Origin of the sequence: Pseudoxanthomonas sp. 22568, assembly GCF_052044485.1 — a bacterium.
Lineage (GTDB): Bacteria > Pseudomonadota > Gammaproteobacteria > Xanthomonadales > Xanthomonadaceae > Pseudoxanthomonas_A > Pseudoxanthomonas_A beigongshangi.
Genome location: NZ_JBQENC010000005.1, coordinates 167410 through 223497 on the forward strand (window position 1 = coordinate 167410; position 56088 = coordinate 223497).

Consider the following 56088-nt stretch of genomic DNA (forward strand, 5'->3'; position numbering starts at 1 on the left):
AGCAGCGCCGGCATCCGTTCGATCTTCAAGGCCCGCAAGACCCTGGCCGCGCATGGCGGCAAGGTGCTGGTGGTCAATCCGCAGCCGCAAATCCAGAAGGTGTTCGACGTGGTCAAGGCGGTGCCGCTCAACGACATCTTCGGCTCCACCGCCGAGGCCGACGCCTATCTGGACGCGATGCAGCGCAAGGTCCTGCAGGGCGATGACAGCGACTGACGCCGCCTGTCACACTGTCCGGCCTACCGGGGGCGCTCAGGGACACCGCGCATGAGTCTGGACATCGACATCTATCCACCCGTCAACGGCAACCAGTACATCGTGCTGACGGGCCGGCTGGATTCGCATACCCATGAAGCGCTGGATGACCAGCTGGAGGCACTGCTCGCCGGCAGGCCGCAGGCGCTGGTGCTGGATCTGGCGCATCTGGAATACATCAGCAGCGCCGGCGTGCGTTCAATCCTGAAGGCACGCAAGGCGCTGGCGCCGCACGAGGGCAAGCTGCTGCTGGTGCATCCGCAGGAGCAGATCCGCAAGGTCATCGAGATCGTGCAGGCGGTGCCGATGGACAGCATCTTCGCCAGCACCGAGGAAGCCGATGCGTATCTGGATGCCTTGCAGCGGGACATCCTGGGCGGGTCGTGAGGTCGCCAGGAGCAAGCGCTCCTCAACCGCCGAATGGCAAGTCAATCCCCCTTGGTCCCCCTTTTTCAAAGGGGGGAGTGAAAGCGGGTTTCCAGGCAATCTTGCGGCTGGGATAGCCCCCTTTTTAAAAGGGGGCGGGCACCTGCGAAGCAGGTGACGGGGGATTTGCTTTTGGCGCCGAAAGCAAATCCCCCTCAATCCCCCTTTTGCAAAGGGGGAGGTAAAAGCGGTTTCCAGGCAATCTTGCGGCTGGGATAGCCCCCTTTTTAAAAGGGGGCGGGCACCTGCGAAGCAGGTGACGAGGGATTTGCTTTTGGCGCCGAAAGCAAATCCCCCTCAATCCCCCTTTTGCAAAGGGGGAGGCAGAAGCGGGGGTCCAGGCAATCTTGCGGCTGGGAGTAGCCCCCTTTGAAAAAGGGGGCGGGCGCCTGCGGAGCAGGCGACGGGGGATTTGCTTTCGGCGCCAAAAGCGAATCCCCCTCATTCCCCCTTTTCAAAGGGGGAGGAACAAGCAGCGCTGACATAACCTCTTTGCACCGGGCCAGTGGCAGCAACGGCGAAGCATTCCCGCAAACCGGCCATCCCGCCCTCGCGGGATGGCCGTGAGCCACTTCAACCCAGGCTGGCCTTTTCCGCTTCCAGTTGCGCGCGGATCTGCGCGTCCACCGCGGCGATGGCGGTCATGTTGACCACCCGGCGCGGCGTGGCGCTGGTGGTCAGGATGTGGACCGGCTTGGAGATGCCCATCAGGATCGGGCCGATGGCGACGCCGTCGGTGACCACGCGCACCATGTTGTAGGTGATGTTGGCCGCGTCCAGGTTGGGCAGCACGAACAGGTTGGCGCGCCCGCTCAGGGTGCTGCCCGGCATGATGCGCTGGCGCAGCGCCTCGTCCCAGGCGGTGTCGCCCTGCATTTCGCCGTCGACGTTGAGGTCGGGCTTGCGCTTGAGCAGCAGCTCGCGCACCTGCCGCATCTTGGTCGAACCGCGGGTTTCATGGCTGCCGAAGTTGGAGTGCGACAACAGCGCGATGCGCGGTTCGATGCCGAACAGCTTCAAGCGGTAGGCTGCCTGCAGGGTCGCCTCGGCGATCTGCTCGGCGGTCGGATCTTCCTGCACGTGGGTATCCAGGAAGAAGTACGCACCCTGGTTGTTGATGACGCCGGTCATCGCCGAGGTCGACTGCACGCCCGGGTCCAGCGGAATCACGCTGCGCACGTAGCCCAGCTTCTTGTGGAAGCGGCCGACGATGCCGCTGACCATCGCGTCGGCCTCGCCGCGCGCGACCATCACCGCGGCAATCAGGGTCGGGCGCGAACGCATCAGGTTCTTGGCCGCGGCCGGGGTGACGCCGCGACGCGCGGTCAGCGCGTGGTAGTACTGCCAGTAGTCGTTGAAGCGCGGATCGTCGTTGATGTTGGTCAACTCGAAATCCACGCCGGCGCGCATGCGCAGGCCCAGGCGTTCGATGCGCGCGTCGATGACGTCCGGGCGGCCGATCAGGATCGGGAAAGCCAGGCCTTCGTCGATGACCGTCTGCACCGCGCGCAGCACCGTCTCCTCCTCGCCCTCCGCGTAGGCCACGCGCTTGCGGTCTGCGCGCGCGCGGTCGTAGACCGGCTTCATCATCAGGCTGGTGCGGTAGACGAACTGGCCCAGCTTTTCGCGGTAGGCCTGCAGGTCGGCCATCGGCCGCAGCGCCACGCCCGAATCCATCGCCGCCTTGGCCACCGCCGGCGCCAGTTCCACCAGCAGGCGCGGATCGAACGGACGCGGGATCAGGTATTCGGGACCGAAGCACGGAATGTCGTCGCCGTAGGCGGTGCCGAGGTCCGAGGCTTCGCGCCGGGCCAGATCGGCGATCGCGTGCACGCACGCCAGCTTCATGGCCTCGTTGATGCCGGTGGCGCCCACGTCCAGCGCGCCGCGGAAGATGTAGGGGAAGCAGACCGCGTTGTTGACCTGGTTCGGATAGTCAGAGCGGCCGGTGGCGATGATGCAGTCCGGGCGGACCTGCCGGGCCAGCTCCGGCAGGATTTCCGGATTGGGGTTGGCCAGCGCCAGGATGATCGGCTTGTCGGCCATGGTCGCGACCATTTCCGGCTTCAGCACGTTGGCAGCGGACAGGCCCAGGAAGAGGTCGGCGCCATCGACGATTTCGGCCAGGGTGCGCTTGTCGGTGTCGCGGGCGTAGCGCGCCTTGTCCGGGTCCAGGTGCGGGCGGCCGGTGTAGAGCACGCCGTCGCGATCCACGGCCAGGATGTTCTCCGGCTTCAGGCCCAGCGCCACCAGCATGTCCAGGCAAGCGATGCCGGCCGCGCCGGCGCCGCTGGTGGCCAGCTTGACGTCCTCGATCTTCTTGCCAACCACTTCCAGCGCGTTGACCACCGCCGCGCCGACGATGATCGCGGTGCCGTGCTGGTCGTCGTGGAAGACCGGAATCTTCATCCGCTCGCGCAGCTTGCGCTCGACGATGAAGCATTCCGGCGCCTTGATGTCTTCCAGGTTGATGCCGCCGAAGGTCGGCTCCAGGCTGGCGATGATGTCGACCAGCTTGTCCGGATCGGTCTCGTCGATCTCGATGTCGAACACGTCGATGCCGGCGAACTTCTGGAACAGCACGCCCTTGCCTTCCATCACCGGCTTGCCGGCCAGTGCGCCGATGTTGCCCAGGCCCAGCACCGCGGTGCCGTTGGAAACCACCGCGACCAGGTTGCCGCGCGCGGTCATCTCGCTGGCGGCGTTGGGATCCTCGACGATGGCCTCGCAGGCATAGGCCACGCCCGGCGAATACGCCAGCGCCAGATCGCGCTGGGTCAGCATCGGCTTGGTCGGCGAGACCTTGATCTTGCCGGGGGGCGAAAGGCGGTGGTATTCGAGGGCGGCCTGCTTGAAATCGTCGTTGGACATTACGGGCGGTCTGGGCAATAGCACGAAAGAGGCCCGATTCTACCCCCTGCGGCCGGGGTCTGCCGGCTTTCCGGTGCCATGGATCGGATGGGAAACGGCAAGGGTGAGTGGTCTCAGTCCGCGTGGGCGGGCAACGGGGATTCCAGCAGGACGTCCTCGCCCGTCGCGCCGCCGCTCAGCGCCTGATCGAGCTTCTGCCGGTCCAGCGCGCCTTCCCAGCGCGAAACCACCACGGTCGCGACGGCATTTCCGATGAAGTTGGTCAGCGAGCGGCACTCGCTCATGAACCGATCCACGCCCAGGATCAGCGCCATGCCGGCCACCGGCACGGTCGGCACCACCGACAGCGTCGCCGCCAGGGTGATGAAGCCGGCGCCGGTCACGCCCGCCGCGCCCTTGGAGCTGAGCATGGCCACCAGCAGCAGCGTGATCTGCTGGCCCAGGGTCAGATCGGTGTTGGTGGCCTGGGCGATGAACAGCGCGGCCAGGGTCATGTAGATGTTGGTGCCGTCCAGGTTGAACGAATAGCCGGTGGGCACCACCAGGCCGACCACCGATTTTTCGCAGCCGGCCTTCTCCATCTTCTCCATCAGCGAAGGCAGTGCCGATTCGGACGAGGACGTGCCCAGCACCAGCAGCAGTTCGGCCTTCAGGTAGCGCGCCAGCCGCAGCACCGAGAAGCCGCACAGGCGCGCCACCGTGCCCAGCACCACCAGCACGAACAGCAGCGAGCTGACGTAGAAGGTGCCGACCAGCCAGGCCAGGTTCGTCAGCGATTCGATGCCGTACTTGCCGATGGTGAAGGCGATGGCGCCGAACGCGCCGATCGGCGCGGCCTTCATCAGCAGGTGCACCAGCTTGAACACCGGCACGGTCAAGGCTTCCAGCAGGTCCAGCACCGGACGGCCGCGCTCGCCGGTCATCGCCAGCGCGATGCCGAACAGCGCCGCGATCAGCAGCACCTGCAGGATGTTGCCGGAGACGAACGCGCCGACCAGCGTTCCGGGAATGATGTCGAGCAGGAATCCGGTCAGGGTCAGCTCGTGCGCCTTTTCGGCGTAGTCGTGCACCGCCTTGGCGTCGAGTTGGGCCGGGTCGATGTTCATGCCCGCGCCGGGCTGGACCACGTGCGCGACCACCATGCCCACCACCAGCGCCAGGGTGGAAAAGAACAGGAAATAGACCATCGCCTTGCCGAACACGCGTCCCACCTTGCTCAGGTGGGTCATGCCGGCCACGCCGGTGACGATGGTCAGGAAGATCACCGGCGCGATGATCATCTTTACCAGCTTGATGAAGGCATCGCCCAACGGCTTGAGCTGTTCGGCGAAGGCCGGCTCGAAGTGACCCAACAGCGCGCCCAGCGCGATCGCCACCAGCACCTGCACGTACAGCTGGCGGTGGAGCGGCAGGCGGGGGCCGGCGCCGGCCGGAGCGGATTCGGTGGAAACGTGCATGGGACACCTCGACGAAGGTTTTCGCTTCGGTGGCTGTTGTACGTCCGCGAACGCGCGGTGCCGATAACGCATTGGTACTAGCTAATCCAATGGTATTAGGCGTCGCCGCGCCGCCGGCCATGCAATCGTGGCGCCAGCCGCCACCGGCACGCGGATTCGCCGGGATTTTCCGTCCCGCGCGCAGGCGATTGGGCGGGCGCCGCAGGGTCGGGGAAAGGTTGAACAGGGTCTGGTGCATCGGACCGGTCTGCGTGACCATCCCGCCATGCCTTTCTTCCGCACGCCCCGCCGTCGCACCGGCCTGTTCCTGCTGCTGGCCGTCGTGGCGATCGCCATCGCCACGCTGAGCCTGGTCGCGATGCGCCAGCTGGAGCGCCGCAGCCTGCTCGGCGATGCGGCGCAGGCGCGCGAGCAGTTGCGCCTGCACGGCGACGCGCTGCAATCGCTGATCGAACGCCACCGGGTGCTGCCGGCGGTGCTGGCGCTGGATCCGGACATCCGCGCGGCACTGGCACACGGCAACGTCGATGCGGCCGATTCGGAGCGACTCAGCCGCAAGCTAGAGCGCGTCAACGGCGCCGCGGCCACGTCCACCCTCACCCTGCTGGATCGGGATGGGCTGGCGCTGGCGGCCAGCAACTGGCGCATGGCCGACGCCAGCAACGTCGGCAACCGCTACCACTTCCGCCCCTACTTCCAGCAGGCCATGCGCGAAGGCAGCGGCACGTTCTATGCCGAGGGCGTCACCACCGCCGTGCCCGGCTACTTCCTGTCCGAAGCGGTGCGCGACGAAGCCGGACGACCGATCGGCGTGGTGGTGGTGAAGGTGGTGCTGCGGCCGCTGGAACGAACCTGGGCCGAAGCCCCCGAGATCGTGTTCGTCACCGACGCCAATGGCGTGATCTTCCTTTCCAGCCGCACCGGCTGGCGCTACCGCGTACTGCACGCCCTGACCCCGGCCGCCCGGGAACGGCTCGCCCGCACGCGCCAGTACGGGCAGATTCCGCGCTTGCCGCTGGAATACCGGATCACGGCGGATCTTGGCCAGCAGGTGCATCGCGTGCGCCTGCCCGACGCGGGCGACGTGATCTGGGTGTCGCAGCCACTGCCGCGGCAGGGCTGGACACTGAACCTGCTGCGCTCCACCCACGACAGCGTCGCCGCCGCGCGCACGATGGCCGCGGCGGTGGCGGCCGGCCTGCTGGTGCTGGCGCTGCTGGGCTTCGTGCTGTGGCAGCGGCGCCGGCTGGCGCAACTGCGCGAGCGCAGCCGGGTGGAGCTGGAACGCCTGGTCGAGCACCACGCGCAGGAACTGCGCAGCGCCCAGGATGGGCTGGTGCAGGCCGCGCACGCCGCCGACTATGGCGAAAGCCCCAGCCTGCAGCATCTGCCTCAAGGCGTCTGCGTGGTCGACGCCCAGCTCAACCTCGTGGCCTGGAACCGGCGCTACATCGAGCTGTTCCGGTTTCCGCCGGGCTTCATCCAGGTCGGCCGTCCGATCGCCGACGTGTTCCGCTACAACGCCAATCGCGGCCTGCTCGGTCCCGGCCCCATCGACGAAGCCATCGAGCGCAGGCTCAACCACCTGCGCTCGGGCAAGCCGCACATGCACGAACGCGAGCGCGGCGATGGCAGCGTCATCGAGATCCGCGGCAATCCGCTTCCCGATGGCGGTTTCGTCACCAGCTACGCCGACATCACCGCCTACAAGAACGCCGCCCGCGACCTGCGCTCGCTGGCCGATACGCTCAGCCGCCGCATCGACGAGCGCACCCGCGACCTGGCCGACGCCAAGCGCGAGGCCGAGGACGCCAACCGCTCCAAGACCCGCTTCGTCGCCGCGGCGGTGCACGACCTGCTGCAACCGCTGAACGCCGCGCGCATGTTCCTGTCGGCGCTGCGCGGGCGCCTGCCGGATGCCGGCGCGCGGGACATCGCCGAGAACATCGACAACGCGCTGGCCGCGCAGGACGGCATCCTCAACAGCCTGCTGGACATCTCGCGACTGGAATCCGGCGCGCTGGAAACGCACGTGCGGGACTTCGCCCTGGATCCGCTGCTGGCGACGCTGGCGCGCGAATTCGGCATCCTCGCCGCGGCACGCGGCCTGCGCCTGGAGCGGGTCGCCACTTCGACGGTGGTGCGCAGCGACGAAGCGCTGCTGCGCAGGATCCTGCAGAACTTCCTGTCCAACGCCATCCGCTACACGCCGCGCGGGCGGATCGTGCTGGGCTGCCGTCGCCAGGGCGATCAGGTGCGCATCGAGGTCCACGACACCGGCCCCGGCATTCCGGAGGCGCGGCAGCGGGAGATCTTCGAGGAATTCCGCCGCCTGGATGGTGATGGCGAGGAGCGCGGAGCCGGCCTGGGCCTGGCGATCGTGGATCGGATCGCGCGCCTGCTCGGCCATCGCATCGGCCTGCGTTCGCGACTGGGACACGGCAGCGTGTTCTCGATCCGCGTGCCGCGCGGCGTATCGGCCGCCACACCGGCCACGGAAGACGGGCCCGGCGCGGAAGACGCATCGGCGGCGACCGAAGAAGCAGCCACCGATTCGCTGCTGGCCGGTTGCCGGGTCTGGTGCATCGACGACGACGCACGGGTGATTCGCGCGACCCGCCTGCTGCTGGAACGCTGGGGATGCCGGGTGGAACTGGCGGGCGGCGTGGAGCAGGCCCTGGCGGCGGCACGCGCCGACAACGTGCCGGATCTGCTGTTGCTGGACGTGCGGCTGGGCGACGACGTCACCGGCCCGGAATTGTTCGGGCAACTGGCGCGTCGCTGGCAACGCGAACCGGCCGTGCTCCTGTTCACCGCCGAGCAGGACGAAGCACTGCGGGCGCTGGCGCGGGAACGGAATTGGGGCTTCCTGTCCAAGCAGGCGCGCACGTCCGCGCTGCGTTCGCTGATGACCCATCTCTACCAGCGCTCGCGTTGACATCCTTTGCTCGATCGGTTTCCCGTCATCCCCGGCTTGCTTTCATTGCAGGTCAATGCGCGATTCCCGCCCCGCCGATGCGCTGACATGCCTCCGCATGTTTCCTGCGAGGGCTTTCGATGCATCACTTCATCCCGGGATGCCTGCGGGCATCCGTTCCGCTGTTCGCGCTGTCGGCCATCCTGCTGGTCGTCCCGGGGGCATGCGCCTCCGATGAGATGATCCGGCCCACCGGCCGCATTTACTACGACTTCGCGCGCTTCGACAACGACGATCGCGGTGTTCCCTCGCGCGGCCGGGATGGCCTGCGCCTGGCCTGGCTCGGCGTGACCGGAAAGTGGCAGGGGTTCGGCTATCGCGCCGAGGTGGATGTCGCGCCCACGCACTGGGCGCTGCGCAATGTGTGGCTCAGCCGCGAGCTCGGTTCGCCCGCCCGCGGCGTACTCACCGTGGGCCAGATGGGCCAATACTTCGCGCTCGACGAGCGGGTCAGCTTCAACCACCGGCCCGCAGTGGAATCCAGCTACCTGACCCAGACGCTGGCTTCGCCGCACCGCGTCGGCATCGGCTGGGAAGGGCATCACGCCGGCTGGTTCTGGGGCGTCGGCGTCGGCAGCCTGGGCCGCTTCGACGTTCCGGAAATCAAGGGCCGCGGCTTCAGCGGACGCACGGGCCGGGTGTTTCCACGCGATGACGGCGACCTGCTGCACCTGGCCGGCTCGGTGATGCGCGAGCACCACGATCATCCCGGCATCGGCGGTTCCGCGCCGCTGCGGGTGCCACTCAGGACCGCGGGCCATTTCTCCCGCCGGCCGGCGCTGGTCCTGGCCGACTACCGCGACGGACGCGACGTGCGGGTGGACAAGCGCGGGCTGGAAGCGGCCGGCGTGCATGGCGCATGGTCCTGGCAGACCGAATATGCACGCGGCCGCTACCACGACGATCTGCGGCGTGATCGCATCGCCGCCCATTACGTGATGGCGACCTGGATGCTCACCGGCGAGCGCCGGCCCTACGACGTCGGCGGCGGCCATTTCGGCCAGGTGCAACCGCAGGGCTCGGGTGGCGCATGGGAACTGATGGCGCGCTACGACCGCATCACCGCCAGCGGCAACGGCGAAGGCCGGCGGCAGCGGCTGGCGGCCGACGCCTGGACGGTCGGCGTCAACTGGTATCCGCGGCGCAACGTGCGGGTGATGCTGGACTGGATCGACAGCCGCCGCCAGGACCGCACGCGGGATCAGCTGCTGGACCATACCGGCACCCTGGCCGGCCGCGTGCAATGGGATTTCTGATTTCGCCGGGCGCTAGGATGCGCCGCCGGAAGTGTCCGATGCCGGATCCGGATCGCCTTCCGGCTCCAGCGCCTTCACCAGCAATGCCGCCTGCGTGCGGCTGTTGCACTCGAGTTTCTTCAGGATCGCGGTGACGTGCACCTTCACCGTGTTCTCGGCCAGGCCAAGCTCGTAGGCAATCTGCTTGTTGAGCAGGCCATCGGCCACGCACAGCAGGACCCGGAACTGCTGCGGGGTCAGGCGTGCCAGGCGCGCGGCCAGTTGGGCGTCGCGTTCGGAACGTTCAGCGGCCAGTGGCGGGAAGCAGGTATCGCCGCCCATCACCGCGGTGACGGCGGTGCGGATCGCCTCGGCCGGCGCGGACTTGGGAATGAAACCGGCGGCTCCGAACTGCTGCGCGCGACGAATCACGCGCGGGTGATCGTTGGAGGAAATCACGATGACCGGAATATCCGGACGCTCGCCGCGCAGCCAGACCAGCGACGAGAATCCGCGCGCGCCCGGCATGGTCAGATCCAGCAGCACCAGATCCACGTCCGGATGCACGGCCAGCGCCTCGGTCAGCGCCGAGACGCTGGCCACTTCCAGGGTCTGGCCGACTTCGATTTCCTCGCGCAGCGCATGCAGCACCGCTGCGCGGAACAGCGGATGATCATCGGCGACAAGGACCCGGGCCAGGCTCATGGCCGCCAGTGTGGCACGCGCCGCGCGCTGGTGCCCTAGTACCAATGCGTTATTGGAGCCGGTGGTCGGGCTGTTATCTTCGCCCCCTTCCAAACCGGTTCCGAGGGAGCGCGGATGCCATTTTCCAATCGACGCGTGCCGCTGGCGGTTCCGTTCATGCTGGCCCCGCTCATGCTGGCGACCGTGCCCGCCGCCGAAGCCGAGGACGCACTGACCCTCAAGCCGACCGGCCGGTTGCATTACGACTTCGCGTGCTTCGACAACGACGCACGCGGCACCGCCGAGCGCGACGGTGACGATCTGCGTGCGGCATGGTTGGCGATTTCCGGCCGGTTCTACGTGGTCGACTACAAGCTGGAAGCGGATTTCGCCGGCCACCGGCCGGTCGCGCGCGACGCCTATCTGGCCCGCAGCTTCGGCAACACCACCGTGACCCTCGGCCAGTTCAAGCAGTTCTACACGCTGGATGACCGCGGCAGTTCCAACCACATCCTGGCGGTCGAACGCAGCTGGCTGGCGCAGACCCTGGCACCGTCCTACCGGTTGGGCCTGGGCGTCAACGGCCATCGCGACGGCGTGTTCTGGAGCGGCAGCGTCTACAGCCTGGAGAGCATCGACGTCTGGCAGGCCAAGGGACGCGCGGCGGGCGCGCGTGCCGGCTACGCGCCGTGGCGCGAGGCCGGGCGGGTGCTGCACTTCGGCGCGGCGCTGGCGCACGAGCGCTACGACCATCCCGGCGCCGATGGCGCGCCCGCGCTGCGCGTGCAGCCGCGCGTGGCGGGCTATTTCGGCGACAACAGCCGGCTGTCGCTGGTGGATTTCCGCAGCGGCCGCGACGTCTCAGTGGACAAGTACGGCCTGGAAGCGGCGGGCGTGCACGGCGCCTGGTCCTGGCAGGCCGAATACGGCGGCGCCCGTTACGACGACGGCCGGCAGCGCGGGCGGGTCGAGGCCGGTTATCTGCAAGCCAGTTGGCTGCTCACCGGCGAGTCCCGCCCCTACGATGCCAAGGCGGGACGGTTCGTCCAGCTCAAGCCGCAGCGACGCGGCGGCGCCTGGGAACTGGTGGCGCGCTACGACCACATCGAGGGCAGGCAATGGCCGCTCAACCGCCGCGACCTGTCGGCGGACGCATGGACGGTGGGCGTGAACTGGTATGCGCCGAAGCACTTCCGGGTGATGCTGGACTGGACCGACAGCCGGCGCCGTGATGAAGTGAACGGAAGAACATTGGATCGCACCGGCGTGCTGGCCGGACGCGTCCAGTTCGATTTCTGACGCGCCCGCCGGCCCTGCGCCCGGTTCCGGGTCACGGAACCGCGAGAAAATAATTTTCATCCAACCCTTCCTGTGCTACACAATAGACGGCCACGACGTCACGTGGCCGTGCACAGGGGAGGCGGTTCGTGCGAGAAAATTACTTTCATTCCGACGCGCCGCTGGCCGGAAAAGGCTTGCCGGCCGGTGATGCCTGGACGCCTTCCGGGCTGGCGGCGCGGCCCCTGTCGATCCTGGAGGAACAGGTCAGCCTGCCGGTGGCGGTACTGAGCGAATCCGCCCTGCGCCACAACCTGGCCTGGATGCGCGAGTTCACCGAGGCCTATGGCTGCCGGCTCGCACCGCACGGCAAGACCACCATGAGTCCGGCGCTGTTCCGGATGCAGCTGGATGCCGGCGCGTGGGGCATCACCCTGGCGACCGCGCCGCAGACCGCGGCGGCCCACGCGCACGGCGTGCGGCGGGTCCTGCTCGCCAACCAGCTCGTCGGCAAGGGCAACTTCGATGTGATCGCCGATCTCCAGGCAAGCGATCCGGACTTCTGGTTCGCCTGCGTGGTGGATTCGGCCGACAACGTCGCCGCGCTGGGTCGTCATTTCGGCGCACGCGGACAACGCATCCGGGTATTGCTGGAAGTCGGCGCGGAAGGCGGACGCACCGGCGTGCGCGACGAGGCGCAGGCGCGCGCGGTGCTGGACGAGATCGCGCGCTGGCCGGACGCGGTGGCGCTGGTCGGCGTGGAAGTCTACGAGGGCGTGGTCAAGGACGAGGCCGGCGTGCGCGCGCTGCTGCGGCGTACGCTGGCGCAATGGCAGGCAATCCGCGCCGCCGGCGGATTCGGCGAGTCGCCCGCGCTGCTTTCCGGCGCCGGTTCGGCGTGGTTCGACGTGGTCGCGGAAGAATTCGCGGCGCTGGTGTCGGACCCGCAGGCGCAAGTGGTGTTGCGTCCGGGCTGCTACCTGACCCACGACGTGGGCATCTATCGCGACGCCGCCAGCCGCATCCACGCCTCCAATCCGGTCGCGCAGCGCATGGGGCGCGGCCTGTTGCCGGCACTGCGACTGTGGGCCTGCGTGCAGTCGCGTCCGGAACCGGACCGCGCGATCATCGGCCTGGGCAAGCGCGACGCCGCGTTCGATGCCGGCTTCCCGCAACCGGTGCTGCATCATCGCCCCGGCCATGCCACGCCCGCCGACGCGCCTTCCCACTGGCGTATCGGCGCGATGATGGATCAGCACGCGTTCCTGCAGCTCAATGCCGGCGACGACCTCAAGGTCGGCGATCTGCTGTGCTTCGATATCTCCCATCCCTGCCTGACCTTCGACAAATGGCGCCACCTGCTGGTGGTGGACGACGCGCATCGCGTCGTCGGCGCCGTCGAAACCTTCTTCTGATCGGCGGGAACAGCACGCATGACGCCAGGAAACCTGTTGCTGCTGTACGCCACGCTGTCGATCGTCGCCCTGGTGGTGTTGATCGCGCGCTACCGCCTCAACCCCTTCATCTCGATCACCGTGGTCTCGCTCGGGCTGGCGTTGCTGGCCGGCATGCCGGCACCGGACATCGTGCCGGCCTACGAACAGGGCGTGGGCAAGACCCTGGGCCACATCGCGCTGATCGTCGCCCTCGGCACCATGCTGGGCAAGCTGATGGCCGAATCCGGCGGCGCCGAGCGCATCGCGCGCACGCTGATCCGGCGCTTCGGTACCCGCCACGTGCACTGGGCGATGATGCTGATCGCGTTCTGCATCGGCCTGCCGATCTTCTTCGAGGTCGGGTTCGTGCTGCTGATTCCGATCGTGCTGAACGTCGCCCGCCGCACCGGCGTGCCGCTGCTGCTGGTCGGCCTGCCGATGGTCGCCGGCCTGTCGGTGGTGCACGGTCTGGTGCCGCCGCACCCGGCCGCGATGCTGGCGGTGCACGAATACCAGGCCGACGTCGGGCGCACGCTGTTCTATGCGCTGATTGTCGGATTGCCGACCGCCGCGCTGGCCGGACCAATCTTCGCCCGGCTGGTATCGCGCCATGTCACCCTGCCGGCACACAACCCGATGGAAGCCGCGCTGCTCAACCAGGGCCAACGGGAGATCCCCGACGCCGAACTGCCCGGCTTCGGCATCACCCTGGCGACCCTGCTGCTGCCGGTCGGCCTGATGCTGCTGGGCGGCTGGGCGGACGAACTGGCCGCACCCGGCAGCGCCGCCAACCACGTGCTGCGCTTCATCGGCCATTCGGTGGTGGCGCTGCTGCTGGCGACCCTGCTCAGCTTCGTCACCCTGGGCCTGATGCGCGGCTTCAACCGCGAGCAGATCCTGAAGTTCTCGCAGGAATGCCTGGCGCCCACCGCCGCCATCACCCTGCTGGTCGGCGCCGGCGGCGGTCTCAACGGCATCCTGGTCAAGACCGGCGTGGCCCAGGAGATCACGCGCCTGTCGCACGAGTTCCAGCTCTCGCCGCTGCTGATGGGCTGGACCGTGGCCGCGCTGATGCGGGTGGCGACCGGTTCGGCCACGGTGGCGATGAGTACCGCCGCCGGCATCGTCGCGCCGGTCGCGCTGGCCGCCGGCTACCCGCATCCGGAGCTGCTGGTACTGGCCACCGGGGCAGGCTCGCTGGTGCTGTCGCACGTCAACGACGGCGGCTTCTGGCTGGTCAAGGAATACTTCAACATGAGCGTGGCCCAGACCTTCAAGACCTGGACCGTGCTGGAAACCCTCATTTCGGTGACCGCACTGCTGCTGGTGCTGGGCATCGCCGCACTGCACTGACGACCGGCCGGAGACCGCCATGTACGACATCGTCTACCACCTCAAGCAGCGCCTGCACGAGCTGAGCCCGGTCGAGCGGCGGATCGCCGACACCATCCTGGCCGACATCGACGGTGCCGCGCAGTCCGGCATCGCCGAACTGGCCGAACAGGCGGGCGTCAGCGTGGCGGCGATCTCGCGCTTCGCCAAGGCGCTGGACTGCGACAACGTGCGTGAACTGCGCGCCCGCCTGGCCGAGGCCAGCGCGGTCGGCAAGCGCTTCCTCGACGACCAGGACACCCCGCCCAGCTCGGCGCTGTACGCGCAGATCTGCGCCGACATCGAGAGCTGCCTGCGCCGCAACGTCGGCGGATTGCAGGAACAGGTGGTGCAGTCGCTGGCCGAGGCGCTGGCCTCGGCGCGGATGATCTACGTGTTCGGCATGGGTGGCTGCTCGACCGTGTTCGGTCTGGAGCTGCAGAACCGGCTGGTCCGCTTCGGCCGCCCGATCGCCGCCTACAGCGATGCGATCTCGCTGAAGGTCGTCGCCGCGACCCTGACCCCGGAGGACATGGTGGTGGCGCTGTCGGTCAGCGGCATCACCCCGGAAATCCTGTCGGCGGTGGACATCGCGCGCGGCTACGGTGCGAAGGTCGGTGCGATCACCCGCGCCGACACCGCGCTGGCCGAGCGCGCCGACTGGCTGCTGCCGATCGTCATCGACGAAACCGACTTCGTGTTCAAGCCATCCGCCTCGCGTTACGCGATGATGCTGGCGGTGGACGTGCTGGCCACCACCCTGGCGCTGCATATCGCCGACGACAGCCGCGAGCGGCTGCGCCGGATCAAGTTCGCGCTGGACAACTACCGCGGCGGCGAGAATCGCCTGCCGCTGGGGGATTGATGCGTTACGACCTGTTGATCCGCGATGCCCTGCTGCTGGATGGCAGCGGTGCCGCCGGCACGCGCGGCGACATCGGCGTCAGCGCCGGCCGCATCGCCGCGATGGGCCGCCTGGACGGCGACGCGGCGAGCGTCGTCGACGCCCGCGGGCGGGCGGTCAGCCCGGGCTTCATCGACGTGCATACCCACGACGATCTGGAAGTCATCCGCGATCCCGCCATGACCAGCAAGCTGTCGCAGGGCGTCACCACGATCGTGGTCGGCAACTGCGGCATCAGCGCCAGTCCGGTGAACACCGCCGACGCGGTACCCGACCCGATGAACCTGCTCGGCGAGCCGGGCGAGTTCCGCTATCCGCGCTTCGCCGACTACCGGCGCGCGGTGGAGGACGCACGTCCGGCACTGAACGTCGCCGCGCTGGTGGGGCACACCTCGCTGCGCCAGAACCACATGGATCGGCTGGATCGCGCCGCCAGCGACGAGGAGATCGCGGCGATGCGGTCGCAACTGCGCACGGCGATCGCCGAGGGCGCGCTTGGCCTGAGCACCGGGCTGGCCTACGCCTCCGCGTTCGCGGCGCCCGCGCGCGAGGTGCTGGAACTGACCCGCGATCTGCCCGCCGATCGCCTCTACGCCACCCATCTGCGCGACGAGTTCGCCGGCATCCTGCCCGCACTGGACGAAGCGCGCGCGGTCGGCCACCACAGCGGCGCCCCGGTGCGGGTGTCGCACCTGAAATGCGCCGGCATCGACAACTGGGGCCGCAGCCGCGAAGTGCTGGCGTGGCTGGATGACGCCGCCGGCGAGCATGACGTGGCCTGCGACTGCTATCCGTACGCGGCCAGCGCTTCCACCCTGGACCTGAAACAGGTCACCGACGCCTACGACATCCTGATTACCTGGTCCGAACCGCATCCGGATCAGGGCGGACGGATGCTGGCCGCGATCGCCGCCGACTGGCGGGTGTCGCTGCATGAAGCCGCCAACCGCCTGCAACCGGCCGGCGCGGTGTATTTCTGCATGGACGAGGAAGACGTGCGCCGGTTCCTGCGCCATCCGCTGACCATGATCGGATCCGACGGCCTGCCGCGGGATCCGCGCCCGCACCCGCGCCTGTGGGGCACCTTCCCGCGCGTGCTCGGCCATTACGCGCGCGACGAGGGCCTGTTCCCGCTGCACGAAGCCGTGCACAAGATGACCGGCCTGCCCGGCAGCCGCTTCGCCCTGCCCGGGCGCGGCCTGCTGCGCGAGGGCTGGCACGCGGACCTGGTGCTGTTCGATCCGGCACGCGTGCGCGATACCGCCGACTATCACGATCCGATGCGCGCCGCCGAAGGCATCGACGCGGTGTGGGTGAACGGCGAACTGGCCTACGACGGCAGCGCGGTCACCCGGGTGCGCAGCGGCCGTTTCCTTGCACCGGCCTGAAGAATCTTCCCGAAATCCGAGAGGTATCCACATGAGCGACATCAAGCGCTATGGCGCCGAAGGCGGCATCGGCCAGGGCCGGCAGCACATGCCGTTCTCGCGCGCGGTCGAGGCCGATGGCTGGCTGTACGTGTCCGGCCAGGTGCCGATGCGCGACGGCGAGCTGATCGGCGGCACCGTCACCGAGCAATCGCACGTGGCCATCGGCAACGTGCTGGCAATCCTGGCCGAGGCCGGCTATGGCCCCGAACACGTGGTCCGCTGCGGCGTCTGGCTGGACGACGCGCGCGACTTCGCCGCCTTCAACCAGGTGTTCCGGCACTACTTCGGCGAGCATCCGCCCGCGCGCGCCTGCGTTGAGAACCGGATGGTGGTGGACTGCAAGGTCGAGGTCGACTGCGTGGCTTACAAGCGCCCCGCGCGCTGACCGTCACACCGGTACTTCGGTCAACTGGTCCATGCGGATGCGGTTGGCGAACAGCGAGAACGCCAGCGTGCCGGCCAGGCCGTTGGCGCGGCTGACCCAGGTCGGCAGCCAGCGTGGCGGCGCCAGCACGCCGCCGTCGAACAATGGCTCGAACAGGGCCACGTCCCCCAGCGTCATCTTGCCGGCGAACAGGCGCCGGCACAGTTGCAGGCGGTCCCGCTGCAGGGAATGGCGGAAGAAGGTGTGCACGGCAATCAGGCCGCGCAGGTAGACCGTGTCCTTGGTGAACGCCGCGCCGCCACTGGTGGGCACGCCGCGGAACACGCGTTGCGCCGAAGCGAAGCTCTCGGCCGGATTCTGGCCCGCCTCGCAGAAGTAGCGGTACACCTCGATGAAATCCGCACCCGCCAGGGTCATCGCGATCGCCTCGATGCGCAGGCTGATCCGTTTCATCCGTTCGATGTCGATGCTGCCGGTGATCTGCTCGGCGAAGGTCGCCAGCCCTTCCTGGGTCTCGGTGATGCGCGGCGACGACAATGCCAGGCTCGGGAACAAGGGCTGCTCGCGGCCGTTGAGCGCGGTCAGCGAATGCACCAGCGCCTCGTGTTGCAGGAGCTGCCGGCGATCGTAGTCGCTGAAGGCGGCGCCATGGCGCAGGCGGATGCGGGTGGCGCCGGCCGCCGCCTTGGCGATCAGATCCGGATCCAGCTCCACCGTGATCACCCGCGCATCGAAGAAATCATCCAGGTCGCCTTGCAACTGGAGTTGCAGCGCGGTCGCCGACACCGGGATCTGTTCTTCCGGCGCCAGCAACTCGCGATCCATGTCCTGGGCAATGGCAATGAAGTGGCGGGCGGCGTCGCGGGTGGTCGGTCCGTTGCCGGGCAAGGGCGCTTCGGGCGTGCCGAACAGGGTGATCGAATGCGCGGTCACGGCGGGCGTGCCCAGGCATTCCAGCAACTGCGCGGCGACCGACCAGCTGTCCACCGATTCGCGCAGATAGCGACCCAGCGGATGCGCCGGATCGGCGGCATGCGCGATCGCTTCCAGTTCGCGGCGGGCCTCGCTGAAATCCAGCTTGGGGTATTCGACTTTCGGCAATCGCGGATTGCCGCGCTCCATTCCTTCCAGGAACGGCGCCTGCAACGCGGCCGGCCAACTCGCCAGGCTCAGCAGCTTGATGCCGCGCACCGCCTTGACCAGGCGCGCGTCCAGCGCGGCATGATGGGCGATGTCGGCAGACAGGTTCATCGTGTCCATGCCGATGCCTCGCATCCGCCCCACCCTGTAGGAGCGACGCGAGTCGCGAGCTTTTGACGGAAATCCAGAAGGCTTCCAACCGAGTCGCCTTCGCGACTCACGTCGCTCCCACAAGAGAGGAGATGGCGCGTCGGTCGCATCCTGGCGTCCTGCATGGGCACTTCGCGGTCAAGCTGTCCGGCATACCGGCTGCAACCTGTAGGAGCGACGTGAGTCGCGAGCTTTTGATCGAAATCCAGAAGGCTTCCAACCGGGTCGCCGTCGCGACTCACGTCGCTCCTACAAGGGAGGTGACGGCGCATCAGTGGCGTCCGTACTTGTCGTCCAGGCGCTTGTTGAGCGCCTTGACCTGCACGCGGGCTTCGGCCTTCTGCGCCAGCCGGGTGGCCAGCTTGCCGGCCGCGCTGGCGACTTCGTCGCGCAGTTTCAGGTAATTGAGGAAGCGTTCCTCGTCCAGCTCGCCGCGCTCGATCGCCGCGCGTACCGCGCAACCGGGTTCACGCTGGTGCGAACAATCGCGGAAGCGGCATTGTTCGGCCAATGCCTCGATGTCGGCGAAGCCCCCTTCGACCAGATCCTCTTCGCCGGTCGGCTTGAGTTCGCGCATGCCGGGGGTGTCAATCAGGCAGGCGCCGGACGGCAGTGGCATCAGCGCGCGATGGGTGGTGGTATGGCGACCACGCGAATCGCTCTCGCGGACCTCGCCGGTCTTCATCCGGTCGTCGCCCAGCAGGGTGTTGGTGAGGGTGGATTTGCCCGCGCCCGAGGAACCGACCAGCACCACCGTATGGCCCGGCTGCAACCAGGGCGCCAGTACCGCCACGCCGTCGGGATCCTTGGCGTTGAGCGCGAACACCGGCACGTCCTGCGCGGTCACGTCGGCCAGCGCTTCGATGGCATCGCTCGCGTATTCATGGCGGTCGGCCTTGGTCAGCACCACCACCGGCTGCGCCCCGCCGCTGCCGACCAGCAGCAGGTAGCGCTCGATCCGGCGCGGATTGAAGTCCGCGTCCAGGCCCGAAACGATGAAGACGGCATCCACGTTGGCGGCGATGACCTGCTGCTGGTAGTGCTCGCCGGCCGCGCCGCGCTTGATGCCGGTGTGCCGCGGAAGCAGGGCGACGATGCGCTTGCCTTCCAGCAGCACCCAGTCGCCAACCGCCGGACGCTCGTGGGCGGGAGACCCGTCCTTGCGGAAGCCGGGGCGGCGCTGCCATTCGGGCAGGGATTCGGCCTTGATGGCGGTGTCCGGGCCGTCGGCCACGACATACCCCGAGCGGTGCTGCTCGGTCACCCTGGCAGGCCGCGCCGCCGGGTGGACCGCCAGCAGGGCCGCCCAGGCAGGGTCCTCCGGTTCGCCAGGCCAGGGCCAGCCGATGGCGCGCAGGGAGGCGAGGTCGAGGGGGGCGTGTGCGGGATTTGCGGGCATGGCGGGATTCTAGACGCCTGTTAAACCGGGCGGCGCGCGGCTGCATAAATTTCCGTTAAGCTGGCCGTCCAACTCCCCAAAACCATTGCCATGTCTGCCCCGTCCCCCTTCCAGCTGCCCGTGCGCGAGCGCCTCTCCGAAGTCCGTTACGAAATCCGTGGCGAGCTGGCTCGGCGAGCTCGCGAGCTGGAGGCCCAGGGACGCAAGCTGATCAAGCTGAACATCGGCAACCCCGGCGCCTTCGGTTTCCGTGCCCCGGCGCATCTGCAGAAGTCGATCGTGGGCGACATCGACCACACCGACCCGTATACCCACCAGCAGGGCCTGCCGGCCGCGCGCGAAGCGGTCGCCGCCGCCTATGCCCGGCGCGGCACCCCGCATGCCAGCGCGGATCGCGTGTTCATGGGCAACGGCGTCAGCGAGCTGATCGACGTGTCGCTGCGCGCGCTGCTCAACCCGGGCGATGAAGTGCTGGTGCCGTCGCCCGACTACCCGCTGTGGTCGGCCGCCACCATCCTCAACGACGGCCGCCCGGTCTATTACCGCTGCACGCCGGAAAACGACTTCCTGCCGGATCCCGGCGAAATCGAACAGCTGATCTCCTCGCGTACCAAGGCGATCGTGCTGATCAACCCGAACAACCCGACCGGCGCCATCTATCCACGCGAGCTGCTGGAGCGGATCGTCGCCATCGCGACCAAGCACAAGCTGCTGTTGATGGTCGATGAAATCTACGACCAGGTGCTGTACGACGGCGCGCGGTTCGAGCCGGTCGCGCCGCTGGCCGGCGATCATCCCTGCATCACCTTCAGCGGCCTGAGCAAGGTCCACCGCGCCTGCGGCTGGCGGGTCGGCTGGGCGGTGGTGTCCGGCAGCATCGAACGGGTGCGCGAGTACCTGCAGGCGATGGATCTGCTGAGCGCGCTGCGCCTGTGCGCCAACGTGCCCGGCCAGTACGCGGTGGAAGCCGCGGTCAACGGTCCGGACACCATCACCGAGCTGTGCTCGCCGGGCGGACGCCTGTACGAGACCCGCCGCGCGATCATCGAGGCCTGCGACGCCAGCGAGCACCTGGAACTGGTGCGTCCGGACGCGGCGCTGTACGCGTTCCCGGCGGTGGTCGGCGATGCCGCCAAGGGATTCGACGATCACGCCTTCGCCCTGGACCTGCTGGAAACCGAAGGCGTGCTGGTGGTGCCCGGTTCGAGCTTCAACGTGCCCTATCGCAACCACTTCCGCGTCACCTTCCTGCCCGAGGCGGCGGTGATGCGCGAAGTCTTCGTCCGCATCGGCCGCGCCCTGGATCGCCGCGCCGAGGCCGCCACCAAGGTGGTGCCGATCAAGGGACGCCGCCCCGCCGCGGCCTGATGGCGTGATGTCCGGAGTCGACTGGAACCTGCTGCACGATGCCTATGGGAGTGCAGCGGGAATTCCTCCGCTCCTCCAGCAGCTCCATGACTTTCCAACCGAACCGGAAGCCGAGAGCGAACCCTGGTTTACTCTCTGGAGCGCGCTTTGCCATCAAGGCGATGTCTATTCCGCATCCTTCGCTGCGGTAGTGGCGATGGAGGCGATTCTGGCCAAGGCCCCGGAACGGGCCACACCCAGTTTCTTTGGACTCCCGGCCAGCATCGAGATTGCCCGCGCGAACCGGGGACACGAAGTTCCAGAGCAATTCGCCCAAGCTTATCGTGCGGCGTTGGAAGGCCTCGCCCGTTCCGCCCTTGTATATCTTCGGGACGGGAAGGAGCAGGATACGAGGGCATCCGCGCTGTCGCTGATCGCGGCTTCCGTGGGTGAACCCCGCATCGCCGAGGTACTTCTTGAAGTCCAGGAAGATGCCTTGAACGATCTTCTTGAATGGCTCCGTTCACGCTGAAGAGCGCTCCCATGGCCACTCCACACACCACCGCCCTGCTGCCCGAATTGAGCTACCTGGCGCTCGGCGACTCCTACACCATCGGCGAATCGGTGCCCGAAAACGGGCGCTGGCCGGTGCAGCTCGCGCAGGCGCTGCGCAACGAAGGCATTCCGCTGGCGGACCCGCGCATCATCGCCACCACTGGCTGGAGCACCGACGAACTGGACGCGGCGATCACCGCGCAGGAGCCGCTGGGCACGCATGATTTCGTGAGCCTGCTGATCGGCGTCAACAACCAGTACCGCGGTCGTGACGTCGAGGAATACCGCGTGCAGTTCGCGGCGCTGCTGTGGCGCGCGATCGGTTTCGCCGGCAACCGGCCGGAACGGGTGCTGGTGCTGTCGATTCCCGATTGGGGCGTGACCCCCTTCGCGGTGAAGGAAGGCCGCGACACCGCCCGCATCGCCAGCGAACTGGATGCCTACAATGAGGCCGCAAGGCTGGCCTGCACGCAACGCGGCGTGGCCTTCGTCGATATCACCGCGGCCAGCCGCGCGCGCGGCGCCGAAGCCGCGATGCTGGCCGACGACGGCCTGCATCCGTCCGCGGCCATGTACGCCGAATGGACCCGGCTGGCCCTGCCGGTGGCGCATCGCCTGCTCGCCCACGCCTGATCCATTCGCGTAGAGCCGAGCTTGCTCGGCTGCCTTGCTCGGCTGTGCCCGGGACGCAGGGCCTTCGGCGGGATTCAGCCGAGCAAGCTCGGCTCTACACGGGAGGGTGTTCCGACGGCACCACGGTGGCATAGCCTTCCCGCGCCAGCCATTCCAGCAGGCGCGCGAGAATCTCGACGTTGTGCCCGTGCGCGGCGCCTTCGTGCAGCAGCACGATCGCGCCGGGCGCGATGTCGCGCGTCAGTCGCGCCAGCACCTGGTCAGGATCGCAATCCACGCCGTCGAACCCGCGCGCGCTCCAGGCGACGCGAGCCAATCGATGGCGCTTGAGCGACATCCCGACGAAGGGATTGGTCATCCCCACCACCGAGCGGAACCAGCGCGGCGTCTGACCGGACACCACCGTCAGCAGCGACTGGTTGCGGCCGATCTCGTCCTCCATCGCGGCCGGACCGAGCCGCCAGAAACGGGTGTCCGGATGGCTGGCGCTGTGGTTGCCGATGCCGTGTCCGCGGCGGAGGATGTCCCGCACCTGTTCCGGCTGCGCCAGCGCCCGCTCGCCAACCAGGAAGAACGTGGCCCGGGCACCATGGCGTTCCAGCAGATCCAGCATCGGCGCGGTGTCCGCGGACGGCCCGTCGTCGATGGTCAGCCAGACCTCGCGCCGCGTCGTCGGCAGGCGGGACAGCGCCGGGCACAGCAGGGTCGCGCGGGGGTACAGGGTCGCCCAGACCACGGTCAGGTGGGTCAGCAGCATCGCCGGCAGGCCGACCCGCCATCCCCAGCGCCACCACACCGCCGCGACCGCCACTTGCGACAACGCCAACAGGCCCAATATCAAGCCGGGCCGGCGCGGGACGCGATGCAGTGTTCTTGCGCGGGTCATGCCCCATGATGCCATGGGGCGTAAAATTCCCTTTCCGCCTTCCGGTAGCCGTCCATGTCCCTCGACCCCGCCCTGCGCGCCCGTATCGAATCCCTCCTGCAGTCCAACCGCGTGGTGCTGTTCATGAAGGGCCAGCCCAACATGCCGCAGTGCGGTTTCTCCGCCAAGGCGGTCGGCGCGCTGGGCGCGCTGGGCGTGGACTACGCGCACGTCAACGTGCTGGCCGACCAGGAAATCCGCGAAGGCATCAAGGCCTATGGCGATTGGCCGACCATCCCGCAGCTGTACATCGACGGCGAGCTGGTCGGCGGCAGCGACATCATCGAGCAGATGACCAATTCCGGCGAACTGGCCGGCCTGCTCGGCCTGGACGCGCCGGACCGCACGCCGCCGGCGATCACCATCACCCCGGCCGCCGCCGAGATGCTGAAGAACGCGGTCGCCGACGCCGGCCCGGGCGCCACGCTGGCGCTGGCGATCAACGCCCAGTTCCAGCCCAACTTCCAGCTGGCGCAGTTCGACGCCAACGCCATCGCCGCCGAGTCCAACGGCGTGCGCGTGCAGTTCGATCTGGGTAGCGCGCGCCGCGCCGACGGCATCACCATCGACTGGGTCGACGACATCCGCGGCAAGGGCCTGGCCATCGACAACCCGAATGCACCCAAGCCGGTGCAGGCGCTGTCGCCGATGGAGGCCGATGCCAAGGTCCGCGCCGGCGAGGTACTGCTGGTGGACGTGCGTCCGGCCGACGAGCGCGCCATGGCCGCGGTCGCGGTGCCGTTCAAGACCTTCGACGGCAACGGTCGCGCGGATCTGGAAAACCTGCCCAAGGACACCGCGTTGGCATTCCTGTGCCGCAGCGGCGGCCGCAGCCAGCAGGCTGCCGAGGAGTTCCGCGCCCGCGGCTTCACCCGGGTCTACAACGTCACCGGCGGCATCAATGCCTGGGCCGATGAGGTCGACGGTACGATCAACAAGTACTGAGCAATCATCATCGAAAGAGGAAACGGCGCCGGAAGGCGCCGTTTTTTTTTGCCGTGCGCGTGGGGATTCGAGCCGGTCCGGACTTCCCGCGTTCTCCTTCCCCGCATGCGGGGAAGGTGGGGGCATTCGCCGTTGCGCATGCACGGCGGAACGACGTGCTCCGGATGCGGCCCCCACCCATCCTCCCCCGCAGGCGGGGGAGGGGAATGTTTTGGCTATCCCCGGTAACCAGAAAAGTGGGCGACATCCTTCCCTCGCGTGCGGGGGAAGGTGCCCGAAGAACTTGCCCCGTACGTGATACGGGGGCGGATGGGGGCAGGCCGGGAGCAAAGCCGCCGTCGTCCACGGAACCCGGCCACCCTACCCGCTGAAACCACCCTCGGCCAGATAGGCGATTTCCTCGTTCGTGGAGCCGCGTCCCAGCGCCTGATTGCGGTGCGGGAAACGGCCGAAGCGGGCGATGATGTCGTAGTGCAGCTGCGCGTAGCGGATGTAGTTGGCGTCGCCGGTGGCGTTGAACAGATCCAGCGAGCGCTGCTGATCGGCCAGCGCCTCGGAATGTTCGAACGGCATGTAGAAGAAGATCCTCAGTGCCGGTTCCACGCTTCCATCGAAACCGGCATCGACCGCGCGCGCCGCGTAGTGGCGCGCCAATCCGTCGGTCGCGTAGGAGTGCGCGCTGCCGCGAAAACAATTGCGCGGAAACTGATCCAGCAGCAGGACCAGCGCCAGCGCACCCTCGGCCTGGTCCATCCAGCCTTCCAGTTCGCGGCGCGCGGCGCGGAAGTGCAGTTCGCGGAACTCGTCGTGGAAGCGATCGTCGAAAGCTTCATCGCGGGCGAACCATTTTTCGTAGCCGGCATCGCGCCAGAACTCGATCACGCGGCGGGCGTCGCTCATCTCGGAATCTCCATTCGTGTCCGCCGGCAAGGCTAACCGCTGCGGCGGCGCGACGGCGCATCGGCCGCCGCACGCAGCGTTCCGTGGACGTGCCGCGGGATTCAGCCCGGCAGTGCGAGCGCCAGCAGCTGGTCGTCGTATTCGCGTCCGCCGACCTGGAACCGGCGCTCGCCGACCGGCACATAGCCGGCCTTGCGATAGAACGCGATCGCCGCGTGGTTGTGCGCGTATACGCCCAGCAGCAGGCGCGGCGCGCCCAGCGCGGTCGCCTCGTCGATGGCCGCGCGCATCAACGCCGCGCCGATGCCGTGGCCCTGGAAGCGGTGCAGCAGATAGATGCGCTTGACCTCGCGATCGCCGGGTTGCGGGTCCGACACCGGCAGGTTTGCCGGGGACAGCACCAGATAGCCCACCGGCGCCGCACCGGGCTCGAGTTCGGCCAGCCAGATCCGGAGTTCCGGATCCGCCAGCCAGCGCGCGTACAGCGCCGCCGCATGCTGATCCTGGCAATGGCGCAGGATGTCCGCGCCCTCCAGCACCCCGGCGAAGGTTTCCAGGAAGCTGGCCGCGCCCACCGCGGCCAACGCCTGCTCGTCGCCCAGGGCGGCGCGGCGGACGCGGATCACCGGCCGTTCCGTCGCCTGGCTCACTCGTCGAACCTCAGGTGCCGGACCGACTTGCCGTTGCGGCGGATCAGCTTGAGCGCCTCGATGCCGACGTTGATGTGGTTCTGCACGAACGCCGAGCTGACCTTGGCGTCGGAGGCCTCGGTCTTGACCCCTTCCGGAATCATTGGCTGGTCCGAGACCAGCAGCAGCGCGCCGCACGGAATTCGATTGGCGAAGCCGGCGGCGAACACCGTCGCGGTCTCCATGTCGATCGCCATGCAGCGCATCACCCGCAGGCGTTCCTTGAACGCGTCGTCGTGTTCCCACACGCGGCGGTTGGTGGTGTAGACAGTGCCGGTCCAGTAATCGTGGCCCAGATCACGGATCATCGTCGAGACCGCGCGTTGCAGGGCGAACGCGGGCAGCGCCGGGACTTCCGGCGGCAGGTAGTCGTTGCTGGTGCCTTCGCCACGGATGGCCGCGATCGGCAGCACCAGATCACCCAGCTGGTTCTTCTTCTTCAGGCCGCCGCACTTGCCCAGGAACAGCACGGCCTTGGGCATGATCGCGGAGAGCAGATCCATCATCGTCGCCGCGTTCGGGCTGCCCATGCCGAAGTTGATCATGGTGATGCCGTCGACGGTGGCGCTGGCCATCGGCCGGTCCAGGCCGACGATGGGCGCGCCGGTCAGCTGCGAAAAGGTGTTGAGGTAGCCGCCGAAGTTGGTCAGCAGGATGTGTTCGCCGAACTGGTCCAGCGGCACCCCGGTGTAGCGCGGCAGCCAGTTGTCGACGATTTCGTTCTTGTCCTTCATGGGCATCCTCGTTCTCGTTGTTATCAGGCCATTCTCGCACGCACGGCCTCCCGCACTTGGCAAGCCGGCACGGGCCGGGTTAGGGTCCAGCCACCTTCCGGGGAATACACCATGCGACTGACCTTGATGGCCGGGTTCGGCCTGGCTTTGCTCTGCACCACGGCCCAGGCGGCGACGCCGGCCTCGCGCTTCATCCAGGATCCCTATCCCAGCACCTATCGTCCGCTCGGTTCGGCGCCGGTACTGATCGAACACGCCACCGTGCTGACCGGCACCGGCGAACGCCTGGACGATGCCGACGTGCTGGTACAGGAAGGCCGCATCGCGGCGGTCGGGCGCGGCCTGCAGGCGCCGGAAGGCGCCACCCGCGTGGACGCGCGCGGCAAGTGGGTCACCCCCGGCATCATCGACGTGCATTCGCACCTGGGCGTCTACCCGAGTCCCGGCGCGCGCGCGCACCAGGACGGCAACGAGATGACCGGTTCGGTCACCGCCAACGTCTGGGCCGAGCATTCGGTGTGGCCGCAGGATCCCGCTTTCCACACCGCGCTGGCCGGCGGCGTCACCACCCTGCAGGTGCTGCCCGGTTCGGCCAACTTGGTCGGTGGGCGCGGCGTGACCCTGAAGAACGTGTCCGCCACCACCTACCAGGGCATGAAGTTCCCGGGCGCGCCGTGGGGACTGAAGATGGCCTGCGGCGAAAATCCCAAGCGCGTGTATGGCGGCAAGGGCGTGCCGCCGATGACCCGGATGGGCAACGTGGCCGGCTACCGCGCCGCCTTCATCGATGCGGCCGAATACCTGAAAAAGAATGCGCCGAAGGAGTCGGAACCGAAGAAGAAGCGCTGGTGGCAGCGCGGCTCCGGTGACGGCCAGGACAGCAGCGGCGACAGCGGCGGCAAGCGCGATCTGAAGCTGGACACCCTCGCCGGCGCGATCCACGGCGACATCCTGGTGCACATCCACTGCTACCGCGCCGACGAGATGGCGACCATGCTCGACCTGGCCAAGGAGTTCGGCTTCAAGGTCGCCGCGTTCCACCACGGCGTGGAAGCCTACAAGCTGGCCGACCGGCTGGCCGCCGAGGGCGTCTGCGGCGCCCTGTGGGCCGACTGGTGGGGCTTCAAGATGGAAGCCTTCGACGGCATCCAGGAAAACATCGCATTGGTCGATCGTCCCGCCAACAGCTGCGCGATCGTGCATTCGGATTCCGACGAGGGCATCCAGCGCCTCAACCAGGAGGCGGCCAAGGTGATCGCCAGCGCGCGCCGCGCCGGCATGGGCGAGATCGCGCCCGAACACGCGATCCGCTGGCTCACCGCCAATCCGGCCAAGGCGCTGGGCGTGGCCGCGCAGACCGGCACCCTGGAGGCGGGCAAGATGGGCGACGTGGTGATCTGGAACCAGAACCCCTTCAGCGTGTACGCGCAGGCCGAACAGGTCTACATCGACGGCGCGCGCGTGTACGACCGCCACGACCGGAGCCGCCAACCCGTCTCGGACTTCCTGCTCGGCCAGGAGGTGTCGCGATGAGCCGCCACCTGCTGGGTCGCCTGTGCCTGCTGGCCGCCGCCGTCGCGGCCACACCCGCTTTCGCGCAGGACGTCCTGATTCGCAACGCCACCGTGCACACCGCCACCGCGCAGGGCACGCTCAAGCATGCCGACGTGCTGATCCGCAACGGCGTGATCCAGTCCGTCGGCACCGGCCTGGCCGCGCCCGCGGGCGTGGACGTGGTCGACGCGGCGGGCAAGCCGCTGACGCCGGCATTGTTCGCCGGTATCACCGAGATCGGCGTGGAGGAGGTCTCCGGCGAACAGGCCACCGACGACAGTTCGGTCTCGCTGGGCAACCTGCAGCCGATGCGGCCGGAGTTCGACGTCACCCTCGCCTACAACCCGGCCTCGGTGCTGGTGCCGGTGGCGCGTGTGGAAGGATTGGGCTTCACCCTGCTCGGCGCCGGCACCGGCGCGTCCTTCATCGCCGGCCAGGGTGGCGTCGTGCGACTGGATGGCAGCGCCGATCCGATCGGGCCGCGTGCGCTGTTCGTCCGCCTCGGCGGCGGCGCGTCCGGCCTGAGCGGCAACTCGCGCGCGGCGCAGTGGATGCTGCTGGACCAGCTGGTCGCCGAAGCCCGTGGCCGCATTCCGGCCGATTCACCGCACGCCCTGCTCACACCGGCCGGCCGCGCCACGCTGGCGAAATACCTGGCCGGCAATGGCCGGCTGGTGATCGGCGTCAACCGCGCCGCCGACATCCGCCAGTTGCTGCGCTGGTCGAAGAAAGAGAACGTCCGCATCGCGATCAGCGGTGGCGCCGAAGCGTGGAAGCTGGCGCCGGAACTGGCGCAGGCGCGGGTACCGGTGTTCATCGACGGACTGGCCGCGCTGCCGTCGGACTTCGATCAGATCGGCGCGACCCTGGAGAACGCGAAGCGGCTGGACGCGGCCGGCGTCAGCGTCGGCTTCACCCAGTCCGGCGACGCCTCGCACAACGCGCGCAAGATCCGCCAGCACGCCGGCAACGCGGTCGCCAACGGACTGCCGTGGGAACAGGGCCTGGCGGGACTGACCCGGGTACCGGCACAGGCACTGGGCGTGGACGATCGACTGGGCAGCATTGCGCCGGGCAAGCTGGCCGATCTGGTGTTGTGGAGCGGGGATCCGCTGGACGTGATCAATACCGCCGAGCAGATCTGGCTGGGCGGCAAGGCCATGCCGATGCGTTCGCGCCAGACCGAACTGCGGGATCGCTATCTGCGCGACAGCGGCGCCCTGCCGCGCGCCTACAGCCGCTGAGGAAAGACAATCCGGCCGGCGCCAGCCGGCCGGGCCATGCGCGGCGCGGGCATCGCCCACCCCGGCACGCCTGTCCAGACATCCATGACGCGCCTACACTGGCGCGTCATCCGGCCTCGGGGAGCGGCAAATGGAGCACATCAATGTCCTGGCGGTGCTGGCCGCCGCGGCGTCGGCTTTCCTGCTGGGAGGCCTCTGGTACGGCCCGCTGTTCAAGCAGGCGTGGTGCCGCGAGGCCGGCGTGGATCCGGACGCCTCCAACGGCCATCCGGCACGCATTTTCGGTGGCGCCTTCGTGCTGAGCCTGATCGCGGCGGCCGTGTTCGCCTGGTTCCTGGGTCCGCGCCCCGCGCTGGGCGTCGCCGTCTGCACCGGCGCGGTCACCGGAGTGGGCTGGGTCGCCGCCAGCTTCGGCATCAACTACCTGTTCGCCGGCCGCTCGCTGAAGCTGTGGCTGATCGACGGCGGCTACCACACCCTGCAGTTCACCCTGTACGGGTTGATCCTGGGTCTCTGGCACTGAGGAACCGAGGCGCGGAGCCAGCGAGCGCGATCAGCCCTCGTTGTCGGCCGCCCAGCGCGAGCTCGCCGCGACGCCGGAGGCGGGATCGTCTCCCGCCACCACCTGGTTGCCTCCGGCGCGCTTGGCGCGATACATCGCTTCGTCGGCGCGCTTGATCAGGCTGGCGACGGTGTCCTCGGCGGTGCATTCGGCCACCCCGACACTGACGGTCAGGCCAACCTCGATTTCGTCCACCACCCGGCAATGCCGCGCGATCTTGGCGCGCACGCGCTCGGCGAGCGTCGCGGCCGCGCGACCATCCACGCCGGTCAGCACCAGCACGAATTCCTCGCCGCCCAGCCGCCCCAACTGATCGCCGTACTGGAACTCCTCGCTGATCACCCGGGTCACCGCGCGCAGGCAGTGATCGCCGAAGGCGTGTCCATGGCGATCGTTGATCTGCTTGAACACATCCAGGTCGATGAACAGCAGCGACAGCGGAATGTGTTCGCGGCGGCGTTCCAGGATGGCCCAGTCCAGCCGGTATTCGATGCCGCCACGGTTGAGCACGCCGGTCAGCGCATCGCGCTCGGCGTGCTCCTTGGCCGTATCGCGTTCCTGGCGGAACGTCAGCATGCGATCGGCCAGGCCCAGCGCCATCACCACCGAGGCGTAGCCCAGGACGAAGGGATAGCCGTAATCCAGCCAATCCTGTACCGGCATGCCAAGGCTGATCCGCACCGCGCGCCAGATGCCGAATACCATCAGCGGCACCCACGCGGCCAGGAAGTAGGCGGCATGGCGGCTGCCGTTTCGCCCGGCCAGCGCCAGGCTGAGGATGCTGAGGGCGTGGGTCAGCAGGAACAGGCCATTGCCGAGATCGGGAAACCAGTCCTTCCGCGCCGGCCAGGGCAGCAGCAGGAACAGCAACGCCAGCACCGGCAGGCGGATGCCGGTCCAGCGCATCCACGACGTCAATCGCGGCGTGTGCCTGCGCAGATCGGCGTATTCGATCATCAGGGCGGTGGTCAGCATCGTCGCCAGGGTGGCGATGTACCAGATGCCCGGCGCGCCGAAATGCCAGAGCACCCGCAGGCCCGGCAGGGCATACGCTTCGCCGTAGGAACACAGGACATACAGCATCTGCGCGAGCATGGCACCGGCATAGAGCAGGTAGACCCGCTCGCGCAGCACCAACCAGAACAGCAGCACGGTCAACGACACGCCCAGCGTCACGCCCATCGCCATCATCAGCATGCGGGTGTGCTGGAGGTCGGACGCGGCGTGTTCGGCGCGCGACTCCACCTTGACGTGCAACGGGTAGCGCGCGTCCTCCACCTTCACGTAGACCGGCGCGTCGCCGGCCAGCGGAAACACCAGCGCATGGCGGGAATAGCGCGGATCCAGATCCGGGTCGAACAGGCGATGGCTGACCGGCGCAACACCGGGCCCGGTCAGGACGGTGACCCGCGCGCTGTACGGGTGGTACACCACCAGCAATGGCGATTCGATGCCGCCCTGCGGTTGCAGCCGCCACTCGCCGTTGCCCAGCACGTGCGGGCCGGGCGTGGTCGGATTGGCTTCATCGGCAAGCGCTTGCTCGAAGCGGCGTTCGGAAAACAGGCCCGCGGTCTGGTCGGCCTGTTGCGTGGCGACGACGGGCAGGATGGGATCAACGCGCGCGATGCCGCCTTCCTGCGCCACCGCCGGCTGCGTCAGCGCCGTCCCCAGCAGAATCCACACCCACCCCAGTTTCATGCCGCTCCCTGTCCTGCGGGCGGAAGTGTGGACATGGGCCCCCCGTGCCACAAGGGGAAAGACGGTTATTTTGTGATGATAGTCACACTAATATTTAGCCATGAGTCTCTGATGAGACCTGTCTGTAATCTCGTTTCTAGTGTGACGACACCCGCCATATAGTGACCGCTCGCACAATCCCACTTCCGGGACGCGACGCGGCGGACCGCTTGCGCTAGCGTGCGATGGCTGACAATGCGATACCTGCCGGGAGGGGCAAAGATGCGCATCGGAATCGTCGTCGACTCCGCCTGTGATTTACCGCAGGATTTCCTGCGCGACAACAACATCATCCTGCTGCCGATCACCGTGCGCATCGGTGACGCCGTACTGACCGATCACCGCGACGAGGAAGCGACGCTCAGCTTCCTCCATGCGCACGTGGCCGAGCGCGGGCACGAGGCCGAGACGACGCCATTCTCCGTCGCCCAGATCCGGGATCTGTTCCTGGGCAAGCTGGTGATGGACTACGACCACGTGTTCTGCCTGACCATCACCCGCACGCGCAGCCCGATCCACGACAACGCGATGCAGGCCAGCTTTGCCATCCTCAACGATTACAAGCCGGTGCGGCAGGCGGCGGGTTTCAACTCGCCGTTCGCGCTGCGGGTGATCGATACCCAGAACCTGTTCGCCGCGCAGGGCGTCACCGCGGTGGAAGCGGTGCGCATGCGCGCGGCCGGCGCCAGCGTGCAACAGATCCGGGTGCGCCTGGAGGAACTGGCCAACCACACCCACGGCTACATGATTCCCCGCGATCTGTATTACCTGCGGGCGCGGGCGCGGACCAAGGGCGATCGCAGCGTCGGCCTGCTCAGCGCCGCGCTGGGCAGCGCGCTGGACATCAAGCCGGTGCTGCATGGGCATGCCGGCAACACCGAGCCGGTCGCCAAGATCAAGGGATTCGACAACGCGGTCGAGCAGCTGTTCCGGTTTACCGGCCATCGGGTGATGGACGGCCTGATGACACCCACCGTGTGCCTGGGCTACGGCGGTGAACTGGCGGAGATGCGTTCCCTGCCCGGCTACCAGCGCCTGCGCGACATCTGCGCCAACCACAACGTCGAGGTGTTCGAGAGCGTCATGAGCCTGACCGGCATGGTCAACGTCGGCAAGGGTGCGATGGTGGTGGGGTTCGCCTCCGAACCGCACGTGTTCAAGCCGGCTTAAGCCTGCGTCGCCGTCATAACGGACAGCTAACGCTCGGGATCGCTAACCTTAGCCACCCAAGGACGAGAGGCTCGTATGGCCGTGCGTTACTACATCAGCCTGCCCGACCCCGACCGCGCCCGCGGTGGCGATCCGGCACTCAGTTTCACCGCCCACGGCGCCGACGAATTCGCGGCGCAATTGCAGTCGGCGCTGCAGAGCGATGGCCTGTTCCAGCGCTGGCGGCTGAAGCAGGACGACCCCGATGACGTCGATCCCGGACTGGGACTGACCGATCCCGGCGCCCGCGTTTCCGGCCAGCAGGACGATCTGCGGATCGTGCTGGTGGCGACCACCTCCATTCCCGGCCAGGTGCTGAAGCACCGCCTGCGCCTGCTGTCCGGCAGCGCCTGGGAACTGCGCGACGTCTCGGCCGCCNAGGCCCGCAATGCCGCCGCGTGGTGGGCGATGTGCTCGCCGATGAAGCTGGCGATGAAGTAGTAGCTGTGATCGTATCCCGGCCGCATCCGCAGCCTCAGCGGATACCCGGCCCGGTCGCAGGCGTCCCGCAGCAGTTGCGGCTTCAGCTGGCCATCCAGGAACTCGTCCGCCTCGCCCTGATCGATCAGCAGCGGCAGGCGTTCGCTGGCATGCCCGACCAGTTCGCTCGCATCCCAGCCTTTCCAGGCCTCGCGGTCCTCGCCCAGATAGGTGGTGAACGCCTTCTCGCCCCAGGGTGCGCGCGCCGGCGCGACGATCGGCGAGAACGCCGACACGCTGCGATACCGGCCCGGGTTCTTCAGCGCCACGATCAGCGCGCCGTGCCCGCCCATCGAGTGCCCGCTGATCCCGCGCGCGCCGGTCGCCGGAAAGTGCGCCTCGATCAGCGCCGGCAGCTCTTCCACGACGTAGTCGTACATGCGGTAGTGGGATGACCACGGCGACTGCGTGGCATTGAGGTAGAAACCCGCGCCCTTGCCCAGGTCATAGCCTTCCGCGTCGGCGACGTCATCGCCGCGCGGGCTGGTGTCCGGCGCCACCAGGATCACGCCATGTTCGGCGGCGTAGCGTTGCGCGCCGGCCTTGGTGATGAAGTTCTGCTCGGTGCAGGTCAGCCCGGACAGCCAGTACAGCACCGGCAGGCGCTGGGTCTTCGCCTGCGGCGGCAGGTACACGCCGACCCGCATGTCGCAGTCCAGCACCGTCGAGCGGTGGGCCCAGACTTCCTGCGAGCCGCCGAAGCAGGCGTGTTGTTCGATGCGTTGCATGTGTTCGCCTTTCCGGAATCAGTAATGGACCACCGAACGAATCGACTTGCCCTCGTGCATCAGGTCGAACGCTTCGTTGATGGCATCCAGTGCCATGGTGTGGGTGACGAACGGCGCCAGTTCGATGTCGCCCTTCATCGCGTCCTCGACCATGCCCGGCAACTGGCTGCGTCCCTTCACGCCGCCGAAGGCGGTGCCCATCCACTTGCGGCCGGTGACCAACTGGAACGGACGGGTGGAGATTTCCTGGCCGGCGCCGGCCACGCCGATGATCACCGACTGGCCCCAGCCGCGGTGCGCGCATTCCAGCGCGGCCCGCATCACGTTGACGTTGCCGATGCACTCGAAGCTGTGATCGACGCCCCAACCGGTCATCTCGACGATCACCTGCTGGATCGGTTTGTCGAAGTCCTTCGGGTTGACGCAGTCGGTGGCGCCGAATTCACGCGCCAGCTCGAACTTGGACGGGTTGGTGTCGATCGCGATGATGCGCCCGGCCTTGGCCTGGCGGGCACCCTGGATCACGGCCAGGCCGATGCCGCCGAGTCCGAACACCGCGACCGAGTCGCCGGGCTGCACCTTGGCCGTGTTGTGCACCGCGCCGATCCCGGTGGTCACGCCGCAGCCGAGCAGGCAGACATGTTCCGGGTTGGCCTCCGGATTGATCTTCGCCAGCGAGACCTCCGCCACCACGGTGTACTCGCTGAAGGTCGAGCAGCCCATGTAGTGGTAGATCGGTTCGCCGTTGTAGCTGAAGCGGCTGGTGCCGTCGGGCATCACGCCCTTGCCCTGGGTGGCGCGCACCGATACGCACAGGTTGGTCTTGCCGCTCTTGCAGAACAGGCACTCGCCGCATTCGGCGGTGTACAGCGGAATCACGTGGTCGCCCGGCTTGACGCTGGTCACTCCCTCGCCCACTTCCACCACGATGCCGGCGCCTTCATGGCCGAGCACCACCGGGAACAACCCTTCCGGATCATCGCCGGACAGGGTGAACGCATCGGTGTGGCAGACGCCGGTGTGGGTGATCTTGATCAGCACCTCGCCCTTCCGCGGCGGGGCGACGTCGATCTCGACGATTTCCAGTGGCTTGCCGGGAGCGAAGGCGACGGCGGCACGGCTTTTCATGGGGATTCTCCTGCGTATTCCTGGGATGACGGCACGACGGTGCGGACGAGGACACGAATCCGTGCCATCGTCCGGCGGGTTCATTTCAGATAGGAGCGCACCAGCCCGGCCATTTCACGGACCCGGGCCTGGCGCTGCGCGTCGGACTGGGCCGGCTGGCCGAACTCCTCGCGGATGTGGGCTTCCATCACCTCCGACATCAGCCCGTTGACCGCGCCACGGATCGCCGCGATCTGCTGCAACACCGCACCGCACTCGGTACCGGCCTCCAGCGCGCGTTCCAGCGCCTCGGCCTGGCCGCGGATGCGCCGCACCCGGGTCAGTACCCGCTTCTTCTCGACCTCGGTGTGGGGCATGGCCGCCTCCTATCCCATACTGGGGTATGGTATCCGAGCGACTGCCCGGATTGAAGGGCTTGATGACCGCTCCATGGCTTCCCGCAGATCAAAGGAGCACGAATCGGGATCGATTGGTGGAGACCGGCACCCGCTTGCAGCATTCCCATGACGATCGCCCCTCGCGCGGTCCGGCACCCCGTGCTTGTCTATAGTGGCGTTGGTTCCGAATGCCCTCCTGCCCGCGAAGATGGCGTCACCCCTGCTCCCCCCACTCGGCGTGATGACCGCTGGCCTGTGCCTGCTGCTGGCGCTGTTCCTGTGGGTGACGCCGGGACCGTTGAAGTCCGCCAACCGTTTCCTCGCTGGCTTCCTGCTGCTGACCGGGTTGGACGTGATCGGCTGGGCCTCGACGCTGCTGCCTGTGTCGCTGCGCGAATTGATGATGTACCGCGCGCCACTGGCGTTCCTGCAGGATCCGCTGCTTTACGCCTACGTCGTCTCGCTGTGCTTTCCCGGGAGCAGGGTGCGTCCCTTCCTGTTGGCCGGCCTGGCGCTGGCGGGCACGATGATGATCGCGCTGCTGTGGACCGGCGCCCTGTCCGATGGCAGGGCCGCAACGGTCTCGGTCGCACGCATCGGCAGCCTGCTCCTGCACGTGCAGTACTACGTCTACCTGGCGCTGATGGTGCGGGTGCTGCTGCGCTACCGCCGCGCCTATCGCGACACCTGCTCGAACCCGGACAGCGCGACCTTCGGCTGGCTCGCGACGCTGCTGGCAGTGTCCGCGTTCGCGAATTTCTTCGTGCTGCAGAAGACCCTGGCCTGGTGGAGCGGCGACATCGCGCTGTACCGGCTGCTGGATCCGGTGGTCGCCAGCTTCGCCACCGTGATCACCTGCGCCTTCACCCTGACCGCGCTGACCCGCCAGCACCTGTTCCTGGGGGTGCCGGCCGACACCGACTCCGCCGCCGATGCAGCGCCTGCGCCACCGGACCCGGCCGTGGCCGTGGTCGCGCCGCAATCCGCTTCCCTGACTGCGGTCGCGGAACCCGCGCCGGCCGTGTCCACCGACCCGGCGGCGCTGGCGCGGCTCGAAGCCTTCATGGCCGGGCAGGAACCGTTCCTGGATCCCTCCCTGACCATCCGCTCGCTGGCCCGCCGCCTGGGCTGGGGCCAGCGCGAGCTGTCGCAACTGCTCAACCAGCAACTGGGCGTGCACTTCTTCGATTTCATCAACCGGCATCGGGTGGCCAAGGCCGCCGAGCTCCTGCGCGATCCGGCCCTGCGTGACCTGACGGTGCTGGACATCGCGCACCGCGCCGGTTTCAACACCAAGTCGTCCTTCAATACCGCATTCGCCCGCCATCAGGGCACCACGCCGACCGCGTACCGCCGGGAAGCCGATGCGACGGCCTCGCCGCCGCTGCGACCGGCCCCATAGCGCATCGGTCGTCCGACTTCGCGAAGTCGGTCGATGCTGACGGCCCCCGGCCGGCATCGTCGGCGCCTCATCTGCGAAGGAGCCACCGATGGGGCGTTTCCTGTTCCTGCTGTTGCTGGCCTGGCCGGCGTTTCAGGGCGCGCGGGCTCAGGCGGCCCCGCCCCCCCACTCCGCCCCGGCGACCGAGGCGGCGGTGCGCGCCCTGCTGGCTCCCTGGGACCGTCCCGGCATGCCCGGCGTGGCCGTCTCGATCACCCTGGACGGCCGGATCGTCCAGCACGCCGAGGTCGGCTCCGCCGATCTGGAGCAGGCCACGCCGGTCATCCCGGATTCGGTCTTCCACGTCGCCTCGGTCTCCAAGCAGTTCACCGCCTTCGCGATCCTGCTGCTGGAACAGGATGGCAAGCTGTCCATCGACGATCCGCTCTCGCGCCATCTGCCGGAAACCGCCGACTGGGCGCCGATGACCCTGCGGCAACTGCTCAACCACACCGCCGGCCTGCGCGACTTCGGCACCCTGATGCCCGCGGCCGGCTGGCGCGAGGAGGATCTGCTCACCGATGAGCAGGTCCTGCGGATGGTGCTGCGCCAGCGCGGCGGCAACTTCGCGCCTGGCAGCCGGTACCAGTACAACAACACCGGCTATGCGCTGCTGGGCGAAGTGGTGCGGCGGGTCTCGGGCCAGTCGCTGCGGGCGTTCTGCGACGAGCGCATCTTCCAGCCGCTGGGCATGCGCGACACGCGCTTCGGCGACGAAATCGACGATCGGGTGCCGCATCGGGTGCCGTCCTGGCGATCGACGAAGGACGGCTACGTCCGCGACGTGCTGAACAGCACCACCACCGGCTCCACCGGACTGCTGACCACCGCCGCCGATCTCAGCCGCTGGGCGCTGAATTTCGAGACCCACGCCGTCGGCAACGCCGCGCTGTTCGCGCGCATGCGGGAGCAGGGCGTGCTGGTGGACGGCACCGTCAACTTCTACGCGCTCGGCCAGGAACGCCATGCCTGGAACGGCCTGGATACCTGGAGCCACGGCGGCCGCGACGCGGGCTACCGCGCTTTCCTGCTGCGCGTGCCCGGCGAGCGCTTCAGCGTGGCGGTGGTGGCCAACGCCAACGATGTCGACACCTCGGAAATCGCCTACGGCGTCGCCGCAGCCTACCTGTCGCATCGCCCCGGTTACCGCGTGTCGTCAACGGACAAAAGCGGGCCGGGCCGCCGCCAGCTCGCGGCGTATGCCGGCGACTACGAACTGTTCCCGGGCTACTTCTTCCGCGTCACCAGCGACGGTCGCCGCCTGTTCGTCGCCACGCTCGACGATCCCGATCCGGAGGCGTTGCCCGCGTTGTCGGCCAACCGCTTCCTGTTGAGTGAAAAATTCAATCAGGTGCTGGAATTTCCCACCGGGGGAAAAGACCGGCCTGACCGGCTGCATTTCGTCATCGGCCAATACGGCCGGATCGACGCCCTTCGAGTGAAGCTGGCGGCGTTCGATCCCGCCAGCGCGCGCGCCGGCGAGTTCGCCGGTCGCTATCACAGCGACGAACTGGACACGGACTACGTGCTGACGGTCGAAGGCGACCAACTGCGCATCCACCACCCGCGCTGGCCAACGGCCACGCTGCAACCCTACCAGCGCGACCTGTTCCGCAGCTCGGCGTGGTTCCTGCAGAAGATCGCGTTCCAGCGTGACGGCGCCGGACGCGTAACCGGTTTCCTGCTGTCGGGCCCGGTCGCGGAGAACATCATCTTCAAGCGGTTCCCTGAACGCTGAGCAGTGCCAGCACGCATGCCGCCGGACGATTCCAGGCGCCGGCGGCGGTGCCTCAGTAGGCGAACTCGCGGAACACCGGATCGACGCTTCCGTTCCATTCGCCGGCGAACAGCTTGAGCTTGCGCTCGGCCGGCGTCTCGTTGGATTCGACGATTTCGATCAGCGCGTCGAGGAAGCCACTCTCGTCCACACCCTTGCTGTTCACGCACGCGCGGCGGCGCAGGCCGGCGACCGCGATCTTCAGCGCCTCGGCGGCGACGTCGCGCACCGTGCCTCCGCGGAACGGCAGCTTCAGCGCGTCGCGCGGCACGCCGTCGCGCAGGGCATGGCGCTCGGCCAGGCTGAAGTCCTTCACCAGATCCCAGGCCGCGTCCAGCGCCGTGTCGTCATACAGCAGGCCCACCCAGAACGCCGGCAACGCACACAGGCGATTCCACGGGCCGCCGTCGGCGCCGCGCATCTCCAGGAACTTCTTCAGCCGCACTTCCGGGAACGCGGTGGTCATGTGATCCGACCAGTCGCGCAGGGTCGGCAGCGCGCCCGGCAGCACCGGCAGCTCGCCCTTGAGGAAGTCGCGGAAGCTCTGCCCGCTGGCGTCGTGATAGATGCCATCGCGGTAACTGAAATACATCGGCACGTCGAGCAGATAGTCGACGTAGCGTTCGTAGCCGAAACCGTCTTCGAACACGAAGTCGAGCATGCCGGTGCGATCCGGATCGGTATCGGTCCAGATGTGCGAGCGATAGCTCTGGTAACCGTTCGGCTTGCCCTCGGTGAACGGCGAATCGGCGAACAGCGCGGTGGCGATCGGCTGCAACGCCAGCGACACGCGGAACTTCTTCACCATGTCCGCTTCGCTGGCGTAATCCAGGTTGACCTGCACGGTGCAGGTACGGGTCATCATGTCCAGGCCGAGCGAACCGACCTTGGGCATGTACGACTTCATGATCTTGTAGCGGCCCTTGGGCATCCACGGCATTTCGTCGCGCCGCCACTTGGGCTGGAAGCCCATGCCGAGGAAACCCAGCCGCAGTTCATCGGCGACTTCCTTGACTTCCTTCAGGTGGGTGCCGACTTCGACGCAGGTCTGGTGGATGGTTTCCAGCGCGGCGCCGGAAAGCTCCAGCTGGCCGGCCGGTTCCAGGGTGACCGAGGCGCCGTCGCGAGTCAGCGCGATCACCCGGCCCTTTTCCTCGACCACTTCCCAGCCGAACCGGGTCAGGCCCTTCAGCAGCGCCTCGATGCCGCGCTCGCCGTCGAATTCCGGCGGACGCAGATCGTCCAGGCGGAAACCGAACTTCTCGTGCTCGGTGCCGATGCGCCAGTCCGCGCGTGGTTTCTCGCCACCGGCGATGTACTGCACGAGCTGCGTGCGATCGGTGATCAGCGTATCGGCGACGTGGCTGGGGCTGGACAAAGGCGGACTCGCACGGCAGGGAACGACGATGTGGGGCTGCGGCGCAGGCGCCACAAGGGCGGCAATATAGCGTGCCGCCCGTCCCGGCATCATCGCCATCGCCCACATCGCAGTGTTCCGCACCTGTGCTGGCCGCTCCCGGCTCGACCCCGCGTGGCGCGGAGGCTACCCTGCCGCCATGCCTCGCCGCCCGCTTCCCACCAGCCGCCATCCCGAACTCCACCGCACCAACCGGGTCGGCTGGCTGCGCGCGGCGGTCCTGGGAGCCAACGACGGCATCGTCTCGGTGGCCGGCATCGTGGTCGGCGTGGCCGCCAGCGGCGCGGCGCCCGAAACCATCCTGATGACCGGCGTCGCCGGCGTGGTCGCCGGCGCGATGTCGATGGCGGCCGGCGAATATGTGTCCGTGCAGTCACAAGCCGACACCGAAGCGGCGGATCTCGCCATCGAGAAACGCGAACTGCATGCCGAGCCCGGGCTCGAACTCGCCGAACTCACCCAGATCTACGTGCAGCGCGGACTCGAACCCGCGCTCGCCCGCCAGGTCGCCGAACAGCTCACCGCCCATGACGCGCTGGCCGCGCATGCGCGCGACGAACTGGGCATCACCGAGGAATTGCGTGCGCGTCCGTTGCAGGCGGCGCTGGCCTCGGCCGCCGCCTTCACCGCGGGCGCGGCGGTACCGATCGTCGCGTCCGTGCTGGCGCCAGCGGATCGGGTCGCGGCGGTGACCACCGCCGTCACCCTCGTCGGCCTGCTGGTATCCGGCGGCCTCGCCGCGCGCATCGGCGGCGCGCCGGTGCTGCGCGGCGCGTGGCGGGTCGGCTTCTGGGGCGCGGTGGCGATGGCGGCGGCGGCGCTGGTGGGCCGATTGTTCAATGTCGCCGTGTAATCCATCGCCTTGCCGATGAATGCGGTCGTCGCCCCCGGTCCCTCCCTGCTCGTGCGTCTCGGCGCGCTGGTCGACTGCACGCGCGCGGAAGGCTACGCCTGCATCACCGCGCGCCACGAGCACGGCGCGCATGCGGTGGACATCGATCATCCCTGCATCGCGATCGTGCTGCGCGGTCGCAAGCAGGTGCGCACGCATGCGCAGGCGCTGGAATTCGCACCCGGCGATCTGTTCCTGATCGCGCGCCGCTGCCGGATGGACGTGGTCAACATTCCCGATCCTGACAGCGGCCTCTACCTGACGGTCACGATTCCGCTGTGCGAGGAAGTGCTCGCCGCCGCGCGCCTGCTGTGGTCCGAACCGATCACCGGCCGGGGCGACGATCTCGCGCGCCTGGACAGCGCCGATTTCGCACCGGAGCTGCAGCATTGGCTGGCGTCTTTGCAGGCCGGTCACTACACCGAGGCGCGGCTGGCGCTGGCCGCGCTGACCGTGGCGCTGTGCCGGCGCGGACACACGACCATGCTGGTGCCCCCGCCCCCACGCCTGGCGATGCGGATTCGCGATCTGATCCGCGCCGATCCCGCCCGCGATTGGCAGTCGCAGCACATCGAAACCACGCTCGGCCTGAGCGGCGCGACCCTGCGTCGGCGCCTGGCCGGCGAAGGTACCGGGCTGCGCGAGATCATCGCCGCCGCGCGCCTGGCCTGCGCGATGGATCTGCTCTACACCACCGACTGGCCGGTGAAGACGGTCGCGGCACGGGTCGGTTACCGCTCGGTCGCCAGCTTCAGTCGTCGCTTCAGCGAACGCTACGGCCTGGATCCCGCGCGCATCGGCAATGCCTGAACCGCATTGAGCGTTTGACGCCACGGATTGAGCGTTGCGCTCGCTGGCGCCGACCTAGGATGAAGTCTCCGCGGCGACGCCGCTTCGATTCTTCCCCCATGGCTTCCATCCGCTTGCATCCCCGTCTTTTCCCGCTGGCCTCGTTCGCCCTTTTGGCCACGCTCGCCCTGCCCGCCGGCGCGCAGACCGCGCCCGCCCGGCAGGTGCCCGGCGTCTACCACCAGGCCATCGGCGACCTGCATGTCACCGCGCTGTTCGACGGCGTGGTGCCGCTGGCGCGCGCGGAGCTGTCCGGGATCGACGAGGCCGGCAAGCAGGCGCTGCTGTCCTCCCGCCACGTTCCCGAATCTCCGCAAGGCCTGCAGACCGCGGTCAACGCCTATCTGGTCCAGCGTGGCAACGTGCTGACCCTGGTGGACGCCGGCACCGCGCGCTGCTTTGGCCCGGGCCTGGGCCATGTGCTGGAAAACCTGCGACATGCCGGTTACTCGCCGGAACAGGTCGATCAGGTGCTGATCACCCACGCGCATCCGGATCACCTGTGCGGACTGCTCGATGCGCAGGGGCGCGAGGCGTTCCCGAACGCGACCGTCTGGCTGGCGCGCGCCGACGCCGACTACTGGCTGGATCCGGCGACCGAGACCCGCACCGACACACCGGCAATGTATCGCCCGTTGTTCAAGATGGCGCGTGATGCGGTGGCGCCCTATCGCGCCGCCGGCCGGCTGCACCTGTTCGCGCAAGGCGAACGGCTGCCCGCCGGCGTGAGCGGCCTGGATTCGCGCGGACACACGCCGGGCCATACCTCGTTCCTGTTCGAGGCCGGCGCGGGCCAGCAGTTGCTGGTCTGGGGCGACATCGTCCATTACCACGCGGTGCAGTTCGCGCGCCCGGACGCTTCCTTCGAGGCGGATCTGGATCGCGGCCGGGCGATCGCCAGCCGCCGCGCGCTCATGACCCGGACCGCCGACGCCGGCTGGTGGCTGGCGGGCGCGCACCTTCCCTTTCCGGGATTGGGGCATATCCGTCGCGACGACGACGCCTTCGCCTGGGTGCCGGCGGAGTTCTCGCCGCTGCCTGGCGAACCGTGAACCGTGATCGGAAGGCCCGGTGGTTGCCGGGCCGGCGCGCGCTAGGCCAGTTCCAGCCAGTCCATGACCACCTGGCGCGCCTCGTCCACGCCCTGCTTGGACTCGGAGGAGAACACCTGCACGCCGACACTGTCGCCGAAGGCGGAGAACAGCTCCTTCTTCACCGCCTGCAGGGTCTGCGACTGCTGGCCGCGGCCGAGCTTGTCGGCCTTGGTCAGCAGCGCGTGCGCCGGCAGCCCGCGCTGGACCGCATAGCCCAGCATCTGCCGGTCGTAGTCCTTGAGCGGATGGCGGATGTCCATCACCACCACCAGGCCCTTGAGCGCGTCGCGGCGCTGGAAGTAGTCCTGGATGAAGGCTTGCCAGTGCGCCTGAAGTTCCTGCGGCACCTTGGCGTAGCCGTAGCCCGGCAGATCCACCAGATGGCGGTCCGGCTGGACCTCGAAAAACACCAGTTGCTGGGTCCGGCCCGGCGTCTTGGACACCCGGGCCAGCGCGTTGTGGCGGGTCAGCGCGTTCAGTGCGCTGGACTTGCCGGCGTTGGAACGGCCGGCGAAAGCCACTTCCCGGCCGCTATCGGGCGGGAGCTGGCGGAAATTGTGCGCCGAGAGCAGGTAGCGGGCGGAATTGAGCAGGTTCGACATGCCACTAGGATGGCATGGGCGGGCCGCGGACTGGGCCGCCGGACGGCGATCGCGGCCCGGATCCGCCGTTCCGGCGCATCCGAATTGACCGCGGAGCCCCCCCGCAGGGATAATTCCGGGGTTTCGCGGCCGCCATGGGGCGCCGCTTCTTGAAGGTTTTCGGAGCTTTAGCACATGCGCCACGCTCGCGTTTGGGGACTTGCAGGACTGGCCATTGCGGCCGTTGGGGCGGTTGCCTATGCACAGACCACGGTCGTACCGGTGCCGGACAATGCGCCGGTGGAGACCGCGTCGCTGGATGTCGATCTGACCAAGACCACCTGGGGCGACGCCAAGGCCGGCCAGACCAAGGCCGCCGCCTGCGCCGCCTGCCATGGCGCCGACGGCAACCCGACCGATCCGCAGTACCCGCGCATCGCCGGCCAGAGCGAGCGCTACATCGCCCGCCAGCTGGCGCTGTTCGCCGATGGCCAGCGCACCGGTGGCCTGGCCGCGGTGATGGTGCCGTTCGCCCAGACCCTCAGCGCGCAGGACATGCGCGATGTCGGCGCCTACTTCGCCACCCAGAAGGCCGGTGCCGGCCTGGCCGACGATTCGGTCGTCGCCGACGGCGTCTACAAGGACATGAAGTTCTACGAGATCGGCCAGAAGCTCTACCGCACCGGCGACGCCAGCCGCGGCGTTCCGGCCTGCATGGCCTGCCACGGCCCCACCGGCGCCGGCAATCCGGGCCCGGCCTATCCGCACATCGGCGGCCAGCAGCAGGCCTACGTGGTCCGCCGCCTGCAGGAGTACCAGGCGGGCACGACCACCGAGAAGGATCCCACCCATTTCAACACCATGGCGCAGGTCGTCCACTCGCTGACCGAGCAGGAAATCCAGGCACTGGGCAGCTATCTGCAGGGCCTGCACGACCGCGCCGACGACGAGGCCGCCGCGAAGACCACGACCGCCAAGAAGTCGTGAACTTCGCCGCTTCGTCGCGGTCCTGATTCACAGCTCCTGTTCATTGCGCCGGCCCCACCATGGCCGGCGTTTCTTTTTCCAGCGCCCGTGGAGGAAACCCCATGAAGACCCGCCTGACCCTGCGCCTCGTGTTGTCGGCGCTGTTCTCGCTGTTGCCGATGCTGGCGCTGGCCGCCGACGCACCGGCGCCGAAGGAAGGCGTGGACTACGAGGTCATTCCCGACGGCAAGCCGTTCGCGCCGGTCAAGGGCAAGGTCGAAGTGGCGGAGGTGTTCTCCTACGCCTGCATCCATTGCGCCCATTTCGAACCCAAGCTGCAGGCCTGGAAGCGCAAGCAGGGCCCGGCCGTGCAACTGGTGCAGGTACCGGCGGCGCTGTCCTCCTCCTGGGTGCCGTATGCGCGCGCCTACTACGCCGCCGAAATGAGCGGCGTGCTGGGCAAGACCCACGCGGCGGTGTTCGCGGCGCTGCACGAAACCGGCGCGCTACCGATGAACAATCCCTCGGCCGATGAACTGGTCACGTTCTATGCCGGCTACGGCGTGGACCGCGCGCGCTTCAATGCGCTGCTGCGCGGCCCGGAAGTGGACGCGCGGCTGGAGAAGGCGCGTGCCTTCGCCATGGCCAGCGGCGTGCGCGGCACGCCCACGCTGGTCGTCAACGGCAAGTACCGCGTCACCGGCGGCAGCACCTACGACGACGTGCTGCGCATCACCGATTGGCTGGTCGCCCGCGAGCGCGGCGCCCGCAAGTAACGTAATGCGGGTGACACCATCTCGCCCGCGGCACAGAATGTGCGGTCCCTTTGCGGGCCTCGGCGCCCGCCCCCGAACCTTTCCCATGCTGGAGTCAGTGCCATGAAACTTCGTCCGCTCCTGATGACGCTCGCCCTGCTGCCGCTGCTGGCGGCCTGTGGCCAGACCAACGCCCCCGGCGCGACCACGCCGGCCACCGAGACCGCCCCCGCCACCGCGCCGGCCGCGGAAACCCCGGCACCGGGCACCGACGCCGCCGCCCCGGCTGAAACCCCCGCCGCGCCGGCCGAAGGTGCCGCGCCGGCCGCCACCGATACCCCGGCGCCGGCCAATGCGCCCGCGCCGGTCGCGCCGTCCGGTCCCGCGCCGGTCGCCGGCGTCGACTACGAGCTGATTCCGAACGGCCAGCCCTACGCGCCGCTCAACGGCAAGATCGAAGTGGTGGAAGTGTTCGGCTATGTCTGCCCGGCCTGCGCCAGCTTCCAGACCCAGATCATGCCGTGGCGCAAGACGCTGCCGGCCGACGTCCGCCTGACCTACGTCCCGGTCGCCTTCGGTCCGGAATGGTTGCCGTACGCGCAGGCCTACTACGCCGCCGAGAGCAAGGGTCTGGTCGAACGCACCCATGACACGGTGTTCGCCAAGATCCACGCCGAGCGCAGCCTGCCGGGCGAGGGCAGGAAGCCGGACCCGGCCAAGGTCGCCGAGTTCTATGCCGGTTACGGCGTCAACGCCAAGGAATTCCTGGGCCTGATGAACAGCTTCGGCATCAATGCCAAGGTCAACCGCGCCAAGCAGTTCGCGATCCAGTCCGGCGTCAACAGCACGCCCAGCCTGGTCGTCAACGGCAAGTACAAGGTGAAGGGCCGCAGCTTCGAGGACATGCTGCGCATCACCGATCACTTGATCGCGCAGGAACGCGCCGCCAAGTAAGCCGCACCCCCAGGTAACCCCCGCCCCCACCATGACGACGATGTCCGGCAAGCGCCGGTTGCGGGTGCTCAGCGCCAACATCCAGGCCGGCTCCAGCACCCGCCGCTACAGCGACTATGTGACCCGCAGCTGGTCACATGCGCTGCCTGCCGGCAACAAGCGGGGCAGCCTGGACGCCATCGCGCAGCTCGCCGGCGAACACGACATCGTCGGCCTGCAGGAGGCGGATCCGGGGAGCCTGCGTTCGGGATTCACCAACCAGACCCACTATCTGGCCGAGCGCGCGGGCTTCGACTACTGGACCCACCAGCCCAACCGCAACGTCGGGCGGGTGGCATCCAGCGCCAACGGCCTGTTGAGCCGGCTGGAACCGGTGGAAGTCAGCGACCACGCGCTGCCCGGCCGCATCAGCGGCCGCGGCGTGCTGGTGGCGCGGTTCGGCGATGGCGACGAAGGCCTCACCGTCGCCGTCGCGCACCTGTCGCTGGGCGCCAATTCGCGGCGCGCGCAGTTGTCGTTCATCGCCGAACTGCTGTCGGATCATCCGCACGCCGTGCTGATGGGCGACTTCAACTGCATGCCCGACACACCGGAAATGGACGTGCTGTACCGGAACACCCGGCTGCGTCCGCCGCAGCACCGGATTCCGACCTTTCCCAGCTGGCGCCCGCAGCGCGCCATCGATCACATCCTGATCAGCGAAGCGCTGGTCGCCGACGGCGCGCGCGCGATGCCCGCCGCCAATTCGGATCATCTCGCCCTGGCGATGAGCATCGACGTGCCCGCCGAAGCCCTGCGCTGAGCAACGGATTCCCGGCCGCGGTCAGCCCGCGACCAGGATGCTGATCCCCATCACCACCATGAAGATCGCGAACACCCGCTTCAGCGCGGTGCCGCCGATGGCGTGCGCGAGCCGGGTGCCCCACGGCGCGGCCAGTACCGACGCCACCGCCACGCCGATTGCCGCCGGCAGGTAGACATAGCCCACCGCGTGTGCCGGCAGGGCGCCGGGAGGGGCATGCAATGCATAGCCCAGCGCGCTGCCAATCGCGATCGCCACGCCGCAGGCGCTCGACGTGCCCACCGCGCGGACCGGCGCGATACCGTGCCAGACCAGCACCGGCACGGTCATGCTGCCGCCACCGATACCGACCACCGCCGACACCGCGCCGATGCCGGTGCCGACCGCGGTCATCGGCCAACCGCGCGGTGGTGGCACGGGCCCCGCCGCGCCGGCACCGTTGCGTGTTTTCCCGAACGCCATCTGCGCACCGGCGATCAGGCAGTAGATCGCCACCACCCAGCGCAGCACGTTGTCGTCCAGATACACCGCCAGCCCGCTGCCGAGCCAGCCACCCAGCAGCAGTCCCGGCACCATCCAGGCCACCGTCGGCCACATCACGCTGCCGCGCCGGTGATGCGCGTACGCCGACGAAGTCGCGGTCAGCACGATGCTCGCCAGCGAACTGGCCAGCGCCGCGTGCATGGCCGCTTCCTTAGGGATGCCGAACAGCGGCAGCACCCATACCAGTGCGGCCACCAGCACCAGCCCGCCGCCGATGCCGAGCAGGCCGGCCAGCACCCCGGCAACCACGCCCAGCAACGGGAAAATCCAGAAATGCTCCAAACGCAATCTCCTTCCATCAAGCACGCACGCGACCGTTCAGCCGGCTCCGGTATATTCCGGCCATGAACCGTCCCACCCCACTCATCGTACTCGCTGCGGCGCTCGCGCTCCTGCCCCTGGCCGCCGTCCACGCGCAGAACCTAGATGCGCAACGGCCACAATTGCGCGCGGCGCTGGAAGCCGCCGAGCGTGGGCAGTTCAACGCCGCGCAGTATGCAAGCCTGGCCTCGCACCCGGTCTATGGCTGGGTCGAACTGGCCTCGCTGCGCCGCGACGTCGACAAACTGCCCACCTCGCAGGCGCAGGGTTTCCTCAAGCGCTACGAAGGCCAGGCGGTGGCGGAGAACTTCCGCGCCCTGTGGCTGGCGTCGCTGGCCCGCCGGCAGGACTGGCCGACGTTCCTCGGCGCATGGAAGCCCACCGAAAACACCACCCTGCGCTGCGCCGAGCTGGATGCGCGCCAGGCCACCGGCCGCGCCGACGCGCAGTGGGTCAAGGACGCGCAGGCGTTGTGGCGCGGCGCGGCCAAATCGCTGCCGGACGGTTGCGATCCGGTGTTCGCGATCCTCGCCAACAAGGGCGGCCTGCCACCCGCGCTGCGCTGGGAGCGCATCGACGCGGCCGCCGCCGAGAGCCAGACCGCGGTGATGCGCACCGCCGCGCGCGGCCTGCCGGGAGACGAAGCCGTGCTGGCCAACGACTACGCCGCCTTCATCGACGCCGTGCACGCGCGCGCCTTGAACTGGCCGAAGACCGATCGCAGCCGGCGCATGGCCAGCTATGGCCTGGCGNGACCCCGGCGCCGCCGAGACCCAACTGCCCCAATACGCCAGTGCGCTGGGCATGACTGAAGCCGATCGCGGCCGCGTGCTCTACCAGATCGCCCTGTGGACGGTGGCGTCCTACGAGCCGGATTCGGCGCGCCGCCTCAATGCCGTTCCCGAGTCGGCCTACGACGAACGCCTGCACGAATGGCGCGTACGCGAGGCGATGGCGCGTGGCGACTGGCGCGCCGCGCTGGTCGCGTTGCGCAAGATGCCGGCCAAGCAGCGCGAGGACTCGCGCTGGCGCTATTTCGAGGCACGCATGGCCGAGAAGACCGGTGACGCCGCCGCCGCGCAGCCCTTGCTGCGCGAGGCCGCGCGCGCGCCGACCTTCCACGGCTTCCTCGCCGCGGACCGGCTCAAGCAGCCCTACGCGCTGTGCCCGTGGATTCCCAACGACGGCAAGGCGGCCAAGGACGCAATCGCCCGCGATCCCGCCATCGTCCGCGCGATGGAACTGTGGAAGCTGGAGCGTTCCGGCTGGGCGGTCGCCGAATGGAACAGCGCGCTGTCGCGTTTCGACGACACCCAGCGTCGCATCGCGGTGGAAGTGGCGCAGGACAACGGCTGGTTCGATCGCGCGGTGTTCTCGCTGGGCAAGCGTCCGGACGAACAGCGCCTGTACCAGTTGCGCTTCCCGCTGCACCACGGCGAGACCATCCGTCGCGAATCCGCCCGCCATGCGCTGGACCCGGCCTGGGTGGCCGCCGAGATCCGCGCCGAGAGCGTGTTCAATCCGCGCGCCCGTTCCGGCGCCAACGCGATGGGCCTGATGCAGGTCGTGCCCGCCACCGGCGCGGCCACCGCCAAGCGCCTGGGCCTGCCCTGGGGCGGCGCCGCCAGCCTGTACGATTCGGACACCAACATCGCGCTGGGCACCGCCTACCTGCGCGAAATGGAAAACAAGTACGGCGTTCCCTATGTCGCCATCGCCGCCTACAACGCCGGTCCCACCCCGACCGCGCGCTGGCAGTCGCAGCGACCCGGCTACGATCCGGATATCTGGATCGAGACCATCAGCTACAAGGAAACCCGCGAATACGTCGCCCGTATCCTCGCCTTCAGCGTGATCTACGACTGGCGCCTCAACGGCAATGCCCTGCCGGTCAGCGACCGCATGCTCGGCAAGCTCGACGGCAAGCGCCGCGAGTTCGCCTGCCCGGATGCGCGCATGCCGAAGAGCTGATCCTCCCGCCACTATCCGGCATCATGCGCGCATGAAGACCTATCTCGTCGGCGGCGCGGTGCGTGATCGGTTGCTGGGCCTCGAGGCCGGCGACCGCGACCATGTGGTGGTCGGCGCCACGCCCGCGCAGATGCTGGCGCTGGGCTACAAGCAGGTGGGCCAGGATTTCCCGGTGTTCCTGCATCCGGACAGTGGCGAGGAATACGCGCTGGCGCGGACCGAGCGCAAGCGCGGACGCGGGTATCGGGGGTTCGAGGTCGATGCCGATCCCTCGGTCACCCTGGAAGAGGATCTGCAGCGGCGCGATTTCACCATCAACGCGATTGCCGAGGATGAGGACGGCCGCATCGTCGATCCCTGCGGTGGCGCGAAGGATCTGGACGCACGCCTGCTGCGGCATGTGGGCCCGGCCTTCGTCGAGGATCCCCTGCGGGTACTGCGCGCGGCCCGCTTCATGGCCCGGCTGGCGCCACTGGGCTTCACGATCGCGCCGGAAACGATGGCGCTGATGCGGGAGATGGCGGCCAGTGGCGAGCTCGACACACTGGTACCGGAACGGGTCTGGCAGGAACTGCGCCGCGCATTGGCCTGCGCGCGTCCCTCCGCCTTCCTGCGCACCCTGCACGAAGCCGGCGCGCTGGCCAGCGTGTTGCCCGAGGTGGACGCACTGTACGGCGTGCCGCAGCGCGCCGAATACCATCCCGAAATCGATACCGGCGTGCACCAGCAGATGGTCAGCGACATGGCCGCGAGACTGGCGCCGGGTGACGATCTGGTCGGCTTCGCCGCGCTCTGCCACGACCTGGGCAAGGCGCTCACGCCAGAGCAAGAGCTGCCGCGCCACGTCATGCACGAACAACGCGGGGTCGCGCCGGTGCTGGCATTGTGCGAACGGTTGAAGGTTCCGCTGGAACATCGCGACCTGGCAGTGATTGCCTGCCGCGAGCATCTCAACGTGCATCGCCTGGACGAACTGCGCGACGCCACCGTCTTCGAACTTCTGTCGCGCTGCGATGCGTTCCGCCGGCCCGAACGCATCGCGAGGCTAGCGCTGGTTTGCGAGGCCGACAAGCGCGGCCGGCTCGGCAACGAGGACACGGACTATCCACAGGGGCCGGCGCTGGTGCGCCTGCTCGCGGCCGCGATGGCGGTGAATGCCCGCGAGTTCGCCGCCGCGGGTCTCAGCGGACCCCGGATCGGCGAGGAACTGAGACGCGCCCGTATCCACGCGATTGCCGCCGCACGCCAGTCCATCGCGCCCGCCGGGACCTGATCCCCCCGGGGGCTGCGACGCAGCGTTCCATGAGATGCTTGCAATTAAATAGCGCACTATGTAAATTGCACGGCCATGAGCAAGCCGACCGCCACCGCCAAAGCGTCTCCCGCCAATCCGTTGGCGCTGGACAACCAGCTGTGCTTCGCGCTCTATTCGGCGCAGTTGGCGCTCAACAAGGTGTACCGGCAGTTGCTGGGCAAGTTGGGCCTGACCTACCCGCAATACCTGGTGATGCTGGTCCTGTGGGAAGGCGACGCGCTGACCGTCTCGCAGATCGGCGAGCGCCTGTTCCTGGATTCGGCGACCCTGACTCCCCTGCTCAAGCGGCTGGAGGCTGGTGGCCTGATCGTCCGGGAGCGCGCACGCGAGGACGAGCGCCAGGTCATCATCAGCCTCACCGCGCAGGGCCGCGCGTTGAAACAGAAGGCTCGAAGTATTCCGGAGGCGCTGCTATGCGCATCCGGCTGCAATCCCCGCGAAGTCACGGGGCTGAAGTCCCAGTTGGAAGCCCTGCGTGACAATCTGGGAGCAAATGCATGAGTCGCTTTTTCTTCCCCATGTAAGTAGTACGCTATTAAATAGCAAACAAATTACCGGTCGTGGCGCCCGGCTCCGCCGCCACTTTCCTCCACGGAGACTCCCATGTCGATCGAGAAAGTCCTCTATACCGCCCACGCCACCGCCACCGGCGGCCGCGACGGCCGCGCCGTGTCCTCGGACAACGTGCTGGACGTGAAGCTCACCACGCCGCGCGAACTCGGTGGCGCTGGTGGTGACGGTACCAATCCGGAACAGCTGTTCGCCGCCGGCTACTCAGCCTGCTTCCTCGGCGCGCTGAAGTTCGTCGCCGGTCAGGCCAAGGCCAAGCTGCCGGCCGAGACCCGCATCGACGGCAGCGTCGGCATCGGCCAGATTCCGGGTGGTTTCGGCATCGAGGCCGAACTGCGCATCCACCTGCCGGGGCTGCCCCGCGAGGAGGCCGAGGCGCTGGTGCAGCAGGCGCACCAGGTGTGCCCGTACTCCAATGCCACCCGCGGCAACATCGACGTGCGTCTGGTGGTCGTCGACTGATTTGCCTTGAGGCGCGTCCGCCGGTGTTCGCCGGCGGACGTCAGCCGCGATTGGGCGTGAGCTTCAGCAGGCGCGCATCCGCTCCGTCTTCCAGCAACCAGATCGCGCCGTCGGGCCCCTGTTCGACTTCGCGAATGCGACGTCCCATCGGATAGCGCTTCACTTCGCGCGGCGTGTCACCGAACTCCACCTGGATCAACGCCTGCGACGCGAGACCGCCGATGAAACCACGCCCACGGAAGTACGGAAACAGATCCGCCTGGTAGATGATGAACCCGGCCGGCGCGATCACCGGCGTCCATGAAATCTCCGGCGCGTTGAATTCGGGTCGGGTCGGATGATCCGGAATCGGGCTGCCATCGTAATTGTCGCCGTTGGAAACGATCGGCCAGCCATAGTTGGAGCCGCGCTCGATCAGGTTCAGTTCGTCGCCGCCAGCCGGTCCCATTTCGTGCGTCCACAGCCTGCCCGACGGATCGAACGCCAATCCCAGTACGTTGCGGTGTCCAAGTGACCAGACCTGCGCCGCTACCCCGCCCTGGTTGGCGAAGGGATTGTCGGGCGGCACGCTGCCATCGTCATTGAGCCGGATGATCTTGCCGAGATTGCTCTGCATGTCCTGCGCGGGCGAAGCCTTCTGGCGCTCGCCGGAACTGATCCACAGCTTGCCCTGCGCATCGAACAGCATGCGGTGGCTGTAGTGGGCGTCGCCGGTGACCTTGGGTACCTGCCGCCAGATCACCTGCAATCCTTCCAGCCGACCGGTGTTGGCGCCGGCATCGATCACCAGCCGCGCCCGCGCCACCGCCGCGCCACGCGTGCTGTTGGCACCCGGCTCCGCATAGCTCACGTAGATCATCCCGTTGTCGGCGAACCGGGGATGCAGGATCACGTCGCCGAAGCCACCCTGGCCGCCATAGGCCACGGTGGGAACGCCGGCGATCTCGCCTCCCTGCCCGGTGGCGGGATTCAGCAGGCGCAGGCGCCCGGGCTTCTCGGTCACCAGCAAGCGACCATCCGGCAAAAAGGTCATCGCCCACGGCTGGTCGAAGCGCGCGACTTCGGTGCTGACGAAGGGGGGATCGGGAATCCGCAATGCGGGCTGCGTCCCGCCGGTCACCTGCGGTGCCGCCTGGGCAGCCATCGTCTCGCGTGACGAAGCAGTCGGCAGGCGGTGGACCAACAATGCTGGCTGCGCTGCCTCTTTCCGTTCCGAAGCAACATTGACGGCTGCAACAGAACTACCGTCGCACGCCGCCAGGATCAGTAATACACCAGCGATCAAACTTGAGACGTTCACGAGCAGGACTCCCCTGACGGCAACGCCTTTCTACTCCTTTTGATCGTGTTGGGCGTGAATAGGGCAAAGCCTGGAGGAAGTTACCCTTTGCCCGGACGTACGCCCCGCTAGTGCGGCTCGCTATTGGTCGTAATCGAAAGTGGGCGGAGGTAGGCGTCGTAGCAGTACGCGGTTGATTGCAGACAGCCTTGGTTGATTTTCCATACGAACTTGCGCCCATCCTGGATGATTTCTTTCTGCACAAGAGGCCGGTTCGAGTTCATGAAAGCACCTGCCCAGCCGTAGGTTCGGCTCGACATCTCGCCGCCTGGAATTCCCGGATAGTTCTGACCCTGCACCGTACTGGCGTATGTATAGTTGATGGTTCGCAACGTAGAACCTTGGTCACCGTGCGTTTCCTGCAACAGCTGACCATAGTTGGTGCTTTTATCCGTACCGAATCGATAACGTTGAACCTTCCCGTCACTTCCCTGAACCGTCGTTTCCGCTATGAATGGCGGAACCCAGCCGGGGCTATAGGTGTAGGTCCACGTCTGGGTAGCGAGGCCAGGCCCGGAGATGGTTTTTTCAAACAATGAAGACGTTAGATACGCACTTGGAGGGCCATCGAGCCGCGGGTAGTTGTTGAAACCGTAAAAGTGCCCATGAACAATGAGCTCGCAACGCCGTGGCTCATCCTGAGTCTGCTTGGTTCCATGTATCAGCGGCCGAACTTTGAACTCTCCCTTGGCCCCCGATGGGTGATAAATCCGCAGCCAGCTCCAGATACGGGGTTGCACGAAACTTGACTTCTCATCAATGTTGAGCTGGCACTTTGCCCACATGGCATCTGCTTTGGAATAATGGAGCTCCTTGTAGTCGGAACCATACTCGAACGCCCATTTACTCTGGTCGGGAAGAATGACTTCACGAAGGCGCTTCAATGAACCGAAGGATTCGTACACGTAACGCCAGACGCGTCCGTTTGCCGTCGCGGTATCTATCTGCCCCGACGCGGTGTAGGTCATGGACACGGAGTTTCCATCACTGGACTGGATGCTCAGCAATCGGTGCGGATTGGCGGGGTCATAGGTGTACCGCACATAGTTGCCAAAGCGGTCGGTAGCCTCTGTTGCAAACAGGTAGTACACGCTCCTGGGAACGACCACCTGAGTTGCACATTGGGTCGCTGCTGTTCCACCGCCCCAATAAGCATGTGCCTGACGAGAAGCGAAGACCCCTTGTCCATCGGACGTATGGCATGAAACGTCCAAGAGGTTGGCCGTAGGTCGAGAAGCCAGCCAATCGAAACGGTAGGTTGCCCCGTCCGGTAACACTATCGCGAATCCTTCTCCGCTACCACCAGCCGCCAAGGGCACGCACCGTGCGCGCCAATGCGAAGGTGTCACCTTGTAATAAGTGTTGCTGTCGGCTGGCATGGAGTTTGCAAAACCGACAGGAGGATTCAGCAGCGGCTCGGTGCCGTAACCCGGAATATTGGCGGTGATGCCGTTATGGTAATCCCAAGCCTCGTAGATCACGTTGCTCCAGAGGGCGATTCCCGTCACATACGGCAATACCTCTCCCCGGCTGCAGCGTAGGTTGCTGTAGTCGCCGCCTATCCATCCCACCCTGGCGTCACCCACCATCTTCAGATAGGGAACATCCAAATCCCACATCACCCCAAACGGCGCATTGCCCGCGTGAGTGGCCGTGTTGCGCCCCTGTTGGTCGGCCGCCTGGTCCTGGATGCTGAGCGTTCGACCCAGGCGAATAGGAAGGCCATGATTAGCGCTCAGGGAGATATCCGTCTGCTGAAACGACAGCCCGCCATCAAGAAGGCTTACTTGGTCACCGAACAGATCGTTCGTCAAAGGCTGGATATTCGCCGTCGGACGCAGGCTCTTGTTGTATTGGTCGATGACCGATTGGCCGTAGGTTGTATTGCTTAACAACAGAAAGGAGAGGAAAACAAAACAAGACCGAAAAACAACCAACTTCCTGTCAGCGTCCATTCCTCTCTCCGACAATCGACCGAGATGATTCCATAGGGTCGATGACATTTCTCGCTTGCCAGGGTCCGGAACAATTGGCAAGAAACGTCATCGTGACGCCAGAGACTAGAGGAACATCATGCTTCGAACAAGGGGTTGTCTCTTCTTGACGCGGGTATGAGGAAACGCGCCCATCTAATGCAGCTCGTTGTCCTGAAATGGGATTCAGCCCCTTTATAGCATCGGGGTGATTGAGTGACCTCAGACCTTCAGGTACCAGCGCCGGTAGTCCATCAGACGGACAATCAGCCACCACACCAGCACGAAGGCCACCGCGAACGCGAGCGAAGGCAGGTAGGGACCGAACCGGGGAGTCATCCAGTCGGCGAATCCGTGCCGGTAGATCGCCTGCATCCAGCCCAGCGCGGAGAACGCGTAGACCATGACCGCGGAGCCGGCGTAGGCGGCGATCGCGTTGACGCCGAAGCTGCGCCCCCAGGGCCGCATGCCCTTTCGGTCGATGGCCACATGGGCGAGCCACAGCGCCAGCATCGCCCAACCCGCGGTCCACAGTACGTAGGACGAGGTCCACAGGTTCTTGTTCAACGGCACCGCCAGTGACCACAGTCCACCCGCGGCCAGCGCCAGCGCGGCGGCCGGCAGCAGCCGCCCGACCTGCTGGCGCCGCAGCCAGTCGCCGGCGCGCACGCCCAGCAGGGTCGTCGCGATGGCGGGCAGGGTGCTGATCAGACCTTCCGGATCATGGCCCCGCCCGGCGACGGGATCGAACTGGTAGAGCAACGGGCCGAACAAGGCGGTATCGACGCGGCTGGCCAGGTTGTCCAGTGGCGCGTAGCTGCCGCCCATCGCCAGCAGCGCCCAGTAACCCAGCAACAGGAACGCTGCAACCATCCATTGTCCGCGCGGGCGCAGGTACAGCACCATCGCGCCGGCGGCGAT

At 67.7% G+C, this 56088-nt stretch carries 48 protein-coding genes and 3 pseudogenes (2 of these 51 cut by a window edge); 32 read left to right on the plus strand and 19 right to left on the minus strand.

What is annotated here, in order from left to right; all coding sequences use genetic code 11:
- Both ACTJI2_RS08320 and ACTJI2_RS08325 read left to right on the plus strand, forming a co-directional pair.
- A protein-coding gene (locus tag ACTJI2_RS08320; protein ID WP_192199044.1) for an STAS domain-containing protein crosses the window boundary here: on the plus strand, positions 1 to 216 show its 3' portion. 168 nt of this gene lie to the left of the window's left edge; 216 of the gene's 384 nt are visible here — the last part of the coding sequence; its start codon lies beyond the left edge, outside the window; its stop codon occupies positions 214 to 216.
- Between the two features lie 51 nt (positions 217 to 267).
- Positions 268 to 642: an STAS domain-containing protein gene (locus tag ACTJI2_RS08325; RefSeq protein WP_183640589.1), complete on the plus strand. Its 375-nt coding sequence runs from the start codon at positions 268 to 270 to the stop codon at positions 640 to 642.
- 612 nt (positions 643 to 1254) lie between these two features.
- On the opposite strand, the gene ACTJI2_RS08330 is transcribed toward ACTJI2_RS08325, so the two are convergent.
- Together ACTJI2_RS08330 and ACTJI2_RS08335 are read right to left on the minus strand one after the other, a co-directional pair.
- Entirely contained in the window at positions 1255 to 3552 is a 2298-nt protein-coding gene (locus ACTJI2_RS08330) for an NADP-dependent malic enzyme (protein WP_183640587.1), read from the minus strand.
- Between the two features lie 113 nt (positions 3553 to 3665).
- Complete coding sequence (locus tag ACTJI2_RS08335; RefSeq protein WP_440841734.1) at positions 3666 to 5009, minus strand: dicarboxylate/amino acid:cation symporter; 1344 nt, start codon at positions 5007 to 5009, stop codon at positions 3666 to 3668.
- 265 nt (positions 5010 to 5274) lie between these two features.
- Between ACTJI2_RS08335 and ACTJI2_RS08340 the strand changes: the two genes are divergently transcribed.
- Positions 5275 to 7947, plus strand: a complete 2673-nt coding sequence (locus ACTJI2_RS08340; RefSeq protein WP_440841735.1) for a hybrid sensor histidine kinase/response regulator — start codon at positions 5275 to 5277, stop codon at positions 7945 to 7947.
- 119 nt (positions 7948 to 8066) lie between these two features.
- Complete coding sequence (locus ACTJI2_RS08345) at positions 8067 to 9242, plus strand: OprO/OprP family phosphate-selective porin (RefSeq protein WP_440841737.1); 1176 nt, start codon at positions 8067 to 8069, stop codon at positions 9240 to 9242.
- A 12-nt stretch (positions 9243 to 9254) separates the two neighbouring features.
- Here ACTJI2_RS08345 and ACTJI2_RS08350 read toward each other — a convergent pair whose 3' ends face one another.
- Positions 9255 to 9926: a response regulator gene (locus ACTJI2_RS08350; RefSeq protein WP_183640577.1), complete on the minus strand. Its 672-nt coding sequence runs from the start codon at positions 9924 to 9926 to the stop codon at positions 9255 to 9257.
- Positions 9927 to 10082: 156 nt separating this feature from the next.
- On the opposite strand from ACTJI2_RS08350, the gene ACTJI2_RS08355 reads away from it, so the two are divergent.
- From ACTJI2_RS08355 to ACTJI2_RS08380, 6 genes are all read left to right on the plus strand, one after another.
- Positions 10083 to 11204, plus strand: coding sequence for an OprO/OprP family phosphate-selective porin (locus tag ACTJI2_RS08355; RefSeq protein WP_440841739.1), 1122 nt, complete (start codon positions 10083 to 10085; stop codon positions 11202 to 11204).
- Positions 11205 to 11332: 128 nt separating this feature from the next.
- Positions 11333 to 12598 carry an amino acid deaminase gene (locus tag ACTJI2_RS08360; RefSeq protein WP_318288287.1) on the plus strand — a complete coding sequence of 422 codons (1266 nt, stop codon included), beginning with the start codon at positions 11333 to 11335 and terminating at the stop codon, positions 12596 to 12598.
- An 18-nt stretch (positions 12599 to 12616) separates the two neighbouring features.
- Positions 12617 to 13972 carry a GntT/GntP/DsdX family permease gene (locus ACTJI2_RS08365; protein ID WP_318288286.1) on the plus strand — a complete coding sequence of 452 codons (1356 nt, stop codon included), beginning with the start codon at positions 12617 to 12619 and terminating at the stop codon, positions 13970 to 13972.
- 19 nt (positions 13973 to 13991) lie between these two features.
- Positions 13992 to 14855: a MurR/RpiR family transcriptional regulator gene (locus tag ACTJI2_RS08370; RefSeq protein ID WP_183640567.1), complete on the plus strand. Its 864-nt coding sequence runs from the start codon at positions 13992 to 13994 to the stop codon at positions 14853 to 14855.
- Complete coding sequence (locus tag ACTJI2_RS08375) at positions 14855 to 16282, plus strand: N-acyl-D-amino-acid deacylase family protein (RefSeq protein WP_440841741.1); 1428 nt, start codon at positions 14855 to 14857, stop codon at positions 16280 to 16282. Before ACTJI2_RS08370 ends, ACTJI2_RS08375 begins: the two co-directional genes overlap by 1 nt.
- A 31-nt stretch (positions 16283 to 16313) precedes the next feature.
- Positions 16314 to 16709, plus strand: a complete 396-nt coding sequence (locus ACTJI2_RS08380) for a RidA family protein (protein ID WP_440841743.1) — start codon at positions 16314 to 16316, stop codon at positions 16707 to 16709.
- A 3-nt stretch (positions 16710 to 16712) separates the two neighbouring features.
- Here ACTJI2_RS08380 and ACTJI2_RS08385 read toward each other — a convergent pair whose 3' ends face one another.
- On the minus strand, positions 16713 to 17969 hold the full coding sequence (locus tag ACTJI2_RS08385) for a flavohemoglobin expression-modulating QEGLA motif protein (protein WP_192199036.1): 1257 nt from the start codon (positions 17967 to 17969) through the stop codon (positions 16713 to 16715).
- A gap of 301 nt (positions 17970 to 18270) precedes the next feature.
- Positions 18271 to 19398, minus strand: a complete 1128-nt coding sequence (rsgA, locus tag ACTJI2_RS08390; protein WP_440841745.1) for a ribosome small subunit-dependent GTPase A — start codon at positions 19396 to 19398, stop codon at positions 18271 to 18273.
- A 90-nt stretch (positions 19399 to 19488) separates the two neighbouring features.
- On the opposite strand from rsgA, the gene ACTJI2_RS08395 reads away from it, so the two are divergent.
- The 3 genes from ACTJI2_RS08395 to ACTJI2_RS08405 are packed head-to-tail and all read left to right on the plus strand — an operon-like array spanning position 19489 to position 21933.
- Entirely contained in the window at positions 19489 to 20766 is a 1278-nt protein-coding gene (locus tag ACTJI2_RS08395) for an aminotransferase class I/II-fold pyridoxal phosphate-dependent enzyme (RefSeq protein WP_318288282.1), read from the plus strand.
- Between the two features lie 7 nt (positions 20767 to 20773).
- Positions 20774 to 21277: a hypothetical protein gene (locus ACTJI2_RS08400; RefSeq protein ID WP_440841747.1), complete on the plus strand. Its 504-nt coding sequence runs from the start codon at positions 20774 to 20776 to the stop codon at positions 21275 to 21277.
- Positions 21278 to 21288: 11 nt separating this feature from the next.
- The gene (locus ACTJI2_RS08405; protein WP_440841748.1) at positions 21289 to 21933 is read left to right on the plus strand and encodes an SGNH/GDSL hydrolase family protein; all 645 of its coding nucleotides are present in this window, start codon (positions 21289 to 21291) and stop codon (positions 21931 to 21933) included.
- Between the two features lie 94 nt (positions 21934 to 22027).
- On the opposite strand, the gene ACTJI2_RS08410 is transcribed toward ACTJI2_RS08405, so the two are convergent.
- Entirely contained in the window at positions 22028 to 22819 is a 792-nt protein-coding gene (locus ACTJI2_RS08410; RefSeq protein ID WP_183641383.1) for a polysaccharide deacetylase family protein, read from the minus strand.
- Between the two features lie 54 nt (positions 22820 to 22873).
- Between ACTJI2_RS08410 and grxD the strand changes: the two genes are divergently transcribed.
- Positions 22874 to 23803, plus strand: a complete 930-nt coding sequence (gene grxD / locus ACTJI2_RS08415) for a Grx4 family monothiol glutaredoxin (protein WP_183640549.1) — start codon at positions 22874 to 22876, stop codon at positions 23801 to 23803.
- Between the two features lie 360 nt (positions 23804 to 24163).
- On the opposite strand, the gene ACTJI2_RS08420 is transcribed toward grxD, so the two are convergent.
- From ACTJI2_RS08420 to ACTJI2_RS08430, 3 genes are all read right to left on the minus strand, one after another.
- Entirely contained in the window at positions 24164 to 24703 is a 540-nt protein-coding gene (locus ACTJI2_RS08420; protein ID WP_440841750.1) for a DUF924 family protein, read from the minus strand.
- 101 nt (positions 24704 to 24804) lie between these two features.
- On the minus strand, positions 24805 to 25353 hold the full coding sequence (locus ACTJI2_RS08425) for a GNAT family N-acetyltransferase (protein ID WP_318288279.1): 549 nt from the start codon (positions 25351 to 25353) through the stop codon (positions 24805 to 24807).
- Positions 25350 to 26126: an AMP nucleosidase gene (locus ACTJI2_RS08430; protein ID WP_183640544.1), complete on the minus strand. Its 777-nt coding sequence runs from the start codon at positions 26124 to 26126 to the stop codon at positions 25350 to 25352. Before ACTJI2_RS08430 ends, ACTJI2_RS08425 begins: the two co-directional genes overlap by 4 nt.
- Positions 26127 to 26237: 111 nt before the next feature.
- On the opposite strand from ACTJI2_RS08430, the gene ACTJI2_RS08435 reads away from it, so the two are divergent.
- The 3 genes from ACTJI2_RS08435 (at position 26238) to ACTJI2_RS08445 (ending at position 29447) form a co-directional block, all read left to right on the plus strand.
- The gene (locus ACTJI2_RS08435) at positions 26238 to 27659 is read left to right on the plus strand and encodes an amidohydrolase (protein ID WP_203321948.1); all 1422 of its coding nucleotides are present in this window, start codon (positions 26238 to 26240) and stop codon (positions 27657 to 27659) included.
- Positions 27656 to 28924, plus strand: a complete 1269-nt coding sequence (locus ACTJI2_RS08440; protein WP_440841753.1) for an amidohydrolase family protein — start codon at positions 27656 to 27658, stop codon at positions 28922 to 28924. The genes ACTJI2_RS08435 and ACTJI2_RS08440 overlap by 4 nt, the downstream gene beginning before the upstream one ends.
- A gap of 130 nt (positions 28925 to 29054) precedes the next feature.
- Positions 29055 to 29447: a DUF1761 domain-containing protein gene (locus tag ACTJI2_RS08445; RefSeq protein ID WP_440841755.1), complete on the plus strand. Its 393-nt coding sequence runs from the start codon at positions 29055 to 29057 to the stop codon at positions 29445 to 29447.
- Between the two features lie 30 nt (positions 29448 to 29477).
- Here ACTJI2_RS08445 and ACTJI2_RS08450 read toward each other — a convergent pair whose 3' ends face one another.
- Positions 29478 to 31184, minus strand: coding sequence for a sensor domain-containing diguanylate cyclase (locus tag ACTJI2_RS08450; RefSeq protein WP_440841757.1), 1707 nt, complete (start codon positions 31182 to 31184; stop codon positions 29478 to 29480).
- 261 nt (positions 31185 to 31445) lie between these two features.
- On the opposite strand from ACTJI2_RS08450, the gene ACTJI2_RS08455 reads away from it, so the two are divergent.
- Together ACTJI2_RS08455 and ACTJI2_RS08460 are read left to right on the plus strand one after the other, a co-directional pair.
- Complete coding sequence (locus tag ACTJI2_RS08455) at positions 31446 to 32393, plus strand: DegV family protein (protein ID WP_183640532.1); 948 nt, start codon at positions 31446 to 31448, stop codon at positions 32391 to 32393.
- A gap of 75 nt (positions 32394 to 32468) precedes the next feature.
- A pseudogene (locus ACTJI2_RS08460) lies at positions 32469 to 32801 on the plus strand (hypothetical protein); the annotation flags it as partial.
- A gap of 14 nt (positions 32802 to 32815) precedes the next feature.
- Here the strand turns inward: ACTJI2_RS08460 and fghA are convergent.
- From fghA to ACTJI2_RS08475, 3 genes and pseudogenes are all read right to left on the minus strand, one after another.
- A pseudogene (fghA, locus tag ACTJI2_RS08465) lies at positions 32816 to 33640 on the minus strand (S-formylglutathione hydrolase); the annotation flags it as partial.
- Positions 33641 to 33658: 18 nt separating this feature from the next.
- Entirely contained in the window at positions 33659 to 34768 is a 1110-nt protein-coding gene (locus tag ACTJI2_RS08470; RefSeq protein WP_192199025.1) for an S-(hydroxymethyl)glutathione dehydrogenase/class III alcohol dehydrogenase, read from the minus strand.
- Positions 34769 to 34848: 80 nt separating this feature from the next.
- Positions 34849 to 35124, minus strand: coding sequence for a metal/formaldehyde-sensitive transcriptional repressor (locus ACTJI2_RS08475; RefSeq protein ID WP_203321950.1), 276 nt, complete (start codon positions 35122 to 35124; stop codon positions 34849 to 34851).
- A gap of 262 nt (positions 35125 to 35386) precedes the next feature.
- Between ACTJI2_RS08475 and ACTJI2_RS08480 the strand changes: the two genes are divergently transcribed.
- Positions 35387 to 36547 (plus strand): helix-turn-helix domain-containing protein, encoded by a 1161-nt coding sequence (locus ACTJI2_RS08480; protein WP_440841759.1) that lies wholly within the window; start codon positions 35387 to 35389, stop codon positions 36545 to 36547.
- Positions 36548 to 36635: 88 nt separating this feature from the next.
- A complete protein-coding gene (locus ACTJI2_RS08485; RefSeq protein ID WP_440841760.1) occupies positions 36636 to 38324 on the plus strand; it encodes a serine hydrolase domain-containing protein in 1689 nt (562 codons plus the stop codon).
- 52 nt (positions 38325 to 38376) lie between these two features.
- On the opposite strand, the gene ACTJI2_RS08490 is transcribed toward ACTJI2_RS08485, so the two are convergent.
- The gene (locus tag ACTJI2_RS08490) at positions 38377 to 39840 is read right to left on the minus strand and encodes a glutamate--cysteine ligase (protein ID WP_440841876.1); all 1464 of its coding nucleotides are present in this window, start codon (positions 39838 to 39840) and stop codon (positions 38377 to 38379) included.
- A gap of 79 nt (positions 39841 to 39919) precedes the next feature.
- Here ACTJI2_RS08490 and ACTJI2_RS08495 point away from each other — a divergent pair, with 79 nt between their 5' ends.
- From ACTJI2_RS08495 to ACTJI2_RS08505, 3 genes are all read left to right on the plus strand, one after another.
- On the plus strand, positions 39920 to 40633 hold the full coding sequence (locus tag ACTJI2_RS08495; protein ID WP_183640513.1) for a VIT1/CCC1 transporter family protein: 714 nt from the start codon (positions 39920 to 39922) through the stop codon (positions 40631 to 40633).
- Between the two features lie 15 nt (positions 40634 to 40648).
- Positions 40649 to 41482, plus strand: coding sequence for a helix-turn-helix transcriptional regulator (locus ACTJI2_RS08500; RefSeq protein ID WP_183640510.1), 834 nt, complete (start codon positions 40649 to 40651; stop codon positions 41480 to 41482).
- A 98-nt stretch (positions 41483 to 41580) separates the two neighbouring features.
- Complete coding sequence (locus ACTJI2_RS08505; RefSeq protein ID WP_440841762.1) at positions 41581 to 42573, plus strand: MBL fold metallo-hydrolase; 993 nt, start codon at positions 41581 to 41583, stop codon at positions 42571 to 42573.
- 41 nt (positions 42574 to 42614) lie between these two features.
- Here ACTJI2_RS08505 and yihA read toward each other — a convergent pair whose 3' ends face one another.
- Entirely contained in the window at positions 42615 to 43217 is a 603-nt protein-coding gene (gene yihA, locus ACTJI2_RS08510; protein ID WP_183640504.1) for a ribosome biogenesis GTP-binding protein YihA/YsxC, read from the minus strand.
- A gap of 174 nt (positions 43218 to 43391) precedes the next feature.
- On the opposite strand from yihA, the gene ACTJI2_RS08515 reads away from it, so the two are divergent.
- The 4 genes from ACTJI2_RS08515 to ACTJI2_RS08530 all read left to right on the plus strand — a co-directional run bounded on the left by ACTJI2_RS08515 (position 43392) and on the right by ACTJI2_RS08530 (position 46673).
- Positions 43392 to 44183, plus strand: a complete 792-nt coding sequence (locus ACTJI2_RS08515; RefSeq protein ID WP_183640501.1) for a c-type cytochrome — start codon at positions 43392 to 43394, stop codon at positions 44181 to 44183.
- A 101-nt stretch (positions 44184 to 44284) separates the two neighbouring features.
- Complete coding sequence (locus tag ACTJI2_RS08520; protein ID WP_440841763.1) at positions 44285 to 44938, plus strand: thiol:disulfide interchange protein DsbA/DsbL; 654 nt, start codon at positions 44285 to 44287, stop codon at positions 44936 to 44938.
- A gap of 102 nt (positions 44939 to 45040) precedes the next feature.
- Positions 45041 to 45871: a thiol:disulfide interchange protein DsbA/DsbL gene (locus ACTJI2_RS08525; RefSeq protein WP_440841764.1), complete on the plus strand. Its 831-nt coding sequence runs from the start codon at positions 45041 to 45043 to the stop codon at positions 45869 to 45871.
- 31 nt (positions 45872 to 45902) lie between these two features.
- On the plus strand, positions 45903 to 46673 hold the full coding sequence (locus ACTJI2_RS08530; protein ID WP_440841765.1) for an endonuclease/exonuclease/phosphatase family protein: 771 nt from the start codon (positions 45903 to 45905) through the stop codon (positions 46671 to 46673).
- Between the two features lie 21 nt (positions 46674 to 46694).
- On the opposite strand, the gene ACTJI2_RS08535 is transcribed toward ACTJI2_RS08530, so the two are convergent.
- Positions 46695 to 47498: a sulfite exporter TauE/SafE family protein gene (locus ACTJI2_RS08535; protein ID WP_440841766.1), complete on the minus strand. Its 804-nt coding sequence runs from the start codon at positions 47496 to 47498 to the stop codon at positions 46695 to 46697.
- Positions 47499 to 47560: 62 nt separating this feature from the next.
- On the opposite strand from ACTJI2_RS08535, the pseudogene ACTJI2_RS08540 reads away from it, so the two are divergent.
- From ACTJI2_RS08540 to ACTJI2_RS08555, 4 genes and pseudogenes are all read left to right on the plus strand, one after another.
- Positions 47561 to 49508: pseudogene (locus ACTJI2_RS08540) on the plus strand (transglycosylase SLT domain-containing protein).
- Positions 49509 to 49539: 31 nt separating this feature from the next.
- Complete coding sequence (locus ACTJI2_RS08545) at positions 49540 to 50781, plus strand: multifunctional CCA addition/repair protein (RefSeq protein ID WP_192198108.1); 1242 nt, start codon at positions 49540 to 49542, stop codon at positions 50779 to 50781.
- Positions 50782 to 50856: 75 nt separating this feature from the next.
- Positions 50857 to 51324 (plus strand): MarR family winged helix-turn-helix transcriptional regulator, encoded by a 468-nt coding sequence (locus ACTJI2_RS08550; protein WP_203322300.1) that lies wholly within the window; start codon positions 50857 to 50859, stop codon positions 51322 to 51324.
- 102 nt (positions 51325 to 51426) lie between these two features.
- On the plus strand, positions 51427 to 51855 hold the full coding sequence (locus ACTJI2_RS08555; protein WP_141454480.1) for an organic hydroperoxide resistance protein: 429 nt from the start codon (positions 51427 to 51429) through the stop codon (positions 51853 to 51855).
- A gap of 40 nt (positions 51856 to 51895) precedes the next feature.
- Here the strand turns inward: ACTJI2_RS08555 and ACTJI2_RS08560 are convergent, their stop codons facing one another.
- The 3 genes from ACTJI2_RS08560 to ACTJI2_RS08570 form a co-directional block, all read right to left on the minus strand.
- Complete coding sequence (locus ACTJI2_RS08560) at positions 51896 to 52999, minus strand: PQQ-dependent sugar dehydrogenase (RefSeq protein ID WP_440841767.1); 1104 nt, start codon at positions 52997 to 52999, stop codon at positions 51896 to 51898.
- Between the two features lie 263 nt (positions 53000 to 53262).
- On the minus strand, positions 53263 to 55149 hold the full coding sequence (locus tag ACTJI2_RS08565; protein WP_440841768.1) for a hypothetical protein: 1887 nt from the start codon (positions 55147 to 55149) through the stop codon (positions 53263 to 53265).
- Positions 55150 to 55389: 240 nt separating this feature from the next.
- Positions 55390 to 56088, minus strand: the 3' portion of a protein-coding gene (locus ACTJI2_RS08570; protein WP_440841769.1) for an acyltransferase family protein. Its footprint extends 378 nt past the window's final position; only the last 699 of its 1077 coding nucleotides appear in the window; its start codon lies off the right edge, out of view; it ends in the stop codon at positions 55390 to 55392.

Excerpts from the sequence above, each read along its gene's own strand:
- ACTJI2_RS08480 (WP_440841759.1), top strand. The coding sequence starts at position 35,387 with ATGACCGCTGGCCTGTGCCTGCTGCTGGCGCTGTTCCTGTGGGTGACG.
- ACTJI2_RS08445 (WP_440841755.1), top strand. The coding sequence starts at position 29,055 with ATGGAGCACATCAATGTCCTGGCGGTGCTGGCCGCCGCGGCGTCGGCT.
- ACTJI2_RS08440 (WP_440841753.1), top strand. The coding sequence starts at position 27,656 with ATGAGCCGCCACCTGCTGGGTCGCCTGTGCCTGCTGGCCGCCGCCGTC.
- ACTJI2_RS08435 (WP_203321948.1), top strand. The coding sequence starts at position 26,238 with ATGCGACTGACCTTGATGGCCGGGTTCGGCCTGGCTTTGCTCTGCACC.
- ACTJI2_RS08335 (WP_440841734.1), bottom strand. The coding sequence starts at position 5,009 with ATGCACGTTTCCACCGAATCCGCTCCGGCCGGCGCCGGCCCCCGCCTG.
- ACTJI2_RS08350 (WP_183640577.1), bottom strand. The coding sequence starts at position 9,926 with ATGAGCCTGGCCCGGGTCCTTGTCGCCGATGATCATCCGCTGTTCCGC.
- ACTJI2_RS08370 (WP_183640567.1), top strand. The coding sequence starts at position 13,992 with ATGTACGACATCGTCTACCACCTCAAGCAGCGCCTGCACGAGCTGAGC.
- ACTJI2_RS08545 (WP_192198108.1), top strand. The coding sequence starts at position 49,540 with ATGAAGACCTATCTCGTCGGCGGCGCGGTGCGTGATCGGTTGCTGGGC.
- ACTJI2_RS08410 (WP_183641383.1), bottom strand. The coding sequence starts at position 22,819 with ATGACCCGCGCAAGAACACTGCATCGCGTCCCGCGCCGGCCCGGCTTG.
- ACTJI2_RS08505 (WP_440841762.1), top strand. The coding sequence starts at position 41,581 with ATGGCTTCCATCCGCTTGCATCCCCGTCTTTTCCCGCTGGCCTCGTTC.
- ACTJI2_RS08515 (WP_183640501.1), top strand. The coding sequence starts at position 43,392 with ATGCGCCACGCTCGCGTTTGGGGACTTGCAGGACTGGCCATTGCGGCC.
- ACTJI2_RS08405 (WP_440841748.1), top strand. The coding sequence starts at position 21,289 with ATGGCCACTCCACACACCACCGCCCTGCTGCCCGAATTGAGCTACCTG.
- rsgA (WP_440841745.1), bottom strand. The coding sequence starts at position 19,398 with ATGCCCGCAAATCCCGCACACGCCCCCCTCGACCTCGCCTCCCTGCGC.
- yihA (WP_183640504.1), bottom strand. The coding sequence starts at position 43,217 with ATGTCGAACCTGCTCAATTCCGCCCGCTACCTGCTCTCGGCGCACAAT.
- ACTJI2_RS08525 (WP_440841764.1), top strand. The coding sequence starts at position 45,041 with ATGAAACTTCGTCCGCTCCTGATGACGCTCGCCCTGCTGCCGCTGCTG.
- ACTJI2_RS08490 (WP_440841876.1), bottom strand. The coding sequence starts at position 39,840 with ATGGCGATGATGCCGGGACGGGCGGCACGCTATATTGCCGCCCTTGTG.
- ACTJI2_RS08550 (WP_203322300.1), top strand. The coding sequence starts at position 50,857 with ATGAGCAAGCCGACCGCCACCGCCAAAGCGTCTCCCGCCAATCCGTTG.
- ACTJI2_RS08560 (WP_440841767.1), bottom strand. The coding sequence starts at position 52,999 with ATGGCTGCCCAGGCGGCACCGCAGGTGACCGGCGGGACGCAGCCCGCA.
- ACTJI2_RS08455 (WP_183640532.1), top strand. The coding sequence starts at position 31,446 with ATGCGCATCGGAATCGTCGTCGACTCCGCCTGTGATTTACCGCAGGAT.
- ACTJI2_RS08385 (WP_192199036.1), bottom strand. The coding sequence starts at position 17,969 with ATGGACACGATGAACCTGTCTGCCGACATCGCCCATCATGCCGCGCTG.
- ACTJI2_RS08500 (WP_183640510.1), top strand. The coding sequence starts at position 40,649 with ATGAATGCGGTCGTCGCCCCCGGTCCCTCCCTGCTCGTGCGTCTCGGC.
- ACTJI2_RS08495 (WP_183640513.1), top strand. The coding sequence starts at position 39,920 with ATGCCTCGCCGCCCGCTTCCCACCAGCCGCCATCCCGAACTCCACCGC.
- ACTJI2_RS08330 (WP_183640587.1), bottom strand. The coding sequence starts at position 3,552 with ATGTCCAACGACGATTTCAAGCAGGCCGCCCTCGAATACCACCGCCTT.
- ACTJI2_RS08520 (WP_440841763.1), top strand. The coding sequence starts at position 44,285 with ATGAAGACCCGCCTGACCCTGCGCCTCGTGTTGTCGGCGCTGTTCTCG.
- ACTJI2_RS08485 (WP_440841760.1), top strand. The coding sequence starts at position 36,636 with ATGGGGCGTTTCCTGTTCCTGCTGTTGCTGGCCTGGCCGGCGTTTCAG.
- grxD (WP_183640549.1), top strand. The coding sequence starts at position 22,874 with ATGTCCCTCGACCCCGCCCTGCGCGCCCGTATCGAATCCCTCCTGCAG.
- ACTJI2_RS08530 (WP_440841765.1), top strand. The coding sequence starts at position 45,903 with ATGACGACGATGTCCGGCAAGCGCCGGTTGCGGGTGCTCAGCGCCAAC.
- ACTJI2_RS08555 (WP_141454480.1), top strand. The coding sequence starts at position 51,427 with ATGTCGATCGAGAAAGTCCTCTATACCGCCCACGCCACCGCCACCGGC.
- ACTJI2_RS08430 (WP_183640544.1), bottom strand. The coding sequence starts at position 26,126 with ATGAAGGACAAGAACGAAATCGTCGACAACTGGCTGCCGCGCTACACC.
- ACTJI2_RS08380 (WP_440841743.1), top strand. The coding sequence starts at position 16,314 with ATGAGCGACATCAAGCGCTATGGCGCCGAAGGCGGCATCGGCCAGGGC.
- ACTJI2_RS08340 (WP_440841735.1), top strand. The coding sequence starts at position 5,275 with ATGCCTTTCTTCCGCACGCCCCGCCGTCGCACCGGCCTGTTCCTGCTG.
- ACTJI2_RS08325 (WP_183640589.1), top strand. The coding sequence starts at position 268 with ATGAGTCTGGACATCGACATCTATCCACCCGTCAACGGCAACCAGTAC.
- ACTJI2_RS08420 (WP_440841750.1), bottom strand. The coding sequence starts at position 24,703 with ATGAGCGACGCCCGCCGCGTGATCGAGTTCTGGCGCGATGCCGGCTAC.
- ACTJI2_RS08365 (WP_318288286.1), top strand. The coding sequence starts at position 12,617 with ATGACGCCAGGAAACCTGTTGCTGCTGTACGCCACGCTGTCGATCGTC.
- ACTJI2_RS08475 (WP_203321950.1), bottom strand. The coding sequence starts at position 35,124 with ATGCCCCACACCGAGGTCGAGAAGAAGCGGGTACTGACCCGGGTGCGG.
- ACTJI2_RS08355 (WP_440841739.1), top strand. The coding sequence starts at position 10,083 with ATGCTGGCCCCGCTCATGCTGGCGACCGTGCCCGCCGCCGAAGCCGAG.
- ACTJI2_RS08450 (WP_440841757.1), bottom strand. The coding sequence starts at position 31,184 with ATGAAACTGGGGTGGGTGTGGATTCTGCTGGGGACGGCGCTGACGCAG.
- ACTJI2_RS08395 (WP_318288282.1), top strand. The coding sequence starts at position 19,489 with ATGTCTGCCCCGTCCCCCTTCCAGCTGCCCGTGCGCGAGCGCCTCTCC.
- ACTJI2_RS08565 (WP_440841768.1), bottom strand. The coding sequence starts at position 55,149 with ATGGACGCTGACAGGAAGTTGGTTGTTTTTCGGTCTTGTTTTGTTTTC.
- ACTJI2_RS08400 (WP_440841747.1), top strand. The coding sequence starts at position 20,774 with ATGTCCGGAGTCGACTGGAACCTGCTGCACGATGCCTATGGGAGTGCA.
- ACTJI2_RS08345 (WP_440841737.1), top strand. The coding sequence starts at position 8,067 with ATGCATCACTTCATCCCGGGATGCCTGCGGGCATCCGTTCCGCTGTTC.
- ACTJI2_RS08470 (WP_192199025.1), bottom strand. The coding sequence starts at position 34,768 with ATGAAAAGCCGTGCCGCCGTCGCCTTCGCTCCCGGCAAGCCACTGGAA.
- ACTJI2_RS08375 (WP_440841741.1), top strand. The coding sequence starts at position 14,855 with ATGCGTTACGACCTGTTGATCCGCGATGCCCTGCTGCTGGATGGCAGC.